The sequence below is a fragment of the Mangrovibacter phragmitis genome, assembly GCF_001655675.1.
GTDB classification, from domain to species: domain Bacteria; phylum Pseudomonadota; class Gammaproteobacteria; order Enterobacterales; family Enterobacteriaceae; genus Mangrovibacter; species Mangrovibacter phragmitis.
On sequence record NZ_LYRP01000012.1, the window covers coordinates 1 to 57,671 of the forward strand.

The following is a 57,671-nucleotide window of genomic DNA, read 5'->3' on the forward strand; positions in this document are numbered from 1 at the left end:
GAATTAAACTGTTTATTCGTAATGAATTAACTGTTAGTCACTCTTTAAGACTTGATAATTTTTAGCGTCTTGCGACGTTAAGATATCAGTGCTTATGAGTGCCCACACAGATTGTCTGATAAATTGTTAAAGAGCAGTGCCACCGTATTTCCGGGTGGCGCGGGCTGCGTATATTACGCTTTCCCGCTACAGAGTCAAGCATTTATTTTTACTTAACTTTGCCTGACAGGCCGGTTTGTTTGCCGTTGTGCCGTGTCAGTGGTGGCGCATTATAGGGACTAATCTCTCGCTGGCAAGTGAAAATTTAAAAAAATTTACTAAGCGCATTTTTTTTCACCATAGCGATGGGAAATTCAGCAAATATGCTGTTATTTGCTGAATTAAACACCATGAAAGAGTAGCGAGTGGCATACTAAAGCAGTCAAAACGCCTGAGGATTACCCCGCATGTCACTGAATGCACAACAACTGGCGGCCCAAAAGAACCTTTCCTGGGTACTGGCCGAGAAATTAGCCCGCAAAATACTGACTGGTGAGTATGAGTCAGGTTCCATTTTACCTGGCGAAATGGAGTTAGGTGAACTCTACAGCGTCAGCCGAACGGCGGTACGTGAAGCTGTAAAAACCCTGGCGGCAAAAGGGATGGTACTTCCCAGGCCACGTATTGGTACGCGTGTTATGCCCCGCAGCAACTGGAACTTCCTGGATAAAGAGTTACTCACCTGGTGGATGACCCAGGATAATTTCAGTGAAATAGTTAATTACTTCCTGATAATGCGTAATAGTCTTGAACCCCAGGCCTGTGCGCTGGCAGCAAGTAATGGCACCGGTGAGCAAAAAGCCCTTCTGGCATCAACAATGGAAGAGATGAAAGCACTACGAACTAAATATGATCGCGAAACATGGGTAGATATAGATACCACTTATCACGAACAAATATACATCATGAGCGGAAATCCATTTCTTTCTTCTTTTGCGAACCTGTTCAGGTCTGTTTATTACAACTATTTTTCTTCTATTGCTAACAATGAAGTTATCAAGCTCGACAACCATCAGGCTATTGTCGATGCAATCATAAAAGGCGACAGTCAACAGGCGTTCGTTGCCTGTCAGGCATTACTGGTTGACGATAAATAACAACGCACCAGGCGTACAAACAGGATTGGTATGCTCCATAAAGCCCGAAGCATGTCTGGCCTGCCATGGATAGCCGCGATGGCTTTCTTTATGCAGGCGCTGGACGCAACTATCTTAAACACAGCACTTCCGGCTATTGCTCACAGCCTGAATCGCTCTCCTTTAGCAATGCAATCAGCGATAATAAGTTACACACTGACCGTCGCGATGCTGATTCCTGTTAGCGGATGGCTGGCAGACAGATTCGGTACACGCCGGGTTTTTATGATTGCGGTCACCTTGTTTACACTGGGCTCTCTGGCATGCGCGCTATCCGTGTCTCTGGGCCAACTGGTCATCTTCCGTGTCATTCAAGGGGTTGGTGGGGCAATGATGATGCCCGTCGCCAGGCTTGCATTATTGCGCGCTTACCCACGCAGTGAACTGCTTCCGGTTTTAAACTTTGTCACTATGCCTGGGTTGGTTGGCCCGATCTTAGGTCCTTTACTGGGAGGGATTCTTGTTACATGGGCAAGCTGGCACTGGATATTTCTCATTAACATTCCGATAGGAATCATGGGGCTGCTTTATGCCAGAAAGTACATGCCGAATTTTACGACACCCCCAAGGCATTTTGATCTACCAGGCTTTTTATTATTTGGCCTGAGTCTGGTTCTTATCTCCAGTGGTGTTGAGTTATTTGGTGAAAAGATTGTTGAGCCATGGCTGGCTGGCAGTATTACGCTGGGAGGCGTCGTTTTGCTGCTGGGGTATGTGGCCCATGCTCGTAACCACCCTGCACCACTGATTGCCTTGCCATTATTCAGAACACGCACATTCTCGGTAGGTATTCTGGGCAATATAGCCTCCCGCCTTGGCACCGGGTGTGTCCCTTTCTTGATGCCATTAATGCTTCAGGTAGGATTTGGTTTCCCGGCGTTTTTGGCTGGTTGTATGATGGCACCAACGGCGGTGGGGTCTATTCTGGCGAAATCGACAGTGACACAAGTACTGAGGAAATTCGGCTACCGCAACACACTGGTGGGTATTACTCTTTTTATTGGCCTGATGATTGCTCAGTTCTCCCTGCAATCCCCGGGCATGGCATTATGGGAACTGATTTTACCGCTATTCATTTTAGGCATGGCAATGTCTACACAGTTTACATCCATGAATACCATTACACTTGCCGATCTGTCCGATGAAAATGCCAGTAGCGGGAACAGTGTTCTGGCCGTTACACAGCAATTATCCATTAGCCTTGGCGTGGCAGTGAGCGCTGTAATTTTGCGGTTCTATGCCGGATTTCCGCATCTTGATACTGTTGCGCAATTCCACCATACGTTCATGACGATGGGCTTAATCACAATGCTGTCTGCAGCCGTCTTTTTAATGCTGAAAAAGAAAGACGGAAGAAATTTAATCGCCAGAAAAATGCATGACTAACTAAGCGGAACCCCTGATGATAAGTTCTGGCGTAAGCTGTAAACGCTGCTGCTGCTGTGCTGGTTCAGCCATACGATGAATGAGCACATCAATTGCCAGCTCACCCAGTTCATCTTTTGGCTGATGAATAGTAGTAAGTGGCGGTGTCATATATTGCGCCAGTTCAATATCATCATAACCAATAACGGCCATATCCTGAGGCACAGACACTCCTGCCTGATACAGAGCCTGATATGCGCCAACAGCCATCGCATCATTACCGGCAAAAACAGCGTCAGGCCGCTCAGGTAACGCAAGTAATGACTGCATTGCCTGGTAGCCACCTGAAAACTCAAAATCACCGGTAATTTCATACCCTACAGGAATCGTTAACCCTGCACGAGACATGGCAGCACGGTAACCTTCAAGACGCAGGCGGGAAGGTGTTTTATCCAATGGGCCAGTAATACAAGCGATACGCTGGTAACCTTTGTCAATAAGATACTGAGTGGCCATATCACCTCCCAGTAGTGAGTTATCCTGAATCAAATCACTGGGACCACTGAATGGCTCCCAGTCCATCATGACAATAGGAATTGCCGGGTAACGCGCAATAATAGCGGGAGAAGGCTGGTGTGTCTCCGTACACAATAACAGCAGCCCATCAACACGCTTTTGCAGCAATGTTTCCAGGTTGCGGTTCATACGCTGTTCATCGCCTTCAGTATTACACAGCACCAGGCTGTAACCCCGCTCGAAACAACTCCGTTCCACGCCACGAACCAGTTCCGAATAAAACGGATTGGTACTGGCGGTAATCAGCATCCCAATAGTACGGGTCTGGTTCAACTTCAGGCTTCTGGCTAATGCTGAAGGCGCATAGTTAAGCTGTTTTACAGCCGACTCGACTTTTTCACGCACTGGGTCGCTGACATAGCGGTCATTATTGATGACATGAGAAACCGTTGATGTGGAAACCCCGGCCAGCCGCGCCACATCTTTCATTGTCGCCACAAAAACTATCCTTGCTCAGAAAGAAAACGGTCAATCTCTTCACGCCATGGCACAGATGGCTGAGCACCTTTGCGGGTTACCGCAATGGCGGCCGCGGCATGACCAAAACGAATGGCATCCCGCAATGGCTTCCCTTCAATCAGTGCAGTAACCAGCGCACCATTAAACGTATCACCAGCTGCTATCGTATCAACTGCTTTAACTTTGAACCCGGCAATACGCTCATTGATACTTCCGTCACTTACCCACACACCACGGCTACCCATGGTTATCAGGACAATACCAATACCTTTTTCATGTAATTTTTGTGCCGCTTTGGAGGCATCAGCTTCTGTCTCAACACAAATACCGGTTAATTTCTCTGCTTCTGTTTCATTAGGTGTAATAATATCCACCAGCGACAGTAATTCATCAGAAAGTGGGCAAGCTGGCGCAGGGTTGAGAATAACGGTGGTATCGTTCTGATGAGCAATACGGGCCGCAGCAAGTACACTTTCCACCGGAGACTCCAGTTGCATCAATAATGCCGATGCACTGGCAATTAGTGTACTGTGCTTTTCCACCCGGTCAGGCGTCAGTGCGCTATTGGCACCTGCATGAATACCGATAACGTTTTCACCGTCCTGGTTAACAAAGATAAGCGCTACCCCGGTTGATTCCTCATCAACAGAATCAACCGGCGAGACATCAATGTTGTCGCTGGCTAACTGCCGGCGTACTTGCTGACCAATATCATCACTTCCAACACAAGCGATAAAAGAAATATTCGCGCCACTACGGCCGGCAGCAACGGCCTGGTTGGCACCTTTGCCACCAAAGGCAACCTGATAATGCTGACCTGTTACCGTTTCCCCCGGCGTTGGAAATTGCGCAAGGTTAAGAATATGGTCCGCATTGATACTCCCCAGAACAACAAGCTTCTCAGTGGTCTTCATTATCAGGATGTCCTTTTTAGTGCGCCACCTTACCGGTGGCGCTGCCATGCTTTTCTTAATGTCTAATTATTTAGTAACCAGTTTCAGAGCCACCGGAATTTTAGCTTCAACTTTTTCGCCTTTAAGCACTTTATCTGCCGTTTCAACGCCGATAACACCAATTTGCTCCGGTTGTTGGGCAACTGTGGCACCCATTTTTCCACTTTCAACAGCTTTGATACCATCATCTGTACCATCAAAGCCAACAACCAACACGTTTGATTTCCCGGCTGTCTGCAGAGCGCGCAACGCGCCAAGCGCCATTTCATCATTCTGCGCAAACACCGCCTGTACATCAGGATGCGCAGTCAGCAGGTTCTGCATAACGTTCAGGCCTTTTGTCCGGTCGAAGTCTGCAGGCTGGCTGGCAAGAATATCAAATTTATGTGCTGCGACCGCCTGGGCAAAACCTTCTCCACGTTCACGTGCAGCTGACGTCCCGGCAATCCCTTGTAACTCAATAACTTTTGCATTATTGCCAAGTTTTTTTGCAATAAAGTCACCTGCCATTTTCCCACCAGCAACGTTATCAGAAGCAATATGGCTGACAACAGTGCCGTGATTTGCCATGCGATCCAGTGTGATAACCGGGATTTTGGCCTGGTTAGCCATTTTCACTGCATTACCAACAGCATCGGAATCTGTTGGGTTAATCAGCATCAGTTTAGTGCCGCGTACCGTCAGATCCTGTACGTTGGCTAACTCTTTCGCTGGGTTGTTTTGAGAATCCAGAACCACCAGGTTATAACCCAGTTTATTCGCCTCTTTTTGAGCACCGTCTTTCAGGGAAACAAAGAACGGGTTATTCAGTGTAGAAATAACCAGTGCGATGGTATCTTTTGCCATGGCATTTGCACTGACAGTGGCACTCAGAGCAACAGCAGAAACAAGGGTTGCCAGTTTTTTCATATTCATATCAAGATGTCCTGTAGAGTAATGAATTACTGCTTTTTGTTGTCCACCAGCACCGCCAACAAAATTACAACCGCTTTGACGATCATCTGGTAATAGGAAGAAACACCTAATAAATTCAAACCATTATTCAGGAAGCCAAGAATCAGTGCGCCGATTAGCGTTCCCATAATGCGCCCTTTCCCGCCAGCCAGGCTGGTCCCGCCGAGAACCACAGCGGCAATCGCATCTAATTCATATCCCGTACCGGCAGTAGGCTGCGCAGAAGAAAGACGCGCGACCTCAATAATGCCAGCCAGAGAAGCCAGCAGGCCACACAGGGAATAGACAATAATCTTTACTTTATCAACACTTATCCCGGAAAGACGGGTGGCGGCTTCATTACCACCCAGCGCATAGATGTAACGGCCCAGTCGCGTATGGTGCAACATATACCATGCACCGGCGAACACGATTGCCATAATCCATACAGGAGTTGGGATACCCAGTGGGCGGCCAATACCAAACCAGCCAAACAAGTCTGCGTTAGCGGAGAACCCTGTGTTAACCGGGCTGCCATCGGTGTACACCATGGTTACCCCACGCAGTAACAGCATCATTACCAGCGTAGCAATAAATGCCTGCACCCGCCCTTTCGCAACAATTACCCCGGTAACGCCGCCAATAGCAGCACCCAGTGCCAGAGCAGCAGCTATGGCAACCAGTGAATTGACTTCAATCCCCACAATGGATGCGGCCACAGCGCCCGTAAGTGCCAGTAATGAACCAACGGACAAATCAATACCAGAGGTGAGAATAACCAGCGTCATCCCCACAGCCATAATGGCATTCACGGAGGTTTGCTGGAGAATATTAAACAGGTTGTTTACTGTGAAAAAGTTAGGGCTCATTGTAGATACAATGGCAATCAGCACCAGGAGCGCAATCAACGATTTTTGCTCCATCAGCCAGGCCTTACTGAACCAGCGACGGGATGGAATAGACTGGGTACTCATTTTTTGCTCCTGTTACACACGGGTAAGCTTGCCAACGGCGGCTGCCATCAGGACTTCCTGAGTGGCCTGCTCGCGTGTAAATTCACCACCGTGATGCCCTTCATGCATCACCATAATGCGATCACTCATACCAAGCACTTCAGGCATTTCAGATGAGACCAGAATGATGCTCAGTCCTTCTGCCTTAAACTGGTTAATAAGCTGATAGATCTCTTTTTTTGCCCCGACATCCACACCACGAGTCGGTTCATCAAGGATAAGGACTTTAGGACGGGTCATCAGGCCGCGGGCAATAGCCACTTTTTGCTGATTCCCCCCAGATAAGAAACCAATGATTTGGTTCATTGACGGTGTTTTGATATTAAACAGGCGAATAAAATCACTGACAGCCTGTTGTTCATCTTTATGTTTCAGGCTGCCGCCGCCATGGCTGAAGTAACGCAAGGCGGTCAAAGACATATTCTCTTTAACGGACATCCCCAGCACCAGACCGTCTTTTTTCCGATCTTCCGAGATATAAACGATGCCGTTCGCCAGGCCATCTTGCGGAGAATGCGTAACAACCTCATGCCCATCAAGCGTGACATAACCACTGGTACGTTGCAGTGCACCATATAGCACCTTCATGAGCTCTGTACGTCCGGCGCCCATCAACCCGGAAACCCCCAGGATTTCGCCTTTACGTAACGTAAAACTAATGTCATGCACACCTGGTCCGCACAGGTTATCCACCTTCAGGCGAACATCACCAGGCTCATTATCAATATGCGGATATTGCTCTTCGAGTTTGCGCCCAACCATCATTTCTATCAGGCTGTCTTCTGTGAGTGAGCTGACTTCACGTTCGGCAATAAATTGCCCGTCACGAAAAACGGTCACATCGTCACAGATTTCAAAGATCTCTTTCATACGATGCGAGATATACACAATGCCACGCCCTTGAGCTTTCAGCTCACGAATGACATGGAACAACGACTCAGTTTCGGTATCAGTCAGCGCATCCGTTGGCTCATCCATAATGATGACTCGGGATTCAAAACTCAGCACTTTAGCGATTTCAACCATTTGCTGATCGCCGATAGATAAGTCACCCACCAGATAGTCACTGGTAAAACGTAAATTCAGGTGCTTAAGGAGTGCATCGGCTTCGCGATACATACGTTTCCAGTCAATACGCCCAACCCGGTTAACAAACTCGCGGCCAAGAAAAATATTCTCAGCTACAGTCAGTTGCGGGATAAGGTTAAGTTCCTGGTGAATAATGCCAATACCCGCTTCCTGGGAAGCTTTAGGCCCGCTGAATGTTGTCTCTTTTCCCAGCCAAAGAAGTTCTCCGGCATCACGGGAATAGATTCCGGTAAGCACTTTCATCATGGTGGATTTACCCGCACCATTTTCGCCCACCAGCGCCATAACCCGGCCTGGCCAGACATTTAATGAAGCACCTGATAATGCTTTTACGCCCGGGAACGCTTTATCGATCCCTTTGAGTTGCAGTAACGCGTCCATAGAAACCCCTAAAAGGTCACGCCTGCGTGAAGAATAATATTCGCATACGGGGAACACTCCCCGCTGCGAATGACCGCCTTACAATCTGCGGTTTGTTTTTTAAATTTTTCATGAAGGACATAAGTCACTTCAATTTGATTCCCCTGGTGTTGCTGCAGCTGCCTGATTTGCTCAAGCAACGTTTCATGAAGAGTGGGATTGTGCTGCTTAATTTCTTCAGCCAGAGTCACTGCTTCAACCTGCATTTCTTGTATAACCACGCCAAAAACTTGCAAAAAACCAGGCACACCATGAGTCAATGCCAGATCAATACGTTGGGTTGATGCTGGAACAGGAAGCCCTGCATCACCAATGGCGACAGTATCTGTATGCCCCAGACGGGAAATAACAGAAGAAATATCAGCGTTCAGAACAGTGCCTTTTTTCATCTCTACACTCCATCAGCGAAACGTTTCGCTGAAAGAAGTGTAGCGGCTCAAAAGCCTGTTCAACAACTGATGAGTTAAAGAAATGTGATCACCATCGAAACGTTTCGCTGATTTTTACAACCAGAGAATAAAGTGAAGTGAACCATTGTGGGGGAAAATGGTGATATGTGCTGGCTTCCTTGCCAACATCAGAGTGCGTGCGTCAGATTTCGACCTGAGTACCCAGTTCGATAACACGGTTAGGAGGTATTTCAAATTGGTCTGGTGCCCGCAAGGCATTACGCTGCAACAAAATGAACAGTTTGCCACGCAACCGCAGATACCATGGGCGTTTTCCGCCAATAATCAAAGACTCATGCGACATAAAGAAGGAGGTTTCCATCATCCGGCAGGTTAATCCCTCCAGGCCGCAACGATGGAATACTTCTTCTACATTTGGCGTTTCACGCCACCCATAACTGGCGACAACCCGCCAGAACGTAGGTGATAGCTGCTCAATGGATACACGCCGTACATTGTGAACATAGGGTGCATCTTCGGTACGCAGGGTTAGTAAAATCACACGTTCATGCAGTACCTTGTTGTGTTTAAGATTGTGCAACAGGGCAAATGGAATCACATTAAGTGCCCGCGACATATATACCGCAGTACCAGGTACACGAACCGGGGGTGATTTTTCCAGGGAAGCAATCATGGCTTCCAGAGAATTGCCATGTTCATGCATTCGGCGCAGCAGGCGAAAACGCTCGCTTTTCCAGGTAGTCATGACAATAAACATCAGCAAGCCAAGGGTCAGCGGTAACCACCCACCTGACAACACCTTCTGCAAATTAGCTGAGAACAAAGGAATATCAACACTCAGTAATGTTACTAAAATGATTCCCACCACAACCTTGTTCCAGTGCCAATTTTTACGCGCCACAGTACAGGCAAGCATAGAAGTCAGCACCATTGTCCCGGTTACGGCTATACCATAAGCGGCCGCCAGATTGCTGGAGTGTTCAAACCCAATTATCACCAGAACCACGGCGAAATAGAGCATCCAGTTAATGACCGGAATATAAATCTGCCCGGATTCCCGCTCTGAGGTGTGAATTATCTTCATGGGCGACAGATACCCCAAACGCACAGCTTGCCGGGTTAAAGAGAATACACCGGAAATAACAGCCTGAGAGGCGATAACAGTTGCCAGTGTTGCCAGAATCAACAAGGGAATCAAGGCCCAGTCAGGCGCTAACAAGAAGAAGGGATTTTTGATAGTCTCAGGGTTTTTTAGTAATAAGGCTCCCTGACCAAAATAGTTCAAGATTAAAGACGGTAACACCACCGCAAACCAGGCAATCCGAATGGGTAATTTGCCAAAATGCCCCATATCAGCATACAAAGCTTCAACACCAGTAATAGAGAGAACGACTGCCCCTAAGGCCAGGAATGACACTTCTTTATGCTCAATAAAGAAACGCACTGCCCAGATGGGATTAATTGCATTGAGAACTTCCGGATTAGCCAAAATACTTCTGGCACCTAACACAGCAAGCACCGCAAACCAGGTTAGCATAATGGGCGCAAAAAGTTTGCCGACCATTCCTGTACCATGCTTTTGAATCATGAAGAGCAATGTCAGAACAATAATAGAAAGCGGAACAATATAAGGATCCAGTGAAGGAGCCGCAATTTCCAGACCTTCAATGGCAGACATAACCGAAATTGCAGGGGTGATAACCACTTCCCCATAGAAAAAACTGCCGCCAATCAGCCCCATAATAACCAGAACTGACGTCATTTTAGCCGTGGTATTACGCCCGGCAAGCGACATTAATGTCAGTATCCCCCCTTCGCCAGCGTTATCAGCCCGCATAACAAAAGTCAGATATTTGATGGAAACGACAAAAATCAGTAACCAAAAAATCAGAGATAGAAACCCCAATACAGCGCCATATTCAACGCCAAAACCGAACTGACCTGAGAGACATTCACGCAATGTATAAAGTGGACTGGTACCTATATCGCCGTAAACCACCCCGATAGCAGCCAGTGTAACCGCTGGCAAAGCCTGCTTGTTTTCAGTGCTCATAGACTAATCTTTTCGTTTAGATTTAACTCGTGTGCTTAGTCCCTTGGCCCACAAAAAGCGCTCAGTATGCACGATTGTGAAAAAAATCGTACCCCTAAATCGTATTCAGTTAATTTAGCGCAAATTACTTATACACTGATTACTGGCTTATTTTAGTATCTATAACAAACATCTACAGACCACATCATTCCAGTGAGTACTGAGCGATGTAGTGAATCCCAGGGTACAGGACGTAACAACCATGATGAAAAGCAGCATGGTTTACCCGAGATACGCAACCTTTCCCCATGAAGACAGCCTTTATCACGAATAACACAACGAAAAACCAGAGATACTGCAGCATACAGGATGAAGCGTATATACTTCCGATACATCGCATTAACCGGATGAGAAACAGATAAATTATGGTTCAAGCGCATTTACTGGCGGAAAGAATTTCACGCCTCAGCCAGTCACTGGAAAAAGGCTTATATGAACGTCAACATGCCATCAGGTTGTGCCTGCTGGCAGCCCTTAGTGGTGAAAGTGTTTTTCTGTTAGGCCCACCAGGTATTGCCAAGAGTTTGATTGCACGTCGATTGAAATTCGCATTCCGCCATGCCCGTGCTTTCGAATACCTGATGACCCGTTTTTCTACCCCGGAAGAAGTTTTTGGCCCGCTATCCATCCAGGCCTTAAAAGATGAAGGGCGTTATGAGCGCCTTACTGAAGGGTATTTGCCCAGTGCTGAGATTGTTTTTCTCGATGAAATTTGGAAAGCCGGGCCGGCGATACTGAATACATTACTCACAGCGATTAATGAGCGACGGTTTCGTAATGGAGCAAATGAAGCAGCTATTCCTATGCGCCTTCTGGTTACCGCTTCTAACGAACTCCCTGAAGCAGACAGCAGCCTGGAAGCACTGTACGACCGTATGCTTATTCGCTTGTGGCTGGATAAAGTGCAGGAAAAAAATAACTTCCGCGCCATGCTGATAAGCCATCAGGATGAGCATGAAAACCCAGTGGCAGAAGGCCTGCAAGTCTCTGATGAAGAATTTGCCGACTGGCAAAAGGCAATTACTAAAATCACCCTGCCGGATAATGTGTTCGAATTGCTGTTCCAGCTCCGCCAACAGCTGGGGCAACAGCCGGAATCCCCTTATATTTCAGACCGTCGCTGGAAAAAAGCCTTACGTTTATTGCAAGCCTGCGCCTTCTTTAGCGGACGGGAACAGTTATCCCCCATCGATCTTATTCTGCTTAAAGATTGCCTGTGGCACGATATGGACAGTCTCAAAATGGTCCAGCAGCAAATTACGCTTTTGATGACCGGTTCAGCCTGGCAACAAAACACATTGCTGAGTGAACTCAGTGCCATTCAGCAACAGCGACTGATACAACAGCAAAAACAAAGCGAATACAATGCCCTTACCCTTATAAAACAACAAAATACATTTTTTGGACGGCGCCAAAGCTATTCACTTCCCGAAGGGCTGGAAGCAACAACCCTGACACTGGTGCTCCAAAAGTCGCTCAGGCTGCATGATATGAACGTCATTCATATTACGCTGGACCGAATGGCGATGGATCAGTGGTTACAGAAAGGTGGCGAAATTCGTGGCAAACTGAATGGGACAGGCTTTGCTCAACCTTTACAACTTGAGGTCGATAATAAACAACACCTGGTTATTCGTGATGTCAGCATGCAAGGCACCACACTGGCACTCCCCGGGAAACCACAACAGGGACTTCCCGATGATATCAGGCAACAACTGGATGACCTCGAAACCCGTTGGCGTAAACAGCATGCGCTGTTTAATGAGCAACAAAAATGCCTGTTCATTGAAAGTGACTGGTTAGGGCAAATCGAGGCCAGCCTGCAGGATGTAGGCGCGCAAATAAAACAGGCTCGCCAATGCTAACGCTTTCCGCACTGGATACCATGCTGGCCATTAGTGAAACCGGGCTGGTGGAAGAACTGATAGTGACGCTTCTGGCGGCACCACAGTTAATTGCATTTTTTGAGAAATACCCGCGATTAAAAAAAACAGTAAACAACGATCTTCCTCGCTGGCAGGATGAACTTAAATCCCGATTAAACAGTACATTGCTGCCAAAACATCTCGAACAAGAAGTCATGTTATTCCGGGCTGTTCAGTTACAGTCTACAGCACAATTCAGCCAGCAATGTTCAGGTCTCGTCAGCCAACTTACAGAACTGAATTCGTCATTTGCTGCTCAGGGGCTGGAGCTTATAGCTGAAGCTCCCCCTGTCACCCCTGCATTGCATACACTCTTTTTACAACGCTGGCGTGTCAGCCTGATAATGCGCGCAACGACACTTAACAATCAATTATTGGCAGAAGAGCAGGAACGACTTATGGCTGAGTTGCTTAAACGCCTGCAACTCACCCGGCAACTGGACCCATTGCTCAGCGATAATGACCGAACATCAGGCCGTTTATGGGATATGAGCAGCAGTAATCTTGCCACAGAGAATATCAGCCAGTTAATTCAGTACAGCGAGTTCTTAAATACCCAACCTGAGTTAATGCGCCTGGCGGAACAACTTGGCCGGGCAAACGCCGCAAAAAGTGTCCCTAAAAATAATGCACCACCAGAGATGACCCGGGTTATGGTGCGCGAACCCGCCACCGTACCAGAACAAATCGAAGGGCTACACCAGAGCGATGATATTCTGCGGTTACTGCCGCCAGAACTGGCAGCACTGGGTATCTCAGAGCTGGAGTACGAGTTTTACCGCCGGTTACTTGATAAACAATTGATGACCTACCGCCTGCAGGGTGATGCATGGCGGGAAAAAATCGTCCAGCGTCCGTCACACCAGCAAGAAATGGATGAGCAACCCAAAGGGCCGTTTATTGCCTGTGTCGACACCTCAGGCTCTATGGGTGGGTTTAATGAGCAGTGTGCAAAAGCCTTCTGCCTGGCGTTAATGCGCATTGCGCTAAGAGAAGACCGTCGATGCTATGTCATGCTCTTTTCCAGCGAAATAGTCAGTTATGAACTCACCGCAAAAGATGGACTCCAGCAAGCGATACGTTTTCTCAGCCAGCGGTTCCGGGGAGGCACTGATCTCGTCAGATGTTTTGAAGAAGTAGTGAAACACATGCAAACTGCACACTGGGCTGATGCCGATGCTGTGATAATCTCGGATTTTATTGCTCAGCGCCTGCCCGAAGAAGTAATAAACAAAGTCAGACTGTTGCAAAACCAGCACCACCACCGTTTCCATGCTGTTGCAATGTCACCTCATGGCAAGCCCGGCATCATGCGTATTTTCGACCATATCTGGCGGTTTGATACAGGCCCAGGCACTCGTCTGGCCCGTCAGTTCAAACGCCATTTCTGATAGCGCAGGCATACCCGAATGCCCTCACTTTCTTTATTATGCCTGCAGCTAACACCAACAAAGTTTATCTTGCCTGGAATTGCTCATGGAAAACTACTCTCTCGATAATCTTGATCGCGACATCCTCAAGGCCTTAATGGCTAACGCCCGAACGGCTTATGCTGAGCTGGCCAAACAATTTGGCGTCAGCGCAGGGACCATTCATGTGCGGGTTGAAAAAATGAAGCAGGCAGGGATCATCACCGGCACCCGGGTTGATATCAGTCCAAAACAGTTGGGTTACGACGTGTGCTGCTTTATTGGCATTATTTTAAAGAGTGCCAAAGATTACCCTTCCGCGCTGGCCCGGCTGGAAAGTCTTGAAGAGGTGACAGAAGCTTATTACACCACGGGGCATTACAGTATCTTCATTAAAGTGATGTGCAAATCTATTGATGCACTGCAGCAAGTACTTATCAACAAAATTCAGACTATTGATGAGATACAGTCTACGGAAACGCTGATCTCCTTACAGAATCCCATCATGCGGACGATCACGCCTTAATTCATACAAACAAATACCCATATTATCCACAGGTAGATCCCATGCGATTCACAGCGTACAATACGCCACGGTTTGTTGAAGGCAGGAACCATGGCAGAAATAACGTTGATAACTGGCAGTACGCTGGGTAGTGCTGAATATGTCGCAGAACATCTGGCTTCATTGCTGGATGCTGATGGGTTTACCACCCGGACACTTCATGGTCCGGAACTGGAAGCACTCAATCAATCTGGTTACTGGCTGGTCGTAACATCAACTCATGGTGCGGGAGATCTGCCCGATAACCTTCAGCCTTTATATGATGCCATTGAAGCAGGTAAGCCTGATTTAAGTGGTGTGCAGTTCGGGGCGATTGGTATTGGCAGCCGTGAGTATGACACATTCTGCGAAGCAATAGACAAACTGAGCAGCCTGTTGCAGGCTTGTGGTGCACGCCGTCTTGGCGAACCACTAAAAATAAACATTCTTGATCATGAAATTCCGGAAGATCCGGCAGAAGAATGGCTGCTTTCCTGGAAAAATTTACTCCCAAGAGTGTAAAGATCGCGCAGTTGGTTGTGGATAACTCTGCGTAAAAGCTTGGATCAACCAGTAGTTATCCAATGTACAATGATCGTATGTTTTTTGGGGTGTGAGTAAGTCGCTAAACTGATCCCAGCTTATACGGTATGGGATCACCGATCATTCACAGCTAATGATCCACCCTAATCACCTGTATTAAAAGGTGAATAATCACTTATCCACAACATAATGCGATCATAATAAGAGATCATAATAAAACAGATCTCTATATAAAGATCTTCTTTTTAATACCTTCGATCCTGGTGCTTTCTCAATCGACTAAAGTTGAGTAGAATCCCCGGCCCGGGGCAATAAATCCTCTTTCGCAAATTCGCAACAGCGAGGCTTAGTAACCATGTTTTATCCAGATCCTTTTGACGTCATCATCATTGGCGGGGGTCACGCAGGGACTGAAGCAGCAATGGCTGCAGCCCGAATGGGCCAACAGACCCTTTTACTGACACACAATATCGACACTCTGGGGCAGATGTCCTGTAACCCGGCTATTGGCGGTATTGGCAAAGGACATTTGGTTAAGGAAGTGGATGCGCTTGGTGGACTGATGGCGAAAGCTATCGATCAGGCCGGTATCCAGTTTAGGATACTAAACGCCAGCAAAGGCCCCGCAGTGAGAGCAACCCGCGCTCAGGCAGACCGTGTTCTTTACCGACAGGCAGTTCGCACTGCTTTGGAAAACCAGCCAAACCTGATGATCTTCCAACAAGCAGTTGAAGATCTGATTGTCGAAAACGACCAGGTCGTTGGTGCTGTCACCCAAATGGGCCTGAAATTTCGTGCAAAAGCAGTGGTGTTAACTGTCGGGACATTCCTTGACGGCAAAATTCATATTGGCCTGGATAACTACAGCGGTGGCCGGGCTGGCGATCCGCCGTCTATACCACTTTCTCGCCGCTTGCGTGAATTGCCTTTGCGTGTCAGCCGGCTGAAGACAGGAACACCGCCGCGTATTGATGCCCGGACTATCGATTTCTCAGTGCTGGCTCAACAGCATGGGGATAACCCGATGCCGGTCTTTTCTTTCCTGGGTTCTGCAAGCCAACACCCCCAGCAGGTCCCTTGCTATATCACGCATACTAACGAACGCACTCACGACGTGATTCGTAATAATCTGGACCGCAGCCCAATGTATGCTGGTGTGATAGAAGGCATTGGCCCTCGTTATTGTCCGTCGATTGAAGACAAAGTTATGCGTTTTGCTGATCGCAATGCGCACCAGATCTTCCTGGAGCCGGAAGGGCTGACCAGCAACGAAATTTACCCCAACGGGATATCCACCAGCCTGCCGTTTGATGTCCAAATGCAAATTGTTCGCTCTATGGAAGGGATGGCTAATGCAAAGATCGTTCGCCCCGGGTATGCCATTGAGTATGATTTCTTCGATCCGCGTGATCTCAAACCTACACTGGAAAGCAAGTATATCCATGGCCTGTTCTTTGCCGGACAAATCAATGGCACAACAGGTTATGAAGAAGCTGCAGCTCAGGGGTTGCTGGCCGGGCTTAATGCCGGGCGTTATTCTGCAGACCTGGAAGGGTGGTCACCACGCCGTGATCAGGCCTATTTAGGCGTGCTGGTTGATGACCTGTGCACACTGGGTACCAAAGAGCCTTACCGCATGTTTACTTCCCGGGCTGAATATCGCCTGATGTTGAGGGAAGATAACGCAGACTTACGTTTAACCGAGACTGGGCGCGAGCTTGGGCTGGTGGATGATGAGCGCTGGGCACACTTTAACCAGAAACTGGAACACATTGAGCGTGAACGCCAGCGTCTGAAAGAAACCTGGGTTCATCCGGCATCTGAACATGCAACTGAGGTGAATTCACTGCTCAAATCGCCGTTGACCCGTGAAGCCAGTGGTGAAGATTTACTACGCCGCCCGGAAATGACGTACCAGCAGTTAACCTCGCTTTCCCAGTTTGCACCAGCACTGTCAGATGCACAGGCTGCTGAGCAGGTTGAGATTCAGGTTAAGTACGAAGGCTATATTGCCCGTCAGCAGGATGAAATTGAAAAACAACTGCGCAACGAGAATACGGTACTTCCTGCCACGCTGGATTACCGTCAGGTTTCTGGTTTGTCCAATGAAGTTACTGCGAAACTGAATGACCATAAACCGTCATCCATTGGGCAGGCTTCGCGCATTTCAGGTGTCACGCCTGCTGCTATTTCCATTTTGCTGGTGTGGCTGAAAAAACAAGGGTTGCTTCGCCGCACTGCCTGATACTGCTAAGATACAGGTAACTGTCTGGCCAGGGTTAACCTGGCCATTTTTTTATAGGTAACGTTGTGCTCAATATGCTGAATAAACTATCTCATCTGTTGGATGACGCGGGGATTACGCTGTCCTCTCACCAGAAAAGCCAGTTACTGGCTTATGTTGAACTGCTCAACAAATGGAATAAGGCATATAACCTGACTTCCGTGCGTGACCCACAGGAAATGCTGGTGCGCCATATCATGGACAGTATTGTGGTTGCTCCGTATCTGTCAGGGCAGCGTTTTATCGATGTAGGAACTGGCCCTGGACTGCCTGGCGTTCCTCTGGCTATTGTCTGCCCGGATTCACACTTCACTTTACTCGATAGCTTAGGCAAGCGTGTTCGGTTTCTGCGCCAGGTGCAACATGAGCTAAAACTGGAAAACATCACACCAGTGCAAAGCCGGGTAGAAGATTTTCCCGCAGACCCGGCATTTGACGGTGTCCTTAGTCGTGCATTTGCATCGCTGACCGATATGGTGACGTGGTGCCATCATCTTCCTGCTGATAACGGTTTCTTCTATGCCCTGAAAGGCGTGTTACCTCAGGATGAGATAGACGGCCTGCCACAGGGCCTGGCGGTGGAAAAAGTTATTCCTCTGTCAGTACCTGAGCTGGAAGGTGAGCGTCATCTGGTGATTATTCGACCAAAAAAAAATTAATATTTATCAAAAAAAGTGGAAATACAGTTGTTTCTTAATCGTTAAAAAAGCCGTGCTAAATCAGTGTAATAGTTGGTTACATGTCACAATTTTTTTACTACTTATTTCCCGATAATTAACGTCACTCTTTTTGTTAACTTTATAAATAGTAAACATGGCAAATATGAGCGAGCAAAAGATACAGTCTGTTAGAAGAGAGTAAAAGTTAAATTTTTTAGTTAAATGTCAATAAAAGGTTTTTATTGTGTTTTAGGCTTTTTTCTAAAAATATTTAAATAATGCACTTATTTTTCATAAGGATATGTTTTTTGTTTTCCAGTTTATTCTTAAATTGATGAGCAGAAAATTGTTGGATTTGTGATCGGTGGCACGCTTTTAACGACATGGTTACCACTTAATTGGTAATTTTGGTGAACTGATTGCGGTTTGAACAAAACTTTAGAAAAAAGGCGCACAGAAAATTATTTAAACATTTGTTCACCTTTTTGCTACTTATTGTTTGAATTCACGTGTTCGCCCCGTATAATTTGCTCGCTTTTTGGAACTTGACTCTGAGCCATAAAGACAGTTTTATACGACTCGCGACATACCTCAAAGGGAGCAGGAGTTATTCACGTTATGTCAGTGTCGCTCATGAGTAGAAACGTAGCGCTTAAGCTTCTGTTCGTTCAATTTTTGGCTTTGATAGCAAGTGGATTGCTTTTTTGCCTCAAAGACCCCGTATGGGGAGCTTCCGCTCTTGGTGGAGGTGTGGCGGTTTGGCTGCCTAACGTAGTTTTTATGATTTTTGCCTGGCGTCATCAGGCGCAAACATTCACTAAAGGTCGTCTGGCCTGGTCGTTCGCCATTGGCGAAGGCGTAAAAGTAGTGGCAACGTTTGCTATTCTGGTTGTGGCGTTGGGCGTATTTAAGGCGGTTTGGCTGCCGCTGATAGTGACATGGTTATTGGTGCTGGTTGTACAGATACTGGCACCAGCTGTAATTAACAACAAAGGGTAAGAGGCATCATGTCTGCAGGAGAAATCTCTACACCGCAGGAATACATAGGTCACCATCTGCATAACTTACAGATAGACCTGCGTACATTCTCAATGGTGGATCCGCAAAACCCCCCGGCCACATTCTGGACGCTGAATATTGACTCCATGTTTTTCTCAGTGGTTCTGGGTTTGTTGTTCCTGGTTATTTTCCACCGTGTTGCGAAACGTGCAACGACGGGCGTGCCAGGCAAATTCCAGACAGCGGTTGAATTAATCGTTGGTTTTGTTCATGGCAGTGTCAAAGACATGTACCATGGCAAAAGCAAGGTTATTGCACCGTTGGCCCTGACGATTTTTGTCTGGGTCTTCCTGATGAACCTGATGGACTTGCTGCCAATCGACTTGCTGCCATTTATTGCCGAGCATGTCCTTGGCCTGCCGGCGTTGCGTGTTGTTCCGTCTGCTGATGTGAACGTCACTTTGTCCATGGCATTGGGTGTCTTCGTTCTTATTCTTTTCTACAGCATCAAAATGAAAGGCGTTGGTGGCTTCGCGAAAGAGTTGACGCTCCAGCCGTTCAATCATCCGGTGTTTATTCCCGTGAACCTGATTCTGGAAGGGGTCAGTTTATTGTCCAAACCTGTTTCTCTTGGTTTGCGACTGTTCGGTAACATGTATGCGGGTGAGCTGATTTTCATTCTGATTGCTGGTCTGTTGCCGTGGTGGTCACAGTGGTTGCTTAACGTTCCGTGGGCTATCTTCCACATCCTGATCATTACGCTGCAAGCCTTCATTTTCATGGTTCTGACGATTGTCTATCTGTCGATGGCATCTGAAGAGCATTAATTTTACTAACACTACTACTGCGTTTTAACTGAAACAAACTGGAGACTGTCATGGAAAACCTGAATATGGATCTGCTGTACATGGCTGCCGCTGTGATGATGGGTCTGGCGGCAATCGGTGCTGCGATCGGTATCGGCATCCTCGGGGGTAAATTTCTGGAAGGCGCTGCACGCCAGCCTGATCTGATTCCTCTGCTGCGTACACAGTTCTTTATCGTTATGGGTCTTGTGGATGCTATCCCGATGATCGCTGTGGGTCTGGGTCTGTACGTGATGTTCGCCGTCGCGTAGTGAGCATTGCTTTAAAACTAAAGCAATATCAGAACATTAACTAGATAAGAGGCATTGTGCTGTGAATCTTAACGCAACAATCCTCGGCCAGGCCATCGCGTTTGTCCTGTTTGTTCTGTTCTGCATGAAGTATGTCTGGCCGCCGTTAATGGCTGCCATTGAAAAACGTCAAAAAGAAATTGCTGACGGACTTGCTTCAGCCGAACGAGCTAAAAAGGACCTTGACCTTGCACAGGCCAACGCGACCGACCAGCTGAAAAAAGCGAAAGCTGAAGCTCAGGTCATTGTTGAGCAGGCGAACAAGCGCCGTTCTCAGATTCTGGAAGAAGCAAAAGCGGAAGCAGAACAGGAACGTAACAAAATCGTGGCACAGGCTCAGGCCGAAATCGACGCTGAACGTAAACGTGCCCGCGAGGAACTGCGTAAGCAAGTCGCTCAACTGGCTATCGTTGGTGCCGAGAAGATTATTGAACGTTCCGTGGATGAAGCTGCTAACAGCGACATCGTTGATAAACTGGTCGCTGAACTGTAAGGAGGGAGGGGCTGATGTCTGAATTTGTTACTGTAGCTCGCCCCTACGCCAAAGCAGCTTTTGACTTTGCGGTTGAACACCAGAATGTGGATCGCTGGCAGGAAATGCTGGCGTTTGCCGCAGAGGTGTCCAAGAACGAACAGGTGGCTGGGCTGATTTCAGGTGCACTGGCACCTGAAACACTGGCTGCATCGTTTATCGCTATTTGTGGTGACCAGGTAGATACCCATGCCCAAAACCTGATTAAGGTAATGGCTGAAAATGGGCGTCTGTCGGTTCTTCCTGATGTTCTTGAGCAGTTTGTTCTGTTGCGCGCAGCCCTTGAGGCCACAGTTGAAGTTGATGTGACTTCAGCCAGCGCGTTAAGCGAAGAACAGCTTTCGAAAATTAGCGCCGCGATGGAAAAACGTCTGTCTCGCAAAGTGAAGCTGAATTGCAAAATTGATAAGTCTGTAATGGCAGGTATTGTCATTCGTGCGGGTGATATGGTCATTGACGGTAGCGTCCGTGGTCGTCTTGAACGCCTGGCAGACGTCTTGCAGTCTTAAGGGGACTGGAGCATGCAACTGAATTCCACCGAAATCAGCGAACTGATCAAGCAGCGCATTGCTCAGTTCAACGTGGTGAGTGAAGCTCACAACGAAGGTACTATTGTTTCTGTAAGTGACGGTGTTATCCGTATCCACGGCCTGGCCGAGGTAATGCAGGGTGAAATGATCTCTCTGCCGGGTAACCGTTACGCTATCGCACTGAACCTGGAGCGCGACTCCGTAGGTGCAGTTGTGATGGGTCCGTATGCTGACCTTGCCGAAGGCATGAAAGTTAAGTGTACTGGCCGTATTCTTGAAGTACCGGTAGGTAATGGCCTGCTGGGTCGTGTTGTTAACACCCTGGGTGAACCTATTGATGGTAAAGGCCCGGTTGAACACGATGGCTTCTCACCTGTTGAAGCTATCGCGCCTGGCGTTATCGAACGTCAGTCTGTCGACCAGCCTGTACAGACCGGTTATAAATCTGTCGATGCCATGATTCCAATCGGTCGTGGTCAGCGTGAGTTGATCATCGGTGACCGTCAGACGGGTAAAACTGCTCTGGCTGTCGATGCCATCATCAACCAGCGTGATTCCGGTATCAAATGTGTGTACGTGGCTATCGGCCAGAAAGCGTCCACCATTGCTAACGTGGTTCGTAAACTGGAAGAACATGGCGCACTGAAAAACACCGTTGTGGTTGTTGCTTCTGCGTCTGAATCTGCTGCACTGCAATACCTGGCACCTTATGCCGGTTGTGCAATGGGTGAATACTTCCGTGACCGCGGCGAAGACTCCCTGATTGTTTATGATGACCTGTCCAAACAGGCTGTCGCTTACCGTCAGATTTCTCTGCTGCTTCGTCGTCCGCCTGGACGTGAAGCATTCCCAGGCGACGTATTCTACCTGCACTCCCGTTTGCTGGAACGTGCTGCGCGTGTAAACGCTGAATACGTTGAAGCTTTCACTAAAGGTGAAGTTAAAGGGAAAACCGGTTCACTGACCGCATTGCCGATTATCGAAACCCAGGCGGGTGACGTTTCCGCATTCGTTCCGACCAACGTAATTTCTATTACAGATGGTCAGATCTTCCTGGAAACCAACCTGTTCAACTCCGGTATTCGTCCGGCAGTTAACCCGGGTATCTCTGTATCCCGTGTGGGTGGTGCAGCGCAGACCAAGATCATGAAAAAACTGTCCGGTGGTATTCGTACCGCACTGGCACAGTATCGTGAACTGGCGGCGTTCTCCCAGTTTGCTTCTGACCTTGATGATGCAACGCGTAAGCAGTTGGATCACGGCCAGAAAGTAACCGAGTTGCTGAAACAGAAACAGTATGCGCCGATGTCCGTTGCGCAGCAGTCTCTGGTTCTGTTCGCGGCTGAACGTGGTTACCTCAGTGACGTCGAGCTGGCGAAAGTCGGTAGCTTCGAAGCTGCACTGCTGGCATACGTTGACCGTGAGCACGCTCCGCTGATGCAAGAAATCGACCAAACTGGGTCTTACAACGATGAAATCGAAGGAAAGCTGAAAGGCATCCTCGATTCCTTCAAAGCAACCCAGTCCTGGTAACGTCTGCGGCTTGTCTCTCGGGGCAAGCCGTTAGGCATTGAGGAGAAGCTCATGGCCGGCGCAAAAGAGATACGTAGTAAGATCGCAAGCGTCCAGAACACGCAAAAGATCACTAAAGCGATGGAGATGGTCGCCGCTTCCAAAATGCGTAAATCGCAGGAGCGCATGGCGTCCAGCCGTCCTTATGCAGAGACCATGCGCAAAGTGATTGGTCACCTTGCTAATGGTAATCTGGAATACAAGCACCCTTACCTGGAAGAGCGCGACGTAAAACGCGTGGGTTTTCTGGTAGTGTCGACTGACCGTGGTCTGTGTGGCGGCTTGAACATTAACTTGTTCAAAAAGTTGCTCAACGAAATGAAAGAATTGTCTGAGAAAGGCATTCAGAGTGATTTAGCACTGATTGGCTCTAAAGGTGTTTCTTTCTTTAATTCTGTTGGCGGCAGTGTCGTTGCACAGGTAACAGGCATGGGGGATAACCCTGCTCTGTCAGAACTGATCGGTCCGGTTAAGGTGATGTTGCAGGCCTACGATGAAGGCCGTCTGGACAAGCTTTATGTTGTCAGCAACAAATTTATTAACACCATGTCTCAGGTTCCGACCATCACTCAGCTGCTGCCTTTACCGGCATCAGAAGATGGTGATTTAAAACGTAAATCCTGGGATTACCTGTACGAACCTGATCCGAAAGCGCTGCTGGATACCCTGTTGCGCCGTTATGTCGAATCGCAAGTTTATCAGGGCGTGGTAGAAAACCTGGCCAGCGAACAGGCCGCACGTATGGTTGCGATGAAAGCTGCAACCGATAATGGCGGCAACCTGATCAAAGAGCTGCAGTTGGTTTACAACAAAGCTCGTCAGGCCAGCATTACTCAGGAACTCACCGAGATTGTCTCGGGGGCCGCCGCGGTTTAACCAGGTTTACGAATTACGTAGAGGATTCAAGATGGCAACTGGAAAGATTATCCAGGTAATCGGCGCCGTGGTGGACGTCGAGTTTCCTCAGGATGCCGTACCAAGAGTGTACGATGCCCTTGAGGTAATGAATGGTAAAGAGCGCCTGGTGCTGGAAGTTCAGCAGCAGCTGGGTGGTGGTGTTGTTCGTACTATCGCAATGGGTTCTTCCGACGGTCTGCGTCGTGGCCTGGAAGCGAAAGACCTTGAACACCCGATTGAAGTCCCGGTTGGTAAAGCAACACTTGGCCGTATCATGAACGTACTGGGCGAGCCGGTCGACATGAAAGGCGACATCGGCGAAGAAGAACGTTGGGCTATTCACCGTGAAGCACCGAGTTACGAAGACCTGGCTAACTCCCAGGATCTGCTGGAAACTGGTATCAAAGTTATCGACCTGATTTGCCCGTTTGCAAAAGGCGGTAAAGTTGGTCTGTTCGGTGGTGCTGGTGTAGGTAAAACCGTAAACATGATGGAGCTGATCCGTAACATCGCGATCGAACACTCCGGTTACTCAGTGTTTGCGGGCGTTGGTGAACGTACCCGTGAAGGTAACGACTTCTACCACGAAATGACCGATTCCAACGTTCTGGATAAAGTATCCCTGGTTTACGGCCAGATGAACGAGCCGCCGGGAAACCGTCTGCGCGTTGCACTGACCGGCCTGACCATGGCTGAGAAATTCCGTGACGAAGGCCGTGACGTTCTGCTGTTCGTCGATAACATCTATCGTTATACCCTGGCCGGTACAGAAGTATCCGCTCTGCTGGGCCGTATGCCTTCCGCGGTAGGTTATCAGCCAACACTGGCGGAAGAAATGGGTGTTCTTCAGGAACGTATCACTTCAACCAAAACCGGTTCTATTACCTCCGTACAGGCGGTATACGTACCTGCGGATGACTTGACTGACCCGTCACCAGCCACCACCTTTGCGCACCTTGACGCAACCGTGGTACTGAGCCGTCAGATTGCTTCTCTGGGTATCTACCCGGCAGTTGACCCGCTGGACTCAACCAGCCGTCAGCTGGACCCACTGGTTGTTGGTCAGGAACACTATGATGTTGCCCGTGGCGTGCAGTCTATTCTGCAACGTTACCAGGAACTGAAAGACATCATCGCCATTCTGGGGATGGATGAACTGTCAGAAGAAGATAAGCTGGTGGTAGCTCGCGCGCGTAAAATTCAGCGCTTCCTGTCTCAGCCGTTCTTCGTGGCAGAAGTCTTTACTGGTTCTCCGGGTAAATACGTTTCGCTGAAAGATACCATCCGTGGCTTTAAAGGCATTATGGACGGTGAATACGATCACCTGCCGGAACAAGCGTTCTACATGGTTGGTTCCATCGACGAAGCCGTGGAAAAAGCCAAGAAACTTTAACGCCGTAATCGGAGGGTGATATGGCTATGACTTACCACCTGGATGTCGTCAGCGCAGAACAGCAGATGTTTACTGGTCTGGTTGAGAAAATCCAGGTTACAGGTAGTGAAGGTGAACTGGGTATTTACCCGGGGCACGCTCCGCTGCTTACTGCCATTAAGCCTGGTATGATCCGCATCGTTAAACAGCATGGCCATGAAGAGTTTATCTATCTTTCTGGCGGCATTCTGGAAGTACAGCCTGGCACGGTAACCGTGCTGGCTGATACGGCAATTCGCGGCCAGGATCTGGATGAAGCCAGAGCCATGGAATCGAAACGCAGAGCAGAAGATCACATTCGTAATTCTCACGGTGACGTGGATTACGCACAAGCTTCTGCTGAGCTGGCGAAAGCCATCGCGAAACTGCGTGTTATTGAATTGACTAAAAAAGCGATGTAACACCGGCTTGAAGCACGTAAAAAGCCAGCCTGGGCAACCCGGCTGGCTTTTTTATTGCGAGCGGAAGTCAGGTGAATATTGGAAATAAAACACTTTTTCTTTTTTATGTGATCTGTATCTCAAAATTCTTGATCGTGATGAACAAGAAGCGTACACTTTTTTTTGTGAGATGAGTCACAAAATTTAATTCACCGATTAGGATGCCACCATGAAACTGATTAACAAAATCATCGCTATTTTTAATAACATGAGTTTCTCATTTGGTACTTTCCATCTGTGATAGTTGTTCTTCGCCAGACTGCCAAAACATAGCTTTGCGAAGATATCCGGATATAAAAAAGGTCGCCCTGATGGCGACCTTTTGCATGTATTAAGCAGGTTTATTTTTTCTGCAGGAATGACCCCAAATCAAACGTACCATCCGGCTTACGTAGCAGTGGTTCAGGCATCGTTAGTGATAAAAAATCTGTTGCCTTAATCTCCTTACCAGCACTGTTCACACTTTTCCCCTGATGGATAAAGTAATTTGATTTATCCACGTCACCAGTAACTGCGTCGTCATACTTAGCTGGCGCGGTGCGCAGTGATTTGTTGCCTTTGAATACTCCCTGCGTTTCAGGCCCACCGTAAGGGCTTGGGCGGAAGATAAAGTTAAAGCGCTGGTTATCCATTGCTGTATTGTTTTCAACGATTAAGCGCCCGGGGTTAAAGTTATCGGTGAAACCGTCCAGGTGGTTACCTATAGCGATACTGTTACGAATCTGGTGAGCGACTGGTTGGCCTTCACCACCGAGTTTGAAACCGTTACTGGTGTTGTTGCGGGCAATGGAATTTTCGATAACCACAACCCCGTTCGGACCGTCTTCAATTTTGTTGAACAAATCAAAACCATCATCCACGTTATTGTGGGCGTAACAACCCTCCAGACGGTTCCCTTCCCCTACGCGCATTTTCACTGCAAACCCATCGGCATTGATTTTGCCCGGGTCTTCATTACCCCATGATTCAGAGTTAACAATACGGTTATAACTGGCCCATAGTGGGCGACCAATCTTATCTGGTGAAGAGATTTGAATACCCGTGTCATCATTATGGTAAGCCATTACATTCTCAACCAGATTATGACTACCGGTAATCCGCAGACTCTTGTCTGTAACATCAATGCCTTGAATGTTCCAGTAACTGGCTTCCAGTAACACACCATGAATAACCGCTTTACCCTCGGCCTCCAGTGTTTTGGGCTTATCTGCCAGGCCACTGGCTGAAATTGGAATAGTGATACCGGCGTAATCACCCGGCAACAGCATGAGCGTTCCACCAGGTGGAAGCATATTAACCGCGGAGGCTAAATCGAGCGGTGAAACTGATGTCCCGGCGTTATCTGCTTTTCCCTGAGGGCCAGCATAAATACGTTCACTGGAGCTGAGTGCTATTTTTTCTACCACCAGCTTTTGGACCACAGACTTGTCTGGTGCATTTGCAGGTGTGAAGGCCAGGGAAAACTGGTTGCCGTTCGCAAGAGATGTGGGTTGAGTCATCATCTCCCCGGCTTTTACGGTTTTATTAGCCCCGATCACCACTTCATTTTGTGTAACTGACCAGGTGCCATCGTAATTGGCCCGGGCCTGTACCACATAGTCATTACCGGCAGATTTATCAGAAGATGCAATTTGCGCCACGACAGGCCAGGGTTTTGCCACCCAGGCCGGAGATGCTTTGGTCTCTGCGGGGGTGGTAGTCAGCGTGGCATCTGAAATGGTGATTTTGGCATTACGCGAAGCAAAGAACCCCACGTAATAATGTTGCTTATCCTGCACTGTTACACTGTCTGCGCCTTTTACTTGCTGGCTTACCCAGTCATTACTTCCTGCTGGTGCCCAGGAGGTAATATAGCCATCATTAGTGCGCTGTAATTTAAGGCGGAAAGTCCCTGTTTTCGCCAGGCTGATTTGTTCTTTGTAACTTTTCTTCGTGATAGCCGCACCAGCATTACCCCATGGCTGGGATACACCCTGGCGATACATTGCCTGTATTTTTACATGGTCAGTATCTTTGCGGTCCTGGGTCATAATGGCATTCATAACCATATTGGATGCCGCAGGAAACTCTTCATAACCGGGTTTTAATGGGTTCTGGCGTGGTTTACCCAGAATATCGCGTACCAGTAACCCTGCTCCTTCCTGAGCCGCAGGTTTGGCACCATTTTCCGGGCCAAACTGATTCACAGTGACAGTGGCCTGCAAAGAGAAGTTTTGATCTGCCGGGAGTTGGGTATAGAAAAATGTCAGTCCATCGTGGGAGTTGGCAATTTTCCCACCCCGGCTTTCAATGGTTACTGGCTGGGATAAATCCGCTTTGCTGGTGGTATCCAGTTTGTTACCCGCAATAGTGACATCATTAACACCCACTTTTTCGGGCAGAACATTAGAGGAAAAATTCACATCTGTGGATTGCCCAAAAGTAATAGCATGCCAGATATGCGGTTGTTGTTGGGCATAAACCGGTGCAGAAAGCACCACACCACAAAGTGTTAGGGCAAAAGGAAGTTTTGACACTGTTGTCTCTCCGTATTGATTTGCCCGCATTATTACTAAAATGAAACACTGTTTCTTTTATGTTTATCACAAAGGTTGATTTTTGAAATGCTGTTTTATTGGCCAGGAATGGTTGTTTATTTTGAAACTAAAAATAAGTGTTAAACCATCATGTTACTACTGATTTTTACAGCGTTTTAACGCAATTAACCGGGTAATAAAGTCAATATTGTGCAATAAGAGGAAAACCATGGCGGATTTAGCAACAATGTGTTTTATGATGCAAAATATGTAGCATTTATAACGCTAAATAGTTTTACTTCTTTCATCGTAATTAGTCAGGACGCCTATGTTAAATCGTTCGATGAGCGTGGTTATCCTTGCCGCTGGTAAAGGCACCCGCATGTATTCCGACCTTCCGAAAGTTCTTCATCATCTGGCTGGAAAGCCAATGGTGCAGCATGTTATTGACGCCGCGACCCAAATTGGAGCAAATCACATTCATTTGGTTTATGGGCATGGCGGTGATTTGCTCAGGAAAACACTTACCGAACCCCGGTTGAACTGGGTATTACAGGCGGAGCAATTGGGTACGGGCCATGCAATGCAGCAGGCTGCCCCCGCTTTTGCGGACGATGAAGATATCCTGATGCTGTACGGAGATGTTCCGCTGATTAGTGTGGAAACACTGCAAAAACTGTGTGAAGCGAAGCCTGAAGGTGGGATTGGCCTGTTAACGGTGAGCCTGGATAATCCTGCAGGTTATGGGCGAATCACCCGTGAAAATGGCAACGTGACCGGTATTGTTGAGCAAAAAGATGCCAGTGAAGAACAACTGAAAATCCAGGAAATAAACACCGGAATTCTGGTTGCCAGTGGTCGCGACCTCAAACGCTGGCTGGCGAATCTCAGCAATAACAATGCCCAGGGCGAATATTATATTACCGATATTATCGCTATGGCGTGGTCTGAAGGGCGCATGATTAAGGCAGTGCATCCGGCTCGCCTGAGTGAAGTTGAAGGGGTGAATAACCGCCTGCAACTGGCTCGCCTTGAGCGGGTATACCAAACTGAGAATGCAGAGCGCTTACTGCTGGCTGGGGTGATGCTGCGGGATCCGACTCGTTTTGATTTGCGTGGTAGTCTGGAACATGGGCGCGATGTAGAAATTGACCCGGGCGTTATCATCGAAGGCCAGGTAAAACTGGGCAATCGGGTAAAAATTGGCGCGGGTTGTATTATTAAAAACAGCGTAATTGGTGATGATTGCGAACTCAGCCCGTACACGGTAATAGAAGACGCACAACTGGCGCCTGCCTGTACTGTTGGCCCGTTTGCCCGCTTGCGCCCGGGAGCTGAGCTGGGTGAAGGTGCCCATGTCGGTAACTTTGTTGAAATGAAAAAGGCACGCCTGGGTAAAGGTTCAAAAGCAGGCCATCTGACTTACCTTGGCGATGCGGATATTGGTAACAACGTCAATATTGGCGCGGGTACTATCACCTGTAATTACGATGGTGCCAATAAGCACCAGACCCACATTGGTGACGATGTGTTTGTCGGTTCAGATACGCAATTGGTGGCACCTGTCAGTGTCGCGAAAGGCGCAACCATTGGCGCAGGTACAACGGTTACGCGTAATGTAGGCGAAAATGAACTGGTGATAACCCGGGTACCACAAAGGCATATTGCTGGCTGGTCTCGCCCGGTTAAGAAGAAGTAATAGCAGCATTCTCTGCAGTGGGCTTCGGTTCGCTGTTGAAGGGCGAGGATAAAAAAACAACCCGCCCGCACGCAAAATGCGTGCAATAAAAATATAACCCCACTCTCTACAAGGCTCGGGGACCGGGAAACCGGATATACAGGTCAGCGACAACGCATGGCGTAATGCCATTATCAGGACTAAAAACTATGTGTGGAATTGTTGGCGCGGTCGCGCAACGTGATATTGCTGAAATCCTTCTCGAAGGATTACGTCGTCTTGAATACCGCGGGTATGACTCAGCCGGTCTGGCTGTCGTGGATAACGAAGGGCATATGACGCGTCTGCGTCGCCTGGGAAAAGTACAAATGCTGGCACAGGCAGCGGAAGAACACCCGTTATATGGCGGTACCGGTATTGCTCACACTCGTTGGGCAACTCATGGAGAACCCTCAGAAAGCAATGCGCACCCGCATGTCTCTGACTACATTGTTGTGGTTCACAACGGCATCATTGAAAACCACGAGCCTTTGCGTGAATTACTGGTATCCCGTGGTTATGTCTTTGTTTCCGAAACAGACACCGAAGTTATCGCTCACCTGGTCCACTGGGAAATGCAACAGGGTGGTTCATTGCGTGATGCGGTAATGCGGTCTATACCGCAGCTACGTGGCGCTTATGGCACGGTCATTATGGACATTCGCCATCCTGACACTCTGCTGGCAGCCCGCTCAGGTAGCCCGCTGGTGATTGGCCTGGGTATGGGCGAAAACTTTATTGCTTCTGACCAACTGGCGCTGTTGCCAGTGACCCGCCGTTTTATCTTTCTGGAAGAAGGCGATATCGCTGAAGTGACTCGCCGCAGTGTGACGATTTTTGATACCACCGGTAAAGAGGTCACCCGTCCGGATATCGAATCCAGCCTGCAGTATGACGCCGGTGATAAAGGCGTTTACCGCCATTACATGCAAAAAGAGATCTACGAACAACCCAATGCTATCAAAAGCACGCTGACTGGTCGTATTGCTCATAATGCCATTGATTTCAGCGAACTGGGGCCACAGGGTGATGAGCTGCTTGCTCAGGTTGAGCATATTCAAATTATCGCCTGTGGCACATCCTATAACTCCGGAATGGTTTCTCGTTACTGGTTTGAGTCGCTGGCGGGCATTCCTTGTGATGTCGAAATTGCATCTGAATTCCGTTACCGCAAATCTGCTGTACGGCATAACAGCCTGATGATCACACTTTCACAATCTGGTGAAACTGCTGATACGCTGGCTGCATTGCGTTTGTCCAAAGAACTGGGTTACCTGGGTTCACTGGCTATTTGTAACGTACCGGGCTCTTCTCTGGTGCGTGAATCTGACCTGGCGTTAATGACCAAAGCTGGCACTGAAATTGGTGTTGCATCCACCAAAGCGTTCACCACGCAACTGACAGTATTACTGATGCTGGTGGGTAAACTCTCCCGTCTGAAAGGCCTGGATGCTTCCGTTGAGCAGAATATCGTGCATGGTTTGCAGGCACTGCCAAACCGCATTGAACAAATGCTCTCCCAGGACAAGCGTATTGAAGCACTGGCGGAGAATTTCTCAGACAAGCACCATGCGCTGTTCCTTGGGCGTGGCGATCAGTACCCAATTGCGCTCGAGGGCGCACTTAAACTGAAAGAGATCTCCTATATTCACGCTGAAGCTTATGCGGCTGGTGAACTCAAACATGGCCCGCTGGCGCTGATTGATGCAGATATGCCGGTTATTGTTGTGGCGCCCAATAACGATCTGTTGGAAAAATTAAAATCCAACATTGAAGAAGTGCGTGCCCGTGGCGGCCAGTTGTATGTGTTTGCTGATCAGGACGCTGGTTTTGCCAGCAGTGACAACATGCATATCATTTCTCTGCCACATGTTGAAGAAGTGATTGCGCCTGTCTTCTATACTGTTCCGTTGCAGCTGTTGGCTTACCATGTCGCCTTGATTAAAGGCACCGATGTGGATCAGCCGCGTAATCTGGCAAAATCCGTTACCGTCGAATAATTTTTTATTCATTCTGCCTTACCAAAAAGAGAAAGCCTGTCTTCGGATGGGCTTTTTTACCTTTCAGACACTATCTTTTAAACACACAAAAAGAGTCTGAAAAGGAGAACGTGATGAAACGTGTACAGCATCATTACACTGTTAATGTCGAATGGACGGGCAATAGAGGCGAAGGAACATCTGCTTACCGCACCTACAGTCGTGACCATATCATTAGTGCCGGAGATGGGGATAAAGCGGCCATTGCCGGGTCAGCAGATCCTGCTTTTTTAGGTGACCCGGCCCGCTGGAACCCGGAAGAACTATTAGTTGCGGCAACATCTGCATGCCACAAGTTGTGGTACCTGCATTTATGTGCTGATGCCGGCATTGTGGTTCAGTCCTACACCGACAACCCGGAAGGTACGATGGTTGAGGAGCCGGAAGGGCGGTTTACTCAAATACAGCTAAAACCCTGCGTGACGATTCGTGCTCAGGATGATGTGGAACTTGCCCGCAGTCTGCATCATAAAGCGCATCAATACTGCTTTATTGCTAACTCGCTTAATTTCCCGGTTTTCTGTGAGCCAGAAATCAAACAAGCCTGACCTGTAACCTGTTTTTTTGCCCCTGTTTTTGTCCTTAAATCAAAAATAAGGAGGATAATCAGCAGGGGTGATGAGCATGAATTATACTCCTCTGACAAGAATATGATGTTTTTATTACAGTGTTTATCCTTGATCTATAAGGATAAAAACAGCCAAATCTTTCGTTGTCATAAAACTGTAATATTTAATACATTTTACTGTCATCTGTTTGTCCTATTTTGCACACCGTAATCATTCTAAATAGAAAACAGATTCAATACCTCTGCTGGAGACATTATGAACATTATGCGTACCACTGTCGCAACTGTTGTCGCCGCGACCTTATCTCTGAGCGCTTTCTCTGCATTAGCAGCAGCCAGCCTGACCGGAGCCGGAGCTACGTTTCCTGCACCGGTTTACGCAAAATGGGCTGACACGTACCAAAAAGAAACCGGTAACAAAGTCAATTACCAGGGAATTGGCTCATCTGGTGGTGTAAAACAAATTACTGCTCATACCGTTGACTTTGGTGCATCTGACGCCCCGTTGTCTGATGAAAGGCTGGAAAAAGAAGGTTTGTTCCAGTTCCCGACAGTGATTGGTGGTGTTGTTTTGGCTGTAAACCTGCCGGGTATTAAATCTGGTGAACTGGTGCTGGATGGTAAAACACTGGGCGATATCTATCTGGGCAATATTAAAAAGTGGGATGACCCAGCTATTGCCAAACTCAATCCAGGCATGAAACTGCCCGCTCAGAATATCGCAGTGGTTCGCCGTGCGGATGGTTCTGGCACTTCTTTTGTTTTCACCAGCTACCTTGCAAAAGTCAATGCTGAGTGGAAAGAGAAAGTCGGTACCGGAACAACCGTCAAGTGGCCAACTGGTCTGGGCGGTAAAGGTAACGATGGTATTGCTGCATTTGTACAGCGCCTGCCTGGCGCAATTGGCTATGTGGAATACGCCTATGCCAAACAAAACAATCTGGCTTACACCAAACTGGTGTCAGCAGATGGTCAGCCTGTTAGCCCAACGGAAGAAAGCTTCTCCAATGCGGCTAAAGGGGCTGACTGGAGCAAATCCTTTGCACAGGATTTGACTAATCAAAAAGGGGCTGATGCGTGGCCTGTCACCTCTACCACTTTTATTTTGGTTCACAAAGAGCAGAAGAAACCTGAAAGCGGTATTGAAGTGCTGAAGTTCTTTGACTGGGCTTATAAAAAAGGTGGTAAAGAGGCTACAGACCTGGACTATGCAACCTTACCTGACAGCGTTGTCGAGCAGGTTCGCGCGGCATGGAAAACCAGCGTAAAAGACAGCAACGGTAAGCCGTTGTATCAGTAATTTGGATGTTACCTTTCCCGGAAAATCAGCATAATAGCTGGCTTTCCGGGCTCAATCAGAAGAGTAATATATGGCTGCAACAAAGCCTGCGTTTAATCCCCCAGGCAAAAAGGGCGATATGATCTTCAGCGCACTGGTCAGACTGGCTGCGCTGATTGTGTTATTTCTGCTGGGTGGCATTATTGTCTCCCTTATCTTTTCCTCATGGCCAAGTATCCAGAAATTCGGCTTTTCCTTCCTGTGGACCAAAGACTGGGATGCGCCGAATGATATTTACGGTGCGCTGGTGCCCATTTACGGCACACTGGTTACATCGTTTATTGCTCTGCTGATTGCGGTGCCAGTGAGTTTCGGTATTGCGTTATTTCTTACTGAACTCGCGCCGGGCTGGTTGCGCCGCCCGCTGGGTATTGCCATTGAATTGCTGGCGGCTATTCCCAGTATTGTTTATGGCATGTGGGGGTTGTTTATCTTTGCACCGCTGTTTGCGACCTATTTCCAGGCCCCCGTGGGGGACATCCTTTCTTCTGTTCCTATTGTTGGCGCACTGTTTTCAGGCCCGGCCTTCGGAATTGGGATCCTGGCTGCGGGTGTGATCCTGGCAATTATGATTATCCCTTACATCGCTGCCGTTATGCGCGATGTGTTCGAACAAACCCCCACACTAATGAAAGAGTCTGCCTATGGTATTGGCTGCACAACGTGGGAGGTTATCTGGCGTATAGTTCTGCCATTTACCAAAAATGGGGTGATCGGCGGGGTGATGCTGGGGCTTGGTCGCGCACTGGGTGAAACCATGGCAGTAACCTTTATTATCGGGAATACCTACCAACTGGACAGCCCTTCTCTGTATATGCCAGGTAACAGTATCACCTCCGCGCTGGCTAACGAATTTGCTGAAGCGGAATCTGGCCTGCATGTTGCGGCATTGATGGAACTGGGCCTGATTCTGTTTGTTATCACCTTTATTGTACTGGCGATATCTAAGCTCATGATAATGCGTCTGTCTAAGAACGAGGGGGCACGCTAATGGCAACGTTAGAGATGCAAAATGCCCAGGCGCTGGCGGAAACTCGCCGTAAAATGCAGGCTCGCCGCCGCTTTAAAAATCGTATTGCTCTCACCATGTCCATGGCGACCATGGCATTTGGTTTGTTCTGGCTGATCTGGATCCTGTTCTCGACCGTTACCCGTGGGATAGACGGCATGTCGCTGGCACTGTTTACCCAGATGACACCGCCACCGAACACACCTGGTGGTGGGTTAGCTAATGCCCTTGCCGGTAGTGGCTTACTTATTTTATGGGCAACGGCTGTAGGTACCCCATTAGGTATTCTGGCGGGCGTTTACCTGGCGGAGTATGGGCGCAAGTCTGTCCTGGCTGAGATTATTCGTTTTATCAACGATATCCTGCTCTCTGCGCCTTCTATTGTGGTTGGCCTGTTTGTTTACACTATTGTGGTGGCGCAAATGCAGCACTTCTCCGGTTGGGCGGGTGTGATTGCCCTCGCGTTGTTGCAGGTACCTATTGTTATTCGTACTACGGAAAACATGCTGAAACTGGTGCCAGACAGCCTGCGAGAAGCTGCTTATGCGCTGGGTACACCCAAGTGGAAAATGATTGGGGCTATCACCCTGAAAGCGTCTGTCTCAGGGATTATTACCGGGGTGTTGTTGGCTGTAGCCCGTATTGCTGGTGAAACCGCGCCATTACTGTTTACCGCGCTGTCTAACCAGTTCTGGAGCACCGATATGATGCAACCGCTGGCGAACTTACCTGTCACTATCTTTAAGTTCGCCATGAGCCCCTTTGCTGAATGGCAGCAACTGGCCTGGGCCGGGGTTTTGATTATCACACTGTGCGTCCTGTTACTGAATATTTTGGCTCGCGTGCTGTTTGCGAAGCGTAAACACGGTTAATTCATTTTGAGCGTTGTCGCAGTTGCAATCTTGCGGCAGCGAATAAGGAAAAGAGATACATGAGTATGGCTGACAACAACCCGGGCAAAATTCAGGTGCGTAATCTGGACTTCTATTACGGGAAATTCCATGCCCTGAAAAACATCAACCTGGACATAGCTCAGAACCAGGTAACGGCATTTATCGGCCCGTCTGGTTGCGGTAAATCCACGCTGCTGCGCACCTTCAACAAAATGTTCGAGCTTTACCCTGAACAGCGTGCTGAAGGGGAAATTTTGTTAGATGGCGACAATATTCTCACCAACAGGCAGGATATTGCGTTGTTGCGTGCCAAAGTCGGTATGGTGTTCCAGAAACCAACACCTTTCCCGATGTCCATCTACGATAACATTGCGTTTGGTGTACGTTTGTTTGAAAAATTATCCCGCGCAGATATGGATGAGCGTGTGCAATGGGCACTGACCAAAGCGGCTCTTTGGACGGAAACCAAAGATAAACTGCACCAAAGCGGCTACTCTTTATCTGGTGGTCAACAGCAACGTCTGTGTATTGCGCGTGGTATTGCCATTCGCCCGGAAGTACTGCTGCTGGACGAACCCTGCTCTGCACTGGATCCCATCTCCACCGGGCGCATTGAAGAGTTGATTACGGAGCTCAAGCAGGACTATACCGTGGTTATTGTTACCCACAATATGCAGCAGGCCGCGCGTTGTTCTGATTATACTGCGTTTATGTATCTGGGTGAGCTTATCGAGTTCAGTAATACCGATAACCTGTTTACCACACCGCAGAAGAAACAAACCGAAGACTACATCACTGGCCGTTATGGTTGATTTGTCTGGCAGTGTTGAAACTGAAAAAGCAACCCATTTGGCGGTGTTATCACCGCTTTGCTGTAAAGCAAGTGTGTTGCAATCTGACAAAGCCTGTCGGGCATAAAGGAGTTCTGAATGGATAACCTCAATCTCAACAAACATATTTCTGGTCAGTTTAATGCCGAGCTGGAGCATATCCGTACCCAGGTGATGGCGATGGGTGGGCTGGTTGAACAGCAGCTTTCCGATGCCATTACAGCAATGCACAACCAGGATAGCGAACTGGCAAAAAACGTAGTAGAAGGCGATAAAAAAGTTAATATGATGGAAGTGGAGATAGATGAAGCCTGTGTGCGCATCATCGCCAAACGCCAGCCAGCCGCCAGTGATTTACGTCTGGTTATGGCCATCATTAAAACCATTGCTGAACTGGAACGTATTGGCGATGTGGCAGATAAAATCTGCCGCACAGCGCTGGAGAAGTTTTCCCAGCAGCATCAGCCTTTGTTGGTCAGCCTGGAATCGTTAGGGCGCCACACTGTGCAAATGCTTCACGATGTACTGGATGCGTTTGCACGTATGGACATTGATGAGGCGGTGCGTATTTATCGTGAAGATAAAAAAGTGGATCAGGAATACGAAGGCATTGTGCGCCAGCTAATGACATACATGATGGAAGATTCACGCACTATTCCCAGTGTTCTGACTGCGTTGTTCTGTGCACGTTCTATCGAGCGTATTGGCGACCGTTGTCAGAATATTTGTGAGTTTATCTTCTATTTCGTTAAAGGTCAGGATTTCCGTCATGTTGGTGGTGACGAACTGGATAAACTGCTGGCGGGTAAAGATACGAAAGAATAATTTCTCTTTCATTTTCATGCAATAACAATTCTCTTCGCCATCCGTATACCGGATGGCGTTTCTTTTACTGGCAGGCTATACAGATATTCCACTGACAGCGCCTGCCTTTCTCCAAATAATTCAGATCCAGCAAAATATTTTTGTTTGCCTTTTGATTGTTTATGCAATTTTATATCATTATTCTCTGCATGGTTTTCTATTATAGAATGGAGTCATTATGTTCAGGCGCAGAAGGATTGAATTATCACAGCATTCATTTCGCGAAGCTGTATTGTTGAAGTTCGGACAGCAAGGTTTTTCCGATATGTCTGTGCGGAAATTACTGGTTTTGTTACATGAACATTTTCGCTACATGAATTTTAAAGTGAATGGGGCTACCAGAGATGAGTTACATAAAATAATTACGAACTCTTTATTCTCAAGAATTTCAGATATAAATGAAATAGAAGAGAGAGTGGAGTATCAAAGAAATATTGATGATTTTCAACGATCTCATACTCATAAGCTTTTTTTGAATTCTTTGGTGGCAGTAAGATATTTTATTGAGCAAATGGAATCTGTCCGGAGTGAAATGTTATCTATATCGCTTCGTTCACGTTCTCCGTGCTTTAGAATATTTAGTATTACTCTTGATTCAGCCAAAGAAAAATATACGCGGGTATTAAGTAATTTTGTTACTGCTGCTGTTCTGTATGTTTATCCTGAACTGGTGATGCCAACAAGCACTGCTATCAGTATATTAGATGATTTTCTGTCAAATCTAATCAGAAATGGCCTCCGGCAACCTGGTAACCGGTTTATTTCTATTCAACGTTCTGCAGATTTAGTTAATATTCCTTCTTATATGACCGATGAGTATCTCTTTAATGAAGCAAACTATGAATACGTTATTCATGGTATGACGCGTCAACGAAGAGGACAATTCTCTGAAGAAATAGAAGAAAACAGCCGCCTTGAATCCTACCATGAGGTGATAGACCGCGGCCTTTATACAACAAGGCGGTTGAGTGAAGTGGAGGTTCCCCCTTCACCTCCTGTAATGCGAGTGCCACCGGTTCGCACTGCTCGCCCACACGTAATCCTGCCGGCCTTGCCGGTATTTAATTTATCTTCACTTGCACCTGCGCAACCCGATACTGACGCTGAATCATCACTTAAGGACAGAGTTTTTCTTGATATGGCTATTCTTGAAGTACGTAAAGAAAAGAGTAACGATGGCATTCTTAATAGAGGTGAGTCGTTAATTGTATATAAGCATGATGATGATTTTTATACCGAAAGTGAATGTCGGGAAAAAAGCTTGCCTCTCAATAATCCCATTAAAATAGATTATATATCTGATAATGAGTATTTGATTGAGTATAATAGGCTTGGAGAGCAATACAGAAACATTAATCTTCGGGATTACAATGAATATCTTTATTCTGACTATGGTTAAGTTTTAATATTTCGACAGGTAACCTGATGTATTTATATCAGGTTACCTGGTTTATTTAATTGCTATTATTTCTGTATCCATGTGTTGCTGCTGTATTTGAAGATGTTTTGTTGTTCATCTATCTGGTACAGAAACAACCAGCCATTATTCACCAGGTCTGCAACATTCTGGTGGCGCAACATTATCGCTTCAATTGCCGCTTGCGGAGCCTGAATGAAAGCACTTAACCGTACAGGCTGGTGGCGATACTGCTTTCCATCATGAACAGACTGGTTTGACAAACCAATACGCAAATCCCCGCCGTTTCCTTCAAACACACCAATATGTCCGCCAACGACATTGTGCAGCAACTTATTACCACTGCCATATTTTTCCGGGGCTGTAACCGAGGCGTAATATTGCAGGTTAATCCAATTCATCACCAACAGTGGCGCGGTCATTATCTTTTCCAACTGGGTAAATTCCGGATCCTCGCTAACATGGTATTCGTGCAAAAAGGCCCGGCCGGCAAAGTTCAGGTTGCGTGTCAGGCTACGGGGAGCAATAAACACCCCGGCGTTATTGCATAATCCCCATTCCGGCCTCATTTGTGCCCAGTTGGTTGCGCGTTGCTTAAAGAACCGGCTGGCTTCTGCGGCATCAGGTGCTTCAGGTATGGCGAACTGTGCTGACCTGGCGATTCTGGCCTGGTTCACCGCTTCGTTAACCCAGGTACGCCAGAGAGCGTCTGGTGCATCAAATACATTGAGGTCATCGGTAGTGGTGTTGTGCATAGCTGCGTAAAAATGCGTGTCAGCAGGTACCGTCACACCAAATGCAGGCATTTCGGCTCTGACGTCCGCATCATTTAGCAACCAGGCCAGCACTTTGACATTTACTTCACCAGTCTGACCACCACAGGCACCACAATCAAGGCTGGATGACGTATGGTTATTACAGGTTTGGCTGCCATGGCCGCTCAACAGGACGATTTTAGCCAGCCGCTTGCTTATCCCCATCGCTTTAAGAATACCAGCACCCAACTCAGCTTTTTCGCTGGCGGTTAATGGTTGCTGATTGCGCTCCAGCTCCCATTCCTCATTATTGCGCACATCACGGTTGACAGGGTTTTCTGTACCATGCTGAAGTACAACGCGCTTAAACAGACTGATAAGTTTCAGCAAACCACCCGCTTCAACCATACCCAGGTTGGAGGATGGTTTTTCCAGGCTGTTTTGCCAGCCGAGTTTGGTCAGGCGCAAAATACGCTCTGGTTGCTTATGGGTTTGCCTGGCGACTAAATTGGGAGCCAGTAAACCAGGTAACTGCGGACGGGAAAAGCTGCCATCCCAGGTTTGGTAACGAATGGGGATCCCGAAGAAGCCAGCAAAGCCTAATGTTTCAATCCCGTCATTCTGGCTTTCCAGCGCCCGGCGCATGGGTTCAGAACGCACATCAATACAAAAAATTGCCTGTAATTCTGGCCGGTCCAGTTCATGAGCTGGTTTTGCCGCTTTAATTTGCGCAATCCAGGGGCTTTGTACACTGAGCTCCAGTGCACGCTGCCACACCCAAAGTGGCGCCAGTTGTTGTTGAGCCAGGTGATAAGACGCACCAATATGACTGGCCTGGTGGTGAATCGCCTGGCGAATAGTTGCGGCAGTATTCTCATGGTGCTGGCGTAACCACTGCATCAACACAGTGTCCCAGGCCAGCAGTATGGCGCTTAACCCAAGAGTATGTGGCACATCAATGTGCTGGTTTTCAAGGCCCGCCTGCCAGTCGAGCCAGGACTGCCAGCCGGCCCAACCCGATAACTGGTGCAACGATGCCCGCATAAATGCTTCAGCCCCTGCACTGTTTTCCCAGGTGTTTTGCCAGCGGCTACCGACTTCCTCAAATAACCCATCAATCATCTTCGGCAGTGCACGGAAGCAGGCCAGCAAATCCACCCCTAATAAGGTTTTGATCCCCTTATCCCGTGCCACCACTTCTAACCAGCTTTGGTAAAGATGTTCGCCATTTTTTCCGGTTGAATCAAACCGCTCCGGGTACTGATGATAGAGTGCAATAAACTGGCTCACCTGCTGAACGATTTCCTGAGCCCAGCTATGGCCTTGCTGTGAAGGGATAACTTCATCCATCAACATAGCCAGCGTTTTCCAGCGGAAAGTCAGCTCAGTATCGTTATGCTGCAGATCTTCTTCCAGTTGTGCCGGAGTCAGTGGGCTGTGCAGTTCTGCCAGCGCCTGAGATAAATGCGCCGGAGTAATTTGCTTGCCCCATAACTGGCGGTAATAGCTTTTGTTCATTAGCCCGGTAATGCCACAAATAACCGCCTGCTTAGCAAAAGTCTGAGCGATATCCTCGTGGCGCTGCTGCCACCAGGGGTTGACGGCGACAGACTGGTCCAGTGGCCAGGCGGGCGCAATGGATGAAGCAACCTGCCGGGCGATATCTGACCAGGCCAGTACTGTTGATTGTTCAGTCATTATTTGGCCTCCGTTTTTACCTGCTGCCATTGCGCATTCTGAAGTTTAATCAGCGACTCGCTCGGCCAGAATTTCAGTGTCAGGCGGGTTGCCCATTCATCAAGATAAGCTCCGGCATTGAGCCAGATAAACAGGCGCTTAACCCAACTGATATGAGGCCAGTACTGTAAGGCGATGGAGAGAGCAAACAGGCTGAAGAACAGCAGGGCAACAAAACTGTCTGCGTAAAGATTCAGTGGCGCATCCATCCCTACCAGTGTGCTCAAGTGGTGTTTTGCTGTGGTGTAGAGAGTCAGCAACCCTGCGGCGAAGGCCAGAGTGATAGCGATACGAGGCAGGCTACCTGCGTCCCAGCGGCAGACGCTTGGCAGAATCAGCGCACTAAGCGCAAACCAAATCAGCACTGTTGCCGCCAGGCTGGTCATCATAGCGAACTGCCACTGTGCGATACCAATCATTACCAGCGCGGCAGCAAGCGCCAGTACCCAGTGGCGCACCCGGGGCTTAACACTACCCGCCAGTTTTGCCGCCAGGTAGTGGTTAACCGTATTCCCGCTGTTGAGAAAAGAAAATGATTTATAAAACGAGTGCGCAAACAGGTGTAACAGCGCCATTTCATATAACCCGAGACCAATCTCCACCAGCATCAGCCCCATTTGCGAGCTGGTAGACCAGGCCAGCTTCACTTTTATACTGATGCGTGTAGTGCTCACCAGGCCAGTAATAGTGGTGCTGAGTCCGGCCAGAATCACCAGAAACCAGCATGCAACCGGGCTTGCAGCCAGCACGGGGGAAAAAAACAGTAGCAGGATACCACCAAGGTTAACGATACCGGCGTGCAACAGTGCGGAAACTGGCGTGGGTGCTTCTACCACCTGAATCAGCCAGCCATGAACCGGTAGTTGTGCGCATTTAATCAGCGCCACCATGGTCAGTAACAGTGCAGCAATGGTGAGCTGAACACTGCCAGAGCTTTCGCTGGCACGGTGTACAATTTCACTGATAGTGGCAGTGTGGAACTGGCTGTACAGGGCAATAAAAGCGGCAGCAAGCAACAGTTCACTCAGGCGGGCGAGCAGAAATTTCTTATGGGCAGCCAGTTGTGCCCTGGGGCGCTCCGGGTAGAACAAAATCAGGCGGTGCAGGCACAGACTGACACTCACCCACGCGGCCCAGAAAAGAAGTAAGTGGTTACTGATGATCACCAGTACGACTGCGGTGATGGTCATGAGTAACGCACGCAAGAAGCGGCCCCGTTCACTTTCTCCACTGAACGCCACCCAACTGTAACGCACAATAGTGATACCCAGAATGGCTATCAATCCCAGCAGCATCAGTTTGAGTGGTGTGACCAGGAATAAAGAAAACATGATAGATCTCACATAATTGACAGTAGCTGTATTCTGGATTGTTGTTTAAATTAAGTAAAATATATATTAAATAAAAAAATGTTCTGTTTTATAGAATGGTTGGAATCTAATGAGCCGACTCAATTATCACCACCTCTATTACTTCTGGCAGGTTGCCCGGCAAGGGAATCTGACTCAGGCTGCGCAGAAATTGCACATTTCGCAATCTGCATTGTCCTCGCAAATCAAACAGTTAGAAAAAAGCCTGAATGTTGAGTTGTTTACCCGTGAAGGGCGTAAACTGACTCTGACGGAGAGTGGCTACCACGCTATGAACTATGCCGATGAGATCTTTAAAAATGGTGAAGAGCTGGAACAACTGCTGACAACGGGTACCGCGCTACCCAGCGCGCCATTGCGCATTGGTATTCTTTCCACGATTTCACGTAACTTTATTGATCAGTTTATCCAGCCATTGATTCAGCAGAACGACTGCCGCTTTTCACTACAATCCATGAGTCAGACAGGGTTGTTGAATGCCATGGCAGAGCTACAACTCGACCTGGCGCTCACCAATATTCCCGTCAGAAGTGCCAGCACCAATAACTGGCAAAGCCGGGTTCTGGCACGCCAGCCGGTGGCGATTATTGGCCCGCCCGGGCTCGCGTTAACTGAAGAATTTGGTGAAAGTTATCGCCACCAGCGTTGGGTATTACCCTATGGTGAAAACCCGCTGCGTGCGGCATTTGATGCCTTTGCTGCACAATATCACTTGTTACCGGAAATAGTGGCTGAGTCAGACGATATGGCCATGCTGCGCTTGCTAACCCGGGATACCGGTGCACTGGCTGTGATGCCGCCGGTGGTGGTGAAGGATGAGCTGGATTCCGGAGAACTGAAAAGCTATATGCTGCTGCCTAATGTATACGAAAACTTCTATGCGGTTTCCGCCCAACGGCGTGTTGTTCACCCCAAACTGGGTATGTTGCTCAGGCCGCTGGTGGATGAGTAACCGCATGATAATGGGTGCTTATAAATACTAAAAACCCGTATTAACAAACAGTTAATACGGGTTAGTGAACGTTTACTGATTTGCGCAGGCTGATAATTATTTGCCGATACAAAAGCTCGAAAAAATCCGCCCCAGCAAGTCATCAGAAGTGAATTCCCCGGTAATCTCGCTCAATGCCTGCTGGGCCAGGCGCAGCTCTTCTGCCAGTAACTCACCCGCCCAGGCACCGAGCAACTGTTCTTTCCCTTGTTCCAGGTGGCGAGCCGCGGTTTCCAGAGCCTGCAAATGGCGGCGACGTGCCAGGAAGCCGCCGCTTTCTGTGCTGGTATCAAAACCCATTGTGAGTTTCAGGTGGTCACGCAGTACATCCACACCTTCGCCATTGCGGGCAGAAAGCCGGATAAGTGAGTGACCATTCACTTCTGTGAGGCCCGCTGTTTCACCGGTGATATCAGCTTTATTACGCACTACGGTAATGGGTAAATGTGCCGGCAAACGGGCAATAAAATCGGGCCAGATTTGTGCCGGGTCTGTGGCATCGGTGGTGGTGCTGTCGACCATAAACAGCACACGGTCTGCCTGCTCGATTTCCTGCCATGCACGCTCAATCCCAATACGCTCTACTTCATCGCTGGCTTCGCGCAGACCGGCGGTATCAATAATATGCAGCGGCATACCATCGATATGGATATGTTCACGCAGTACGTCGCGCGTGGTACCGGCAATATCCGTAACAATAGCGGCTTCACGCCCGGCCAGTGCATTCAACAGGCTTGATTTCCCGGCATTGGGCCGCCCGGCAATCACTACTTTCATGCCTTCACGCAACAGGCTGCCCTGGCGCGCTTCCCGGCGTACCTGTTCCAGGTCGCTCATTACTCCCGCTAATTCCGCTTCAATTTTCCCGTCAGACAGAAAATCAATTTCTTCATCCGGAAAATCAATAGCGGCTTCCACATAGATACGTAAATGGGTCAGGGCTTCCACCAGTTGGTTTACCCGGCTGGAAAACACCCCTTGCAGTGATCCGACAGCAGAACGGGCCGCCTGCTCGGAACTGGCATCAATCAAATCTGCAATGGCTTCCGCCTGGGCAAGATCCAGTTTGTCGTTCAAAAATGCCCGTTCAGAAAACTCACCCGGTCGGGCAATACGCACCCCGGGAATAGTCAGAATGCGTTTCAGCAGTAAATCGAGAATAACCGGGCCCCCGTGGCCCTGCAGTTCCAGAACATCTTCGCCAGTAAACGAATTGGGGCCAGGGAACCACAGCGCAATACCTTGATCAAGTGGGGAATTATCCACATCGCGAAAAGGCAGGTAATCGGCATAACGAGGCTTAGGCAGCTTACCCAGCACGATTTTGGCTACGTCCTGGGCTTGTTTACCGGAAACCCGCAAAATACCCACACCGCCCCGGCCTGGAGGCGTTGCCTGTGCAACAATGGTATCGTTATGGCTCATAAGTCTTTCTCTGTGATGTTTCGTTTATTCCCCACCAACCGGTTAGGTTAACAGTGGTGGCACGGCATAAAAATAAAGAAGGCGGTCATCTGACCGCCTTCTGTGGTGCTGTTATCCTGCGCTAAATTTTATCAGGATTTTTTCTTTTCGCGGCTATGCAAACCACGTTTTTCCAGCCCGCGGTAAATCAGTTGCTGCTGGATGATGGTAACCAGGTTGCTGACGATATAGTACAGCACCAGACCAGACGGGAACCACAGGAAGAAGACAGTGAAGATGACTGGCATAAAGGTCATTATCTTCTGCTGCATCGGGTCGGTCACGGTGGTCGGTGACATCTTCTGAATGAAGAACATTGTCACGCCCATCAGGACAGGCAGAATGTAGTACGGGTCCTGCGCTGACAAGTCGTGGATCCACAGAGCAAATGGCGCATGGCGCAGCTCAACGGAACCCATCAACATGTAGTACAGCGCCAGGAAGATAGGCATCTGAATAACAAGCGGGAAGCAACCACCAAGCGGGTTAACTTTCTCGGCCTTGTACATCGCCATCATTTCCTGGCTGATACGCTGCTTGTCGTCACCCAGGCGCTCACGCATTGCCTGAATTTTCGGCTGCAGCATACGCATTTTCGCCATGGAGGTGTACTGCGCTTTGGTCAGCGGGTACATGATGCCACGAACGATAAAGGTAATAACGATGATGGAGAAGCCCCAGTTACCCAGGAAGCTGTGGATAAATTTCAACAGCTTGAACAACGGCTGAGAGATAAACCACAACCAGCCGTAATCGACGGTTAAATCCAGATGTGGTGCAACTGCAGCCATTTTATCCTGAATTTCCGGGCCAACCCACAGAGTGCTACCCAGTGTGCCGGTCTGGCCAGGCTGAACCACAACCGGTGCGGATTTATAGTTAATTGCCGCAACGCCATTGCCGAGGTCAGCTGTAGAGAAGGTATTCACGCCTTTGGTGTCCGGAACCCATGCAGTTGCAAAATATTGCTGCAACATAGCAACCCAGCCACCCTGAGAGGTCGTGTTCAGGTTCTCGTTACTGGCGATTTTATCGAATTTATATTTTTCGTATTTCGCGTCAGACGTGGAGTAAGCCGCACCGCGGAATGTGTGCAGAGCAAAGTTGCTGCTGCCAGTGTCGCGGTGTTTTGGCAAGTTGATAGATTGCTTCAACTGACCAAACGCAGAGAGTTCCAGTGGTTTATCTGAGGCGTTTTTCACGCTGTAATCCACTTTCACCGCAAATGAACCCCGTTTCAGAACAAAGGTTTTGGTGAAAACGTTACCTGCGGCATCAGTCCAGGTCATCGGAATAGACAATTCATTCTGGCCGTCGGCCAGTGCAAAGCTGTCTTTATCGACATTGTACAGTGGGCGTTCGCCATTAGCCGGGTTGTCCGGGCCATCGCGACCGGTTAAGCCACTTTGTGCCTGGTAAATAAAATCAGGCGTAGTTTCCAGCAACTGGAACGGCTCGTTAGAGCCCAGCTCTTTGGGATAAGTTAACAGCAGCGCCTGCTCAACATCACCACCACGCGTGTTGATGGTCAGAGAGAGGACATCCGTTTTAACTGTAATGAGTTTTCCCTGGCCACTGGCCGGTACGCCCTGGTCGGCGGCGCTGCCCGCTGCGGTAGTCGTAGTCTGCGTGGTCTGTTGGGTCTGCGGAGCGTTATCTTGCTCCCAGGCCTGCCAGATCATGAAAGACACGAACAACAAAGCGATGATAAGAAGATTGCGTTGCGAATCCATCGTTAGTGTTCTCTGGTATCAAAAGGTCCTGGCGGGACGGGGTCGTCACCACCCGGGTGTAAAGGGTGGCATTTTAATACGCGTTTTATTGTCAACCAACTGCCTTTTACTACACCAAACCTGCGCAATGCCTCAATTCCGTATTGCGAACAGGTTGGCGTGAAACGACAATGCGGCCCGAGAAGCGGACTAATCAGGCGCTGATAGACCTTTATCAGGCCTATCAGGAGCCGGGAGCCTGGCGACAATGACGGCGCCATAACTTTTCCAGTATTTCCATTAGCGTACGGTTATCGAGGTCGGCAATCCCGCGTTTCGCTACCACCACAAAATCCATGGAAGGCAGTTCATGCTGACGTAAACGGAAACTTTCACGCGTCAAACGTTTGATACGGTTACGCTCATGAGCGCGCCGAACATTCTTTTTGGCGACTGTAAGACCGATACGGGGATGCCCCAGCGAATTCAGGCGGCCGAGGATGGTGATTTGCGGCGTGCCAGCCCGTTGTGGCTGCTGGAAGACGAAAGTGAAATGATTGGGAGTTAACAAACGTAACTCCCTGGGAAAAGCGAGCTTAACCACTCAGGGGTTAGCTATTACTTAGAAACGGTCAGACGAGCGCGGCCTTTAGCACGACGACGTGCCAGAACCTGACGACCATTTTTAGTTGCCATACGAGCGCGGAAGCCGTGAGAGCGGTTGCGCTTCAGTACAGACGGTTGAAAAGTGCGTTTCATGGCGATTTCTACCTAAGCTTGGAAAAAAAACACTTACTTTTGCGTATGCCCGGACGAATTGCGAACGACTTACGCCTCAGTGCGGCTAAATAAAGAGGCAGGATTGTAATAATTGTACACTCCAGAGTCAATTCACTTTCCTTATTGCACACAAGTAATAGAAGCTTTTCGCTTGAAAAACAAACGAATTACTTGCAACAAAAACCGGAGCAATGACGCGTCGGGTCGCAAATTATACGGGGTCCGGTATAAAGCGCAAGGATCACCGGGATCTTTAATCTGATCACTAAAGGCAAATTTTGCTACGGGTCATTGAATTTTCCAATTTGTGGACGAAATAGTGATGTCACCAGGCTGCGATCGATTACACTGGATCAGTCAGATAAGGACCTGTGGATAAATCACGAAGAAACTGTGAGAAACAGAAGATCTCTGGTCCACTTTACGCTATGATCCGCGGTCCCTTCTCAGGATCGGGATCCTGTAAAAGGGAAAACCGCAAATAGCGGTTCGCACGCTACCCAGAATCAGGGCTGTCGGCGTGTGTCAACAATCATGAATGTATCAGTCTTTGTCATTTATCGACTTTGTTCGAGTGGAGTCCGCCGTGTCACTTTCGCTTTGGCAGCAGTGTCTTGCCCGATTGCAGGATGAGTTACCCGCCACAGAATTCAGCATGTGGATACGTCCACTACAGGCGGAACTGAGCGATAACACGCTGGCCCTTTATGCGCCAAACCGTTTTGTGCTCGACTGGGTGCGGGATAAGTACCTGAATAATATCAACGGATTGTTAAACGATTTCTGTGGTGCGGATGCGCCTCAGTTGCGCTTTGAAGTAGGGGCCCGTCCTGCTGTTCAACCTGTTGTCGCTTCCGCGGCAGCAGCGCCTGCTGTTGCGCCGCGCCCGGCAGCGGCACCTGTGCGCCCCAGTTGGGATAACGTCCCTGCACCGGCAGAGCCTTCTTACCGTTCTAACGTTAACCTGAAACATACGTTTGATAACTTTGTTGAAGGTAAGTCAAACCAACTGGCTCGTGCGGCGGCTCGCCAGGTGGCGGATAATCCTGGCGGCGCATATAACCCACTCTTCCTTTATGGCGGTACAGGTTTAGGGAAAACCCACCTGTTACATGCTGTTGGTAATGGTATTGTGGCGCGTAAGCCCAATGCGAAAGTGGTGTATATGCATTCAGAGCGTTTTGTTCAGGATATGGTTAAGGCATTACAAAATAACGCAATTGAAGAGTTCAAGCGTTATTACCGCTCGGTTGATGCCCTGCTTATCGATGATATCCAGTTCTTTGCCAACAAAGAGCGCTCACAGGAAGAGTTCTTCCATACTTTTAACGCACTGCTGGAAGGCAACCAACAAATAATCCTGACATCAGATCGTTACCCGAAAGAGATCAATGGCGTTGAAGATCGTCTGAAATCCCGCTTCGGTTGGGGTTTAACGGTTGCCATTGAGCCGCCGGAACTGGAAACCCGCGTGGCAATCCTGATGAAAAAGGCGGATGAAAACGATATCCGTCTGCCTGGCGAAGTGGCTTTCTTTATTGCCAAGCGCCTGCGCTCAAACGTGCGTGAGCTGGAAGGGGCACTGAACCGTGTGATTGCGAATGCCAATTTCACTGGCCGGGCAATTACTATCGATTTTGTCCGTGAAGCGCTACGTGATTTATTGGCCTTGCAGGAAAAACTGGTCACTGTCGACAATATTCAAAAGACAGTGGCAGAGTACTACAAGATCAAAGTGGCCGATTTACTGTCCAAACGGCGTTCCCGCTCAGTGGCGCGCCCCCGGCAAATGGCAATGGCCCTGGCAAAAGAATTAACCAACCACAGCCTGCCGGAAATCGGTGATGCCTTCGGTGGTCGTGACCATACAACTGTGCTGCATGCCTGCCGTAAAATCGAGCAGTTGCGTGAAGAGAGTCATGACATCAAAGAAGACTTTTCCAATTTAATCAGAACACTATCTTCGTGACACTATGAAATTTACCGTTGAACGTGAACATTTATTAAAACCGCTCCAACAAGTGAGTGGTCCTTTAGGTGGTCGCCCGACGTTACCTATCCTGGGTAACTTGCTGTTGCAGGTTACGGAAGGGGCGCTGTCGCTGACTGGTACTGACCTTGAAATGGAAATGGTGGCACGAGTCAGCCTGGTTCAGCCTCATGAACCAGGGGCAACCACGGTGCCTGCCCGTAAATTCTTTGATATTTGCCGGGGCCTGCCAGAAGGTGCGGAAATCGCTGTTACGCTGGAAGGGGACCGTATGCTGGTGCGTTCCGGGCGCAGTCGTTTTTCGCTGTCTACATTGCCAGCCGCCGATTTTCCTAACCTCGATGACTGGCAAAGTGAAGTGGAATTCACTCTGCCGCAGGCCACAATGAAACGCCTGATTGAAGCCACACAATTTTCCATGGCTCACCAGGATGTGCGCTACTACCTGAACGGTATGCTGTTTGAAACCGAAGGTGAAGAGTTGCGTACCGTGGCAACAGATGGTCACCGCCTGGCGGTCTGTGCCATGCCAGTAGGGCAAACACTGCCCGCTCACTCTGTGATTGTGCCGCGCAAAGGCGTGATTGAGTTGATGCGTATGCTGGATGGTGGCGATACACCGTTACAGGTGCAAATTGGCAGCAATAATATTCGTGCCCATGTTGGTGATTTTATTTTCACTTCGAAACTGGTTGATGGCCGTTTCCCGGATTATCGCCGCGTATTGCCGAAGAACCCGGACAAAACTCTGGAAGCGGGTTGCGATTTGTTAAAACAGGCCTTTGCCCGCGCAGCCATTCTTTCCAATGAAAAATTCCGTGGTGTTCGCCTGTATGTCAGTGAGAACCAGCTTAAAATTACAGCCAATAACCCGGAACAGGAAGAAGCAGAAGAGATTCTGGATGTGACCTATGCAGGTACAGAAATGGAAATCGGCTTCAATGTAAGTTATGTACTGGATGTACTTAACGTGCTGAAGTGCGAAAATGTGCGTATCCTGCTTACTGATTCTGTTTCCAGTGTGCAAATTGAAGACGCAGCAAGCCAGACCGCGGCCTATGTTGTGATGCCTATGCGCCTGTAAGCCGCGGGGTAAACGGTAAAAGAGAGAAGGTTAAGTGTACAAATACCTTCTCTTAGCCAGCAGATGAAATCAATAAATTGATTTTTAGCGTGTTTTATTTATCACCTGAAACCTTACCAGCGGCAGGGTAAGGCGGGTCATCAGCCTGGGGTTATTTGACTTGTTATTCCGGCACGTTCAGCACCGGCTTTTTGTGGCGCTTCAGGCCAGTTGTTCATTCACCCCCGGTTTATGCTGGTTGAGGGCAGCCAGCCATTTTCCGGGAAACAGCAACAAATACGTCCTGGTGATGCGTTAATCATGTCGCTGTCTCGTTTACTTATCAAAGATTTCCGTAACATAGAAAGTGCGGATCTCCTGTTATCTCCCGGCTTTAATTTCCTGGTCGGTGCCAATGGCAGCGGCAAAACCAGTGTGCTGGAAGCGATTTACACCCTGGGGCACGGGCGGGCGTTTCGTAGCCTGCAAACGGGCAGAGTGATTCGCCATGACCAGCCAGATTTCGTGCTGCATGGCCGGTTACAGGGGGATTCACGGGAAATCGCCGTCGGGCTGACAAAAGACCGCCTGGGTGACAGCAAAGTCAGAATTGATGGCACGGACGGGCATAAAGTTGCTGAACTGGCGCACTTAATGCCCATGCAGTTGATTACTCCGGAAGGCTTCACCCTGCTTAATGGTGGGCCGAAGTTTCGCCGGGCGTTTATCGACTGGGGGTGTTTCCATGATGAACCGGCGTTTTTCAACGCATGGAGCAACCTTAAACGCCTGCTCCGGCAACGAAATGCCGCATTGCGTCAGGTTACGCACTACAACCAGTTACTCCCCTGGGATAAGGAACTGGCACCGCTGGCGGAACAAATCAGCCTGTGGCGGGCGCAGTATAGTGAAGCAATTGCCGAAGATATGGCACAAACCTGCGCCCAGTTTTTACCCGAGTTTCACCTGGCGTTTTCTTTCCAGCGCGGCTGGGAAAAAGAAACGCCTTACAGTGAGGTGCTGGCCCGCAGTTTTGAGCGCGACCGCGCGCTGACCTACACCTCTCATGGCCCCCACAAGGCAGATTTCCGCATTCGTGCCGATGGCGCGCCTGTGGAAGATACCCTGTCGAGAGGGCAGTTAAAGTTATTGATGTGTGCCCTGCGTCTGGCGCAAGGTGAATTTCTCACCCGGCGTAGCGGGCGGCACTGCCTCTACTTAATAGATGATTTTGCTTCTGAGCTTGATGACCGCCGACGGGGTTTACTTGCCAGCCGTCTGAAAGCTACACAGTCACAAGTTTTTGTGAGTGCGATTAGCGCAGAACATGTGATGGACATGGCGGATAAAAATTCCAGGATGTTCGCTGTGGATCAGGGTAAAATAACGGATTAACTTAGTTTAAATGAGCGAGAAACGTTGATGTCGAATTCTTATGACTCCTCCAGTATCAAAGTCCTGAAAGGGCTGGATGCGGTGCGTAAGCGCCCGGGTATGTATATCGGCGACACGGATGACGGCACCGGCCTGCACCATATGGTATTCGAGGTCGTGGATAACGCTATCGACGAAGCGCTCGCAGGCTACTGTAAAGATATCGTTGTCACTATCCACGAAGATAACTCTGTCTCTGTACAGGATGACGGGCGTGGTATCCCTACCGGTATTCACCCGGAAGAAGGCGTGTCTGCCGCTGAAGTTATCATGACCGTGCTACATGCCGGTGGTAAGTTTGACGATAACTCCTATAAAGTTTCCGGTGGTCTGCATGGCGTGGGTGTGTCGGTGGTTAACGCCCTGTCCCAGAAACTAGAACTGGTTATTCGACGCGATGGTAAAGTCCACAACCAGGTCTACCAGCATGGTGTCCCTGTTTCACCGTTGGAAGTGACTGGCGAAACAGAAAAAACCGGTACCATGGTGCGTTTCTGGCCAAGCCTGGAAACGTTCACCAATGTCGTTGAATTCGAATACGAAATTCTGGCGAAACGCCTGCGTGAACTCTCCTTCCTGAACTCCGGTGTTTCCATTCGCCTGATTGACAAGCGTGTTGAAGGTAAGCAGGACCACTTCCATTACGAAGGGGGTATCAAAGCCTTTGTTGAATACCTCAACAAGAACAAAACGCCAATTCACCCGAATGTGTTCTATTTCTCAACAGAAAAAGACGGAATTGGTGTGGAAGTCGCGCTGCAGTGGAACGATGGCTTCCAGGAAAACATTTACTGCTTTACCAACAACATTCCTCAGCGTGATGGCGGTACACACCTTGCCGGTTTCCGTGCGGCAATGACGCGTACCCTGAACACTTATATGGATAACGAAGGCTACAGCAAAAAAGCGAAAATCAGCGCGACGGGTGATGATGCCCGTGAAGGCCTGATTGCTGTAGTTTCAGTAAAAGTTCCGGACCCGAAATTCTCTTCTCAGACCAAAGACAAACTGGTTTCTTCTGAAGTGAAATCTGCAGTGGAATCCCAGATGAACGAGCGTCTGGCTGATTATCTGCAGGAAAACCCGGCCGATGCTAAAACCGTTGTCAGTAAGATTATTGATGCGGCCCGTGCCCGCGAAGCCGCGCGTCGTGCCCGTGAAATGACCCGCCGCAAAGGTGCGCTGGATCTGGCTGGTTTGCCGGGCAAACTGGCGGATTGCCAGGAGCGTGACCCGGCTCTGTCTGAACTCTACCTGGTGGAAGGGGACTCAGCGGGCGGCTCTGCAAAACAGGGGCGTAACCGCAAGAACCAGGCTATTTTGCCGCTGAAAGGTAAAATCCTGAACGTCGAAAAAGCGCGTTTCGACAAAATGCTCTCTTCTCAGGAAGTGGCGACACTGATTACCGCACTCGGCTGTGGTATTGGCCGCGATGAATACAACCCGGATAAACTGCGTTACCACAACATCATCATCATGACCGATGCTGACGTCGATGGCTCGCACATCCGTACACTGCTGCTGACTTTCTTCTATCGCCAGATGCCGGAAATCGTTGAACGTGGGCACGTCTTTATTGCTCAGCCTCCACTGTATAAAGTGAAAAAAGGCAAGCAAGAACAGTATATTAAAGACGATGAAGCCATGGATCAGTATCAGATTTCCATTGCACTGGATGGTGCCACATTACACACCAATGCCAGTGCTCCGGCTCTGGCAGGTGAAGCGCTGGAAAAACTGGTGGCCGAATTCAACGGTACCCAGAAAATGATCCATCGTATGGAGCGCCGTTATCCCCGTGCATTGTTGGGCGAGTTAATTTACCACCCAACACTGGTGGTTGATGACCTGGCCGACGAGCAAAAAGTAACCCGTTGGGTTTCGGCGCTGGTAGCTGAACTGACTGAGAAAGAGCAGCACGGCAGCATCTGGAAATTTGATATTCGCGAAAACACTGAACTTTCCCGGTTTGAGCCCGTTGTTCGGGTGCGTACACACGGTGTCGATACCGATTATGTTCTGGACCAGGACTTCGTCCAGGGCGGGGAATATAAGCGTATCTTCACGCTGGGCGAAAAACTGCGCGGCCTGATTGAAGAAGGCGCATACATCGAACGTGGTGAGCGCCGTCAGCCGGTTTCCAGCTTTGAGCAGGCGCTGGACTGGCTGGTGAAGGAGTCACGCCGTGGTCTTTCTGTACAGCGTTACAAAGGCCTGGGCGAAATGAACCCGGATCAGTTGTGGGAAACCACCATGGATCCGGACAGCCGCCGCATGCTGCGTGTCACAGTGAAAGATGCCATTGCCGCCGACCAGCTGTTTACTACGCTGATGGGCGATGCGGTAGAGCCACGCCGCGCCTTTATCGAAGAAAACGCCCTGAAAGCGGCGAATATCGATATCTGATGACCGGTTAGCCGGAAACAAGCCAGTGTGAAATACCACTGGCTTTTTTGTTCTTCACGAAAGTGAGTTTATTCTGCGTTGTTTTTGTGACCAAAGTCGCGTTACGATGCCCTTCCTGACCCAATATGGATTTCTGTCATGGCGATAAAACTGATTGCTATCGATATGGATGGTACCCTGCTTAACCCCGATAATGTGATCACCCCGGGCGTCCGCCGGGCTATTAGTGCAGCCCGGGAAAAAGGCGTGGTTGTTGTGTTAGCAACTGGCCGTCCCTACATTGGTGTAAAACGTTACCTCGAACAGCTGGATATGCAGTCCGCAGACGACTACTGCATCACCTACAACGGCGCGCTGGTGCAAAAAGCAGCCAGTGGCGAATGTGTCGCGGAAACGACACTGGGTTATGATGATTACCGCTACCTGGAAGGGCTTTCCCGCGAGTTGGGTGTCCACTTTCATGCGCTCGATCACCACATTCTGTATACCGCCAACCGGGATATCAGCCGTTATACCGTGCATGAAGCCGCACTGACGGGGATGCCGTTACAGTTCTGCGAAGCAGACCGTATGGACCCGGCTATCCGCTTTCCAAAACTGATGATGATTGATGAACCAGCATTACTGGATGAAGCAATTACCCGGATCCCCCAGGAAGCAAAATCCCGCTATACCATCCTGAAAAGCGCGCCCTTTTACCTGGAATTACTCGATAAACGGGTAAACAAAGGCGCTGGTTTACAGGCACTGGCAGAGCGTTTGCAGTTGCAACCAGAAAACGTGATGGCAATTGGTGACCAGGAAAACGACATGGCTATGCTGGAATACGCTGGTGTGGGCGTGGCAATGGGAAATGCAATAGAGCCGGTAAAAGCGATGGCAAACTTTATCAGTAAAACCAATGCTGAAGACGGTGTCGCCCGGGCAATTGAGCACTTTGTTCCCGGCGTTAACTGAGAAAACCAGGCAACACCTGCCCGAATCGATTACCCTGAGCCATTATCGCTTAAGGCAAGGGTAATCCCGTGAAACAAGTCACTTTCTCACCCCGTCACCATCAACTGACCAATATCAATACCTGGACGCCGGACAGCCAGTGGCTGGTGTTTGATGTTCGCCCGTCTGGCTCATCATTCACCAGTGAAACCGTAGAACGCGTCCAGATTCATAGCGGTACTACCGAGGTCATCTGGCGCGCGCAGCAGGGTGCGCATGTGGGGGTTATTACTGTGAACCCACAATTACCTGAGCGTTATGTGTTTATTCATAGCCCGGAAAACCCGGATGAAAATTGGCAGTATGATTTCCATCATCGTCGTGGCGTAACTGTCTGCGGTGGTCAGGTTGCTAACCTGGATGCCCTTTCCATTACCGCACCTTACTTCCCCGGTGCACTGCGTGGCGGCAGCCATGTGCATGTCTGGAGCCCGGACGGGCAATACCTGAGCTTTACTTATAACGACCATGTGCTCCATGAGCGGGATCCGGCGCTGGATTTGCGAAATGTTGGTGTGGCGGTGCCTTTCGGCCCGGTAAACCCACCACTGCGCCATTCGCGAGAATATGCCGGTAGCCACTGGTGTACGCTGGTTTCGCGCACCACACCGGAGCCCCAACCAGGAAGCGATGAGATTAACCGGGCCTATGAAGAGGGCTGGGTGGGCAATCAGGGCTACCTGAAGCCCAACGGTGAGCGCCAGCGTTATGCACTGGCTTTTATCGGCGATACACGTTCAGTTCAGGGCGAAACAATACCTGAACTATTTATTGTCGACTTACCTGATAACGAAGCTGCCTGGAAAACCCAGGGCGATGCTCCCCTGGCCGGTACGCCCGAAACTATGCCAGCACCACCAGCAGGCGTTTACCAAAAACGCCTTACTTACACTCATCACTGTGCCTGGCCAGGCCTTGTGAACCAGCCCCGTCATTGGGTGCGCGCCAGCCCGGATGGGGAACATATCGCTTTTCTGATGCGAGATAATAACGGCGTGGTTCAGGTTTGGCTGGTTTCACCAAATGGGGGAGAATGCCGGCAGTTAACCCGGCTTGCGCATGATGTACAGTCGGCGATTAACTGGCACCCGGCAGGCAAATGGCTCGGTTTTATCAGTGAACAGAAAATCGTGATGTGCAGCTATCCGGAAGGGAAAATACTGGAACTTACCGCACCGCAAGAAGAAATTTCCGGTGATGCGGTTGTCTTCTCGCCTGACGGGCAGTTTATTGCCTGGATGCAACCCGATGAACAAGGCTTCCGGCAAATATATATCTGCCAGACGGGTTGCTGAACCTCTGCCGGGTATCGCTACCTGGCAATCATATCAGGGGGCAGCGGGTGGAATAACTGAATTGGTTGCGAGGTTTTTCTGCTCACTTTTTTCTACCCGCTCCCGGATAGAATTATTGGTGTGAAACGCATCCCAGGGAAGCAACAACGTATCTGTTACTGCCGTTAATGGCATATCCAGTGCCACAAATGGCTTAAGGCCCCAACTGGTATCATCGTCTTTCAGTAATGCATAACTTGCCCGTGTACCCGGATAATACCCCTCCTGGCCGCCAGTGTGCGTCATTATGCTGGAACAGCCGCACAAAGCGACCAGCCCGCTCCCTAAAAATAAGTGCTGTAGTTGGCGTATTTTCATTGTGTTATCGTCATTGTAGCTGAAGCTTCTGTCACGGCAGAAGCAAACCGCGGTCGCTTAGTCCTTAACGCACCTGCTTCCATGCAAAAGACACATTCATTTGCGCCAGGTGCTACATGATTTTTGTTTAGTCTACGCGATGTGTAATAAAGTGCAAAAAAAGTGCGATTTTTGCACTTGAAAACAACGAGTCTGTCACCATCTTATCTTCAGAGCCAAAAACGGATAGGCCAGATGGTTATCCGGGTTCTGCGGTCTGTCCAACAGGAAGGCCATAAAAACATTCTCGCTGATTTCAGGAGCTATTAACGATGCGTAATTTTGACTTCTCCCCGCTTTACCGTTCTGCCATTGGTTTTGACCGCCTGTTTAACCACCTGGAAAATAGCCAGACCCAAAGCAACGGGGGTTACCCTCCGTACAACGTTGAACTGGTTGATGAAAACCACTACCGCATCGCGATTGCCGTTGCCGGTTTTGCTGAGAGCGAACTGGAGATCACTGCACAGGACAACCTGCTGGTGGTGAAAGGTGCGCACGCAACGGAAGAAAAAGAACGCACCTATCTGTATCAGGGCATTGCTGAACGTAACTTCGAGCGCAAGTTCCAACTGGCTGACAACATTCACGTTAAAGGTGCTAACCTGGTGAATGGCTTGCTGTATATCGAACTGGAACGCGTTATTCCCGAAGCCAACAAACCGCGTCGCATCGCCATTAAC

Annotated in this window: 50 protein-coding genes (1 of these 50 running past the window's edge); 34 read left to right on the top strand and 16 right to left on the bottom strand. The window is 48.9% G+C overall.

Features of this window, described 5'->3' with window-relative positions:
- Positions 1-446: 446 nt before the first annotated feature.
- Both A9B99_RS10275 and mdtD read left to right on the top strand, forming a co-directional pair.
- A complete protein-coding gene (locus A9B99_RS10275) occupies positions 447-1,136 on the top strand; it encodes a FadR/GntR family transcriptional regulator (RefSeq protein ID WP_064597201.1) in 690 nt (229 codons plus the stop codon).
- 30 nt (positions 1,137-1,166) lie between these two features.
- Positions 1,167-2,561 (top strand): multidrug transporter subunit MdtD, encoded by a 1,395-nt coding sequence (mdtD, locus tag A9B99_RS10280; protein WP_064597203.1) that lies wholly within the window; start codon positions 1,167-1,169, stop codon positions 2,559-2,561.
- Here mdtD and rbsR read toward each other — a convergent pair whose 3' ends face one another.
- The 7 genes from rbsR to kup form a co-directional block, all read right to left on the bottom strand.
- On the bottom strand, positions 2,562-3,545 hold the full coding sequence (rbsR, locus tag A9B99_RS10285) for a ribose operon transcriptional repressor RbsR (protein ID WP_064597205.1): 984 nt from the start codon (positions 3,543-3,545) through the stop codon (positions 2,562-2,564).
- 14 nt (positions 3,546-3,559) lie between these two features.
- Complete coding sequence (gene rbsK, locus A9B99_RS10290) at positions 3,560-4,489, bottom strand: ribokinase (RefSeq protein ID WP_064597207.1); 930 nt, start codon at positions 4,487-4,489, stop codon at positions 3,560-3,562.
- Between the two features lie 66 nt (positions 4,490-4,555).
- On the bottom strand, positions 4,556-5,443 hold the full coding sequence (gene rbsB, locus A9B99_RS10295) for a ribose ABC transporter substrate-binding protein RbsB (protein WP_064597210.1): 888 nt from the start codon (positions 5,441-5,443) through the stop codon (positions 4,556-4,558).
- 26 nt (positions 5,444-5,469) lie between these two features.
- On the bottom strand, positions 5,470-6,435 hold the full coding sequence (gene rbsC / locus A9B99_RS10300; RefSeq protein WP_064597211.1) for a ribose ABC transporter permease: 966 nt from the start codon (positions 6,433-6,435) through the stop codon (positions 5,470-5,472).
- 12 nt (positions 6,436-6,447) lie between these two features.
- Positions 6,448-7,944 (bottom strand): ribose ABC transporter ATP-binding protein RbsA, encoded by a 1,497-nt coding sequence (gene rbsA / locus A9B99_RS10305; RefSeq protein ID WP_064597213.1) that lies wholly within the window; start codon positions 7,942-7,944, stop codon positions 6,448-6,450.
- An 8-nt stretch (positions 7,945-7,952) separates the two neighbouring features.
- Positions 7,953-8,372 (bottom strand): D-ribose pyranase, encoded by a 420-nt coding sequence (gene rbsD / locus A9B99_RS10310; protein ID WP_064597215.1) that lies wholly within the window; start codon positions 8,370-8,372, stop codon positions 7,953-7,955.
- 202 nt (positions 8,373-8,574) lie between these two features.
- On the bottom strand, positions 8,575-10,446 hold the full coding sequence (gene kup, locus A9B99_RS10315) for a low affinity potassium transporter Kup (protein WP_064597217.1): 1,872 nt from the start codon (positions 10,444-10,446) through the stop codon (positions 8,575-8,577).
- Positions 10,447-10,850: 404 nt separating this feature from the next.
- Here kup and ravA point away from each other — a divergent pair, with 404 nt between their 5' ends.
- The 15 genes from ravA to A9B99_RS10390 all read left to right on the top strand — a co-directional run bounded on the left by ravA (position 10,851) and on the right by A9B99_RS10390 (position 25,368).
- Positions 10,851-12,350: an ATPase RavA gene (gene ravA / locus A9B99_RS10320; RefSeq protein ID WP_064597219.1), complete on the top strand. Its 1,500-nt coding sequence runs from the start codon at positions 10,851-10,853 to the stop codon at positions 12,348-12,350.
- Positions 12,344-13,801, top strand: a complete 1,458-nt coding sequence (viaA, locus tag A9B99_RS10325) for an ATPase RavA stimulator ViaA (RefSeq protein ID WP_064597221.1) — start codon at positions 12,344-12,346, stop codon at positions 13,799-13,801. The genes ravA and viaA overlap by 7 nt, the downstream gene beginning before the upstream one ends.
- A gap of 85 nt (positions 13,802-13,886) precedes the next feature.
- Positions 13,887-14,345 carry a transcriptional regulator AsnC gene (asnC, locus tag A9B99_RS10330; RefSeq protein ID WP_036114033.1) on the top strand — a complete coding sequence of 153 codons (459 nt, stop codon included), beginning with the start codon at positions 13,887-13,889 and terminating at the stop codon, positions 14,343-14,345.
- A 90-nt stretch (positions 14,346-14,435) separates the two neighbouring features.
- Complete coding sequence (gene mioC, locus A9B99_RS10335; RefSeq protein ID WP_064597223.1) at positions 14,436-14,885, top strand: FMN-binding protein MioC; 450 nt, start codon at positions 14,436-14,438, stop codon at positions 14,883-14,885.
- Between the two features lie 376 nt (positions 14,886-15,261).
- Positions 15,262-17,151, top strand: coding sequence for a tRNA uridine-5-carboxymethylaminomethyl(34) synthesis enzyme MnmG (gene mnmG, locus A9B99_RS10340; RefSeq protein WP_064597224.1), 1,890 nt, complete (start codon positions 15,262-15,264; stop codon positions 17,149-17,151).
- 74 nt (positions 17,152-17,225) lie between these two features.
- Positions 17,226-17,849 (top strand): 16S rRNA (guanine(527)-N(7))-methyltransferase RsmG, encoded by a 624-nt coding sequence (gene rsmG / locus A9B99_RS10345; RefSeq protein WP_064598015.1) that lies wholly within the window; start codon positions 17,226-17,228, stop codon positions 17,847-17,849.
- Between the two features lie 618 nt (positions 17,850-18,467).
- Positions 18,468-18,848 carry a F0F1 ATP synthase subunit I gene (gene atpI, locus A9B99_RS10350; RefSeq protein ID WP_064597225.1) on the top strand — a complete coding sequence of 127 codons (381 nt, stop codon included), beginning with the start codon at positions 18,468-18,470 and terminating at the stop codon, positions 18,846-18,848.
- An 8-nt stretch (positions 18,849-18,856) separates the two neighbouring features.
- Complete coding sequence (gene atpB, locus A9B99_RS10355; protein ID WP_064597227.1) at positions 18,857-19,675, top strand: F0F1 ATP synthase subunit A; 819 nt, start codon at positions 18,857-18,859, stop codon at positions 19,673-19,675.
- A 50-nt stretch (positions 19,676-19,725) separates the two neighbouring features.
- The gene (atpE, locus tag A9B99_RS10360; protein ID WP_000429386.1) at positions 19,726-19,965 is read left to right on the top strand and encodes a F0F1 ATP synthase subunit C; all 240 of its coding nucleotides are present in this window, start codon (positions 19,726-19,728) and stop codon (positions 19,963-19,965) included.
- Positions 19,966-20,026: 61 nt separating this feature from the next.
- Positions 20,027-20,497, top strand: a complete 471-nt coding sequence (gene atpF, locus A9B99_RS10365) for a F0F1 ATP synthase subunit B (protein ID WP_036114010.1) — start codon at positions 20,027-20,029, stop codon at positions 20,495-20,497.
- A 14-nt stretch (positions 20,498-20,511) separates the two neighbouring features.
- On the top strand, positions 20,512-21,045 hold the full coding sequence (atpH, locus tag A9B99_RS10370) for a F0F1 ATP synthase subunit delta (RefSeq protein WP_064597229.1): 534 nt from the start codon (positions 20,512-20,514) through the stop codon (positions 21,043-21,045).
- A gap of 12 nt (positions 21,046-21,057) precedes the next feature.
- Entirely contained in the window at positions 21,058-22,599 is a 1,542-nt protein-coding gene (gene atpA / locus A9B99_RS10375; RefSeq protein WP_064597231.1) for a F0F1 ATP synthase subunit alpha, read from the top strand.
- 51 nt (positions 22,600-22,650) lie between these two features.
- Positions 22,651-23,514 carry a F0F1 ATP synthase subunit gamma gene (atpG, locus tag A9B99_RS10380; protein WP_064597233.1) on the top strand — a complete coding sequence of 288 codons (864 nt, stop codon included), beginning with the start codon at positions 22,651-22,653 and terminating at the stop codon, positions 23,512-23,514.
- Positions 23,515-23,545: 31 nt separating this feature from the next.
- Complete coding sequence (gene atpD, locus A9B99_RS10385; RefSeq protein WP_064597235.1) at positions 23,546-24,928, top strand: F0F1 ATP synthase subunit beta; 1,383 nt, start codon at positions 23,546-23,548, stop codon at positions 24,926-24,928.
- Positions 24,929-24,948: 20 nt separating this feature from the next.
- Entirely contained in the window at positions 24,949-25,368 is a 420-nt protein-coding gene (locus tag A9B99_RS10390; protein WP_036113995.1) for a F0F1 ATP synthase subunit epsilon, read from the top strand.
- A gap of 380 nt (positions 25,369-25,748) precedes the next feature.
- Here the strand turns inward: A9B99_RS10390 and A9B99_RS10395 are convergent, their stop codons facing one another.
- On the bottom strand, positions 25,749-27,923 hold the full coding sequence (locus A9B99_RS10395; RefSeq protein ID WP_414855552.1) for a right-handed parallel beta-helix repeat-containing protein: 2,175 nt from the start codon (positions 27,921-27,923) through the stop codon (positions 25,749-25,751).
- 328 nt (positions 27,924-28,251) lie between these two features.
- Here A9B99_RS10395 and glmU point away from each other — a divergent pair, with 328 nt between their 5' ends.
- The 9 genes from glmU (at position 28,252) to A9B99_RS10440 (ending at position 38,581) form a co-directional block, all read left to right on the top strand.
- Entirely contained in the window at positions 28,252-29,622 is a 1,371-nt protein-coding gene (glmU, locus tag A9B99_RS10400) for a bifunctional UDP-N-acetylglucosamine diphosphorylase/glucosamine-1-phosphate N-acetyltransferase GlmU (RefSeq protein WP_064597239.1), read from the top strand.
- A 188-nt stretch (positions 29,623-29,810) separates the two neighbouring features.
- On the top strand, positions 29,811-31,640 hold the full coding sequence (glmS, locus tag A9B99_RS10405) for a glutamine--fructose-6-phosphate transaminase (isomerizing) (protein WP_064597240.1): 1,830 nt from the start codon (positions 29,811-29,813) through the stop codon (positions 31,638-31,640).
- Between the two features lie 113 nt (positions 31,641-31,753).
- Positions 31,754-32,227, top strand: coding sequence for an OsmC family protein (locus A9B99_RS10410; RefSeq protein WP_064597241.1), 474 nt, complete (start codon positions 31,754-31,756; stop codon positions 32,225-32,227).
- A 276-nt stretch (positions 32,228-32,503) separates the two neighbouring features.
- The gene (pstS, locus tag A9B99_RS10415) at positions 32,504-33,547 is read left to right on the top strand and encodes a phosphate ABC transporter substrate-binding protein PstS (protein ID WP_064597242.1); all 1,044 of its coding nucleotides are present in this window, start codon (positions 32,504-32,506) and stop codon (positions 33,545-33,547) included.
- Positions 33,548-33,617: 70 nt separating this feature from the next.
- Positions 33,618-34,577: a phosphate ABC transporter permease PstC gene (gene pstC, locus A9B99_RS10420; protein ID WP_064597243.1), complete on the top strand. Its 960-nt coding sequence runs from the start codon at positions 33,618-33,620 to the stop codon at positions 34,575-34,577.
- Positions 34,577-35,467: a phosphate ABC transporter permease PstA gene (pstA, locus tag A9B99_RS10425; protein WP_064597245.1), complete on the top strand. Its 891-nt coding sequence runs from the start codon at positions 34,577-34,579 to the stop codon at positions 35,465-35,467. The genes pstC and pstA overlap by 1 nt, the downstream gene beginning before the upstream one ends.
- Before the next feature lie 59 nt (positions 35,468-35,526).
- Positions 35,527-36,300, top strand: a complete 774-nt coding sequence (pstB, locus tag A9B99_RS10430; protein ID WP_036113974.1) for a phosphate ABC transporter ATP-binding protein PstB — start codon at positions 35,527-35,529, stop codon at positions 36,298-36,300.
- A 117-nt stretch (positions 36,301-36,417) separates the two neighbouring features.
- A complete protein-coding gene (gene phoU / locus A9B99_RS10435) occupies positions 36,418-37,143 on the top strand; it encodes a phosphate signaling complex protein PhoU (RefSeq protein WP_064597247.1) in 726 nt (241 codons plus the stop codon).
- 217 nt (positions 37,144-37,360) lie between these two features.
- Complete coding sequence (locus A9B99_RS10440) at positions 37,361-38,581, top strand: hypothetical protein (protein ID WP_064597249.1); 1,221 nt, start codon at positions 37,361-37,363, stop codon at positions 38,579-38,581.
- Positions 38,582-38,646: 65 nt separating this feature from the next.
- On the opposite strand, the gene A9B99_RS10445 is transcribed toward A9B99_RS10440, so the two are convergent.
- Positions 38,647-41,052: a DUF2309 domain-containing protein gene (locus A9B99_RS10445; RefSeq protein ID WP_156519037.1), complete on the bottom strand. Its 2,406-nt coding sequence runs from the start codon at positions 41,050-41,052 to the stop codon at positions 38,647-38,649.
- Entirely contained in the window at positions 41,052-42,422 is a 1,371-nt protein-coding gene (locus A9B99_RS10450) for an NADH-quinone oxidoreductase subunit L (protein WP_064597254.1), read from the bottom strand. The genes A9B99_RS10445 and A9B99_RS10450 overlap by 1 nt, the downstream gene beginning before the upstream one ends.
- Positions 42,423-42,531: 109 nt before the next feature.
- Between A9B99_RS10450 and A9B99_RS10455 the strand changes: the two genes are divergently transcribed.
- On the top strand, positions 42,532-43,413 hold the full coding sequence (locus A9B99_RS10455; protein ID WP_036113967.1) for a LysR family transcriptional regulator: 882 nt from the start codon (positions 42,532-42,534) through the stop codon (positions 43,411-43,413).
- A 96-nt stretch (positions 43,414-43,509) separates the two neighbouring features.
- Here A9B99_RS10455 and mnmE read toward each other — a convergent pair whose 3' ends face one another.
- The 5 genes from mnmE to rpmH all read right to left on the bottom strand — a co-directional run bounded on the left by mnmE (position 43,510) and on the right by rpmH (position 47,387).
- Positions 43,510-44,877 carry a tRNA uridine-5-carboxymethylaminomethyl(34) synthesis GTPase MnmE gene (gene mnmE, locus A9B99_RS10460; protein ID WP_064597256.1) on the bottom strand — a complete coding sequence of 456 codons (1,368 nt, stop codon included), beginning with the start codon at positions 44,875-44,877 and terminating at the stop codon, positions 43,510-43,512.
- A gap of 131 nt (positions 44,878-45,008) precedes the next feature.
- On the bottom strand, positions 45,009-46,649 hold the full coding sequence (gene yidC / locus A9B99_RS10465) for a membrane protein insertase YidC (RefSeq protein ID WP_064597258.1): 1,641 nt from the start codon (positions 46,647-46,649) through the stop codon (positions 45,009-45,011).
- Between the two features lie 2 nt (positions 46,650-46,651).
- Positions 46,652-46,909 (bottom strand): membrane protein insertion efficiency factor YidD, encoded by a 258-nt coding sequence (gene yidD, locus A9B99_RS23190; protein ID WP_072006999.1) that lies wholly within the window; start codon positions 46,907-46,909, stop codon positions 46,652-46,654.
- Positions 46,873-47,232 (bottom strand): ribonuclease P protein component, encoded by a 360-nt coding sequence (gene rnpA, locus A9B99_RS10470; RefSeq protein ID WP_036113957.1) that lies wholly within the window; start codon positions 47,230-47,232, stop codon positions 46,873-46,875. Before rnpA ends, yidD begins: the two co-directional genes overlap by 37 nt.
- Before the next feature lie 14 nt (positions 47,233-47,246).
- Positions 47,247-47,387, bottom strand: coding sequence for a 50S ribosomal protein L34 (gene rpmH, locus A9B99_RS23195; protein WP_000831330.1), 141 nt, complete (start codon positions 47,385-47,387; stop codon positions 47,247-47,249).
- Positions 47,388-47,994: 607 nt separating this feature from the next.
- Here rpmH and dnaA point away from each other — a divergent pair.
- The 6 genes from dnaA (at position 47,995) to A9B99_RS10500 (ending at position 56,592) form a co-directional block, all read left to right on the top strand.
- Entirely contained in the window at positions 47,995-49,377 is a 1,383-nt protein-coding gene (gene dnaA / locus A9B99_RS10475; protein WP_064597260.1) for a chromosomal replication initiator protein DnaA, read from the top strand.
- 4 nt (positions 49,378-49,381) lie between these two features.
- Positions 49,382-50,482, top strand: coding sequence for a DNA polymerase III subunit beta (gene dnaN, locus A9B99_RS10480; RefSeq protein ID WP_064597262.1), 1,101 nt, complete (start codon positions 49,382-49,384; stop codon positions 50,480-50,482).
- A gap of 300 nt (positions 50,483-50,782) precedes the next feature.
- Positions 50,783-51,856 carry a DNA replication/repair protein RecF gene (gene recF, locus A9B99_RS10485; protein ID WP_064598016.1) on the top strand — a complete coding sequence of 358 codons (1,074 nt, stop codon included), beginning with the start codon at positions 50,783-50,785 and terminating at the stop codon, positions 51,854-51,856.
- Between the two features lie 27 nt (positions 51,857-51,883).
- Positions 51,884-54,301, top strand: coding sequence for a DNA topoisomerase (ATP-hydrolyzing) subunit B (gyrB, locus tag A9B99_RS10490; RefSeq protein WP_064597264.1), 2,418 nt, complete (start codon positions 51,884-51,886; stop codon positions 54,299-54,301).
- A 138-nt stretch (positions 54,302-54,439) separates the two neighbouring features.
- Positions 54,440-55,258, top strand: a complete 819-nt coding sequence (gene yidA / locus A9B99_RS10495) for a sugar-phosphatase (protein WP_064597266.1) — start codon at positions 54,440-54,442, stop codon at positions 55,256-55,258.
- Positions 55,259-55,326: 68 nt separating this feature from the next.
- Positions 55,327-56,592: a DUF3748 domain-containing protein gene (locus A9B99_RS10500; RefSeq protein WP_064597268.1), complete on the top strand. Its 1,266-nt coding sequence runs from the start codon at positions 55,327-55,329 to the stop codon at positions 56,590-56,592.
- A gap of 33 nt (positions 56,593-56,625) precedes the next feature.
- Here the strand turns inward: A9B99_RS10500 and A9B99_RS10505 are convergent, their stop codons facing one another.
- Positions 56,626-56,949 (bottom strand): YceK/YidQ family lipoprotein, encoded by a 324-nt coding sequence (locus tag A9B99_RS10505; protein ID WP_064597270.1) that lies wholly within the window; start codon positions 56,947-56,949, stop codon positions 56,626-56,628.
- 311 nt (positions 56,950-57,260) lie between these two features.
- On the opposite strand from A9B99_RS10505, the gene ibpA reads away from it, so the two are divergent.
- Positions 57,261-57,671: the 5' portion of a small heat shock chaperone IbpA gene (gene ibpA, locus A9B99_RS10510; protein WP_064597272.1), read on the top strand. 3 nt of this gene lie beyond the right edge of the window; only the first 411 of its 414 coding nucleotides appear in the window; it begins with the start codon at positions 57,261-57,263; the stop codon falls past the right edge of the window.

Coding starts and splice junctions, on each gene's coding strand:
- atpH (WP_064597229.1), top strand. CDS start 20,512: ATGTCTGAATTTGTTACTGTAGCTCGCCCCTACGCCAAAGCAGCTTTT.
- dnaN (WP_064597262.1), top strand. CDS start 49,382: ATGAAATTTACCGTTGAACGTGAACATTTATTAAAACCGCTCCAACAA.
- A9B99_RS10440 (WP_064597249.1), top strand. CDS start 37,361: ATGTTCAGGCGCAGAAGGATTGAATTATCACAGCATTCATTTCGCGAA.
- yidC (WP_064597258.1), bottom strand. CDS start 46,649: ATGGATTCGCAACGCAATCTTCTTATCATCGCTTTGTTGTTCGTGTCT.
- ravA (WP_064597219.1), top strand. CDS start 10,851: ATGGTTCAAGCGCATTTACTGGCGGAAAGAATTTCACGCCTCAGCCAG.
- rbsB (WP_064597210.1), bottom strand. CDS start 5,443: ATGAATATGAAAAAACTGGCAACCCTTGTTTCTGCTGTTGCTCTGAGT.
- rbsC (WP_064597211.1), bottom strand. CDS start 6,435: ATGAGTACCCAGTCTATTCCATCCCGTCGCTGGTTCAGTAAGGCCTGG.
- rbsD (WP_064597215.1), bottom strand. CDS start 8,372: ATGAAAAAAGGCACTGTTCTGAACGCTGATATTTCTTCTGTTATTTCC.
- glmS (WP_064597240.1), top strand. CDS start 29,811: ATGTGTGGAATTGTTGGCGCGGTCGCGCAACGTGATATTGCTGAAATC.
- pstA (WP_064597245.1), top strand. CDS start 34,577: ATGGCAACGTTAGAGATGCAAAATGCCCAGGCGCTGGCGGAAACTCGC.
- mnmE (WP_064597256.1), bottom strand. CDS start 44,877: ATGAGCCATAACGATACCATTGTTGCACAGGCAACGCCTCCAGGCCGG.
- pstB (WP_036113974.1), top strand. CDS start 35,527: ATGAGTATGGCTGACAACAACCCGGGCAAAATTCAGGTGCGTAATCTG.
- mnmG (WP_064597224.1), top strand. CDS start 15,262: ATGTTTTATCCAGATCCTTTTGACGTCATCATCATTGGCGGGGGTCAC.
- pstS (WP_064597242.1), top strand. CDS start 32,504: ATGAACATTATGCGTACCACTGTCGCAACTGTTGTCGCCGCGACCTTA.
- rbsA (WP_064597213.1), bottom strand. CDS start 7,944: ATGGACGCGTTACTGCAACTCAAAGGGATCGATAAAGCGTTCCCGGGC.
- atpD (WP_064597235.1), top strand. CDS start 23,546: ATGGCAACTGGAAAGATTATCCAGGTAATCGGCGCCGTGGTGGACGTC.
- atpI (WP_064597225.1), top strand. CDS start 18,468: ATGTCAGTGTCGCTCATGAGTAGAAACGTAGCGCTTAAGCTTCTGTTC.
- yidA (WP_064597266.1), top strand. CDS start 54,440: ATGGCGATAAAACTGATTGCTATCGATATGGATGGTACCCTGCTTAAC.
- mdtD (WP_064597203.1), top strand. CDS start 1,167: ATGCTCCATAAAGCCCGAAGCATGTCTGGCCTGCCATGGATAGCCGCG.
- rsmG (WP_064598015.1), top strand. CDS start 17,226: ATGCTGAATAAACTATCTCATCTGTTGGATGACGCGGGGATTACGCTG.
- A9B99_RS10505 (WP_064597270.1), bottom strand. CDS start 56,949: ATGAAAATACGCCAACTACAGCACTTATTTTTAGGGAGCGGGCTGGTC.
- mioC (WP_064597223.1), top strand. CDS start 14,436: ATGGCAGAAATAACGTTGATAACTGGCAGTACGCTGGGTAGTGCTGAA.
- viaA (WP_064597221.1), top strand. CDS start 12,344: ATGCTAACGCTTTCCGCACTGGATACCATGCTGGCCATTAGTGAAACC.
- A9B99_RS10450 (WP_064597254.1), bottom strand. CDS start 42,422: ATGTTTTCTTTATTCCTGGTCACACCACTCAAACTGATGCTGCTGGGA.
- A9B99_RS10275 (WP_064597201.1), top strand. CDS start 447: ATGTCACTGAATGCACAACAACTGGCGGCCCAAAAGAACCTTTCCTGG.
- asnC (WP_036114033.1), top strand. CDS start 13,887: ATGGAAAACTACTCTCTCGATAATCTTGATCGCGACATCCTCAAGGCC.
- atpA (WP_064597231.1), top strand. CDS start 21,058: ATGCAACTGAATTCCACCGAAATCAGCGAACTGATCAAGCAGCGCATT.
- A9B99_RS10390 (WP_036113995.1), top strand. CDS start 24,949: ATGGCTATGACTTACCACCTGGATGTCGTCAGCGCAGAACAGCAGATG.
- A9B99_RS10455 (WP_036113967.1), top strand. CDS start 42,532: ATGAGCCGACTCAATTATCACCACCTCTATTACTTCTGGCAGGTTGCC.
- atpG (WP_064597233.1), top strand. CDS start 22,651: ATGGCCGGCGCAAAAGAGATACGTAGTAAGATCGCAAGCGTCCAGAAC.
- gyrB (WP_064597264.1), top strand. CDS start 51,884: ATGTCGAATTCTTATGACTCCTCCAGTATCAAAGTCCTGAAAGGGCTG.
- kup (WP_064597217.1), bottom strand. CDS start 10,446: ATGAGCACTGAAAACAAGCAGGCTTTGCCAGCGGTTACACTGGCTGCT.
- rbsK (WP_064597207.1), bottom strand. CDS start 4,489: ATGAAGACCACTGAGAAGCTTGTTGTTCTGGGGAGTATCAATGCGGAC.
- rpmH (WP_000831330.1), bottom strand. CDS start 47,387: ATGAAACGCACTTTTCAACCGTCTGTACTGAAGCGCAACCGCTCTCAC.
- A9B99_RS10445 (WP_156519037.1), bottom strand. CDS start 41,052: ATGACTGAACAATCAACAGTACTGGCCTGGTCAGATATCGCCCGGCAG.
- phoU (WP_064597247.1), top strand. CDS start 36,418: ATGGATAACCTCAATCTCAACAAACATATTTCTGGTCAGTTTAATGCC.
- atpE (WP_000429386.1), top strand. CDS start 19,726: ATGGAAAACCTGAATATGGATCTGCTGTACATGGCTGCCGCTGTGATG.
- yidD (WP_072006999.1), bottom strand. CDS start 46,909: ATGGCGCCGTCATTGTCGCCAGGCTCCCGGCTCCTGATAGGCCTGATA.
- pstC (WP_064597243.1), top strand. CDS start 33,618: ATGGCTGCAACAAAGCCTGCGTTTAATCCCCCAGGCAAAAAGGGCGAT.
- A9B99_RS10410 (WP_064597241.1), top strand. CDS start 31,754: ATGAAACGTGTACAGCATCATTACACTGTTAATGTCGAATGGACGGGC.
- recF (WP_064598016.1), top strand. CDS start 50,783: ATGTCGCTGTCTCGTTTACTTATCAAAGATTTCCGTAACATAGAAAGT.
- atpB (WP_064597227.1), top strand. CDS start 18,857: ATGTCTGCAGGAGAAATCTCTACACCGCAGGAATACATAGGTCACCAT.
- glmU (WP_064597239.1), top strand. CDS start 28,252: ATGTTAAATCGTTCGATGAGCGTGGTTATCCTTGCCGCTGGTAAAGGC.
- rbsR (WP_064597205.1), bottom strand. CDS start 3,545: ATGAAAGATGTGGCGCGGCTGGCCGGGGTTTCCACATCAACGGTTTCT.